The sequence below is a fragment of the Pseudomonas sp. 10-1B genome (assembly GCF_000935045.1).
Taxonomy (GTDB): Bacteria; Pseudomonadota; Gammaproteobacteria; order Pseudomonadales; family Pseudomonadaceae; genus Aquipseudomonas.
Genome location: NZ_JYKS01000005.1, coordinates 169,190 through 224,642 on the forward strand (window position 1 = coordinate 169,190; position 55,453 = coordinate 224,642).

A 55,453-nucleotide genomic window follows, 5' to 3' on the forward strand; every position below is an offset into this window, starting at 1 on the left:
TCGACACGAATTGAACACGCGGATGCAACAGGCCGGTCTGTCGCAGCTCCTGATTGACGCCTTCTCCGGGCGCACGACGATGGGATCGGTTTACAACCACGAGACCATCGAGGAGCGCACCCAAGGAGTTGCGGCTTACCACCCCAAAACGAAAAACAGCACCGCTGCTCAGCGTCTGGACAAGGTAAAAACCAATCAGCCTCTGAATCTTGCTGATGTAATGGAACTACGCGAGGGTGAGCAGGACCGCATTATCCATCAAACCCATCTCGGCGTTTGTGTGCACAACTTTGCGTCCGAGCCCTGCCCGAAAATGGGTGCCTGTTTGGACTGCGGGCGGCTTGGCTGCGTCAAGGGGGATGACGTGAAGCTGGCCAACCTCAAGGAAGAACGCGACGACCTCAAACGCCGTTTCGATAAAGCCCTGGATGCGCAGTCTAGGGGTGTATTTGGGGCGTCGGAGTCGGCCAAAAAAGTGGGTGAGAAGCTCTTTAAGTGCGAGGCGCTCATGCAAATGCTGGAAAACCCGGAGCTCGAAAACGGTGCCATTGTGTGGAACGCCGATAACGGTTGGACGCTGACCAAGAACGCCGCCGCAATGTCGGGACTGATCGAAGTCAAAGTAATTGAAGAGAACCAGGTGCAAAAGGCGTTGCCATCGTTGGATGACGTCTTGGCTTTGCTAGATGAGATCGAGGGCTAACGATGGGGCATTTAACGCCAAAGGATGAGAAACGCATCATTAAGCTAATTGAGGAATGGTCAGAGCCGAAGCTAACTTGGCCTTTGCTCGTTGAGGCCTGCAAAGAAAAACTGGGTATCAGTCGTGTTCGCCAGTCCCTGATGAATCTACCTGCCGTGGATTTAGCGATGAAGAATTCCAAGGCGGCATTGAAGGCTAAGAAGCTAAAGCCGGGCTGGATTGCCGATATACAAGCAGCCAACGAGCGCATTGAGGAACTGAAAGCGAGTAACCAAAAGCTGTTAGCTGCTGTTCGAGATATGCATAGCCGTTTTTTGATCTGGCAAGCCAATGCTGATCTACACGGTCTAACGCAATCGATGCTGGAGCGGCCGGTTTCACAGCTTCAAAAGAAGAGATGATTGCGCAATTGTGCGTAATTGCATTCACTTGGCCACCCGTTTGCATCGACTTGACCAGGCGCTCGCGTGGGGCGCAGCTTTCCCGTAGCGTCCCCGGTAATCGTTGGCCTGTTCCTTGGACGTCCACGCGTTGAAGATCTACCTCACTTTGCTCGCCTCTAGAGACCGCAGAGGGATTGCGACCTAGAGCTATGATCGCCTGGACCACTACACGGAGATGCTCAGGCATCAGGTAGCCGATGCCATCACCCGACTGTACGATTCCCGGCTGATATCGTTCAGGCCAGGGGAATTTCAGAGCGAGTAGGAATTTGACCGGACTAACCGCTATTTGGTGAGGGAATTTGGTACCCATTGGCCATCTTCTGATGATCAGCAAGCAGCTGCCGAGAAAGACACGGATGCGAGCACGGCTGCCAAGTGGCAAGAAATTCAAGGAAATAGCAGGGAATGAAAGGTTTCAAAAAGGACAACCATTACGTACCGCAGTCGTATCTGAAGCACTGGACGATAGAGGGCAAAGTCCTTGCCTATCGTCTGCTAGTGCCCCATGAAAAAAGCGCGGTTTGGAAGCCGCATTCAACCAAAAGCGTGGCGGTGCTTCGGCATCTTTATACTCGCTTGTCTGGTTCTGAAGCCAGTGACGAAGTCGAGCGATGGCTTGAGCGTGACTTCGAAACGCCTGGATTCGCATCCATCGAAAAGGTAGTTAGCGAGTCGCAGTTGACCCGCGAGGATTGGAACAACTTATTCCGCTTTGCTGTTGCGCAATCTGTCCGTACTCCTGCCCAAATGGAGAGCTTTTTCAAACGCCAAACTGAAACGCTTGAGGCATTTCTGTCAGAGACCATGGAGTGGTCAATCAGCCAAATCGAGGCAGCTTCAGCCGCCGGAGTTCAGTCTGAACCCCCTCCGGTTGTAGACCCTTACGGCAAGCTGCCGCTGAAAATTCACCGTGCGAAGAGTGAGGATGGCGAAGAAGGCATCAAAGCCGAAATCCTAATCGGGCGGAAATTTTGGCTCTGGCAGATCGAACATGTGCTCAAGAGCACCATCAATCGGTTGCCAAATCATCGTTGGACCATTCTACACGCTCCACCTGGAGTCACCTGGCCAACGTCCGACAACCCTTTCATGAGGGTAGGAGTTGGTACGAATGGAACAATTAGTCTTGAGGGCGGCTGGGATGTGCCAGGCACACAGCTGTTCATGCCACTCAGCCCCAAGCATCTCCTGTTCACGTGTGTGGGCTCACCGCCACCTCGGCGCGGCACCACGTTGAGTCTCGCTCAAGCAGCATTTTTCAGGACGATGATTTTGACCGGGGCCCATCACTATGTGTTTGCAACAGATACGCGAGATATCGAAGAGTGCAGGCCACGTACGGTCTGTCCCGAGCAATTCAAAGCAGTGCGAAAGCATTGGGCGGAATGGCATGACAGCCAGTCGAGAGAGGAAGCCAATTACCCCGACCGCTGATTTTTGCGGCTCGCCCACGCTTTCATGAGCCAACTCGCCTTCACAATGGCGCCGTTGGGAGCGGTAAGCTGGGGCTGTTCACTAGCATTCCAGTAAAAAATAGTAAAGCCCGCCATGTGAGGCGGGCTATCAAGTGTCTCCGAGGGGAGGCCATGGCCAACAAAGTCTCAGAGCAATCCTCCACAGGTTACCCATTTTGCGCAGCTTGTGCCATCGACCATTGGGTATGACGCAGGCTATGGGGCTGTAATCTCGTCGATTTGTCCTTGCTGCGAATGGCTGTTTTTGGCCAGTCGATAAGCGTAGGTTCGAAGGTCAAGCTTCACCCCCTTGGTTCGCTTCGCGGAGCGGTTCAGGGCCAGCTAAACCCGCATCGCGGAATCCGCCCATAGACTGCTTTCGACCCATTATAGATAGTCCGTTCCACCTTCACTCTGGGTGCTGGTCATGAAACGGTTTTGTCGGCAGTTTGAAGCATCCCCCTAATGCCACAGCGACTATAGTCGCCATCAGCAACAGCATCATTGGGGCGCCCTGAGCACTCAACACAAAAGCTGCAGCAAATGGACCAGCGGCCTGAGCGAGAAGCATGGGACGCGCCAGTGCTCCCATCCGTGCGCCATATCCCTGAGGGCCAAATAGCACCAGTGGTAACGTACCTCTAGCGATGGTCAGAATCCCCATGCCCGCGCCGTACAGTGCGGCACCAGGAAATGCCAACCAAGGCACACCAGGGATAAACAGGCAGATGCCGATGAAGCTCACCAATACACCAACACGGGCTGACCAGCTCGGATGCAGATGGCGAGCAATCGAGAACTCCAGAACTCTGGCCACTACCTGGGCCGGCCCAATGACCATTCCGACTGCCAATACCGTGACCGTTGGCAGGCCCAGTTGCTTGAGTGCGGCGAGCAGGTGAACGGAGAGGCTGGCCATTACGAAAGCGACTACGGTCAGCAGCCCTGCAACAAGCCAGAAAAGGCGGCGGCTACGTTCATCGAGCGTCACCGGTACACCTTCTTCCGAGGTAGATTCTTTTTCTGGACCGGGCGGTTTCGGTACCGCCAGCCAATGAACAGGCAGGCCGACCAGAACATGTATCGCAGCAAGCACCAAGCAGGTATCCCGCCAGCCGATCCATGACTCCAGTGCCGCCAACGCGGGCCATCCGACAGTACTGGCAAAGCCGCCAATCAAGGTCAGTCCCGTTATTGCACCCCGCGCACGCTCTCCCAGCAACGTCCCCAGAGTGGCAAATGCCGCGTCATATAACCCGGTGGCCATGGCTACGCCGAGGAGCGACCAAGCCAGGTAATAGAGCCACAGAGAACCGGCGATCGACATCACCATGAGCCCTGCACCCAGCATCAGCGAGCTGAAAAGAAGGACCGAGCGCCCGCCGCGGCGATCAATCAATCGGCCAGCCAGCGGAGAGCAAAGACCAGCAACCAGCATGCCCCAAGACAGTCCGCCCACGACAAACGATAGAGACCAGCCCATATCGCGAGCAATTGGACCTGCCAGGACCGCCGGGAGGTAGAACGTCGACGCCCAAGCCAAGATCTGGGTGATGCCCAAGGTGAACACTAACCGAGTGCGACTCAAGTTGGCTGGCAGGGGCGGTTCATGTCGAGTCACGTCAGTCCTTGTTATGGTTGTTAGTGACAACCAATGTAGTCGACGGAGCTCTGAAAGGTCAATCTGATGACCGGTCAGTTGACGAGCGCGCTCATAGCCCATATTGTTGCAGGTAACAACTAACTGGAAATGACATGCTGAACAAGCACAACGACGACCTTAGCCGCGATGCTGAAGACCTCTACGAAGCCCTAAACCAGCTGGTGCGCGTCTACCAGTTCAGGGATCGTGATCGCATCTGCTGCTATGACGTATCCGTCACCCAGTGCTACGCCATCGAGACCTTGGTGAAGCAGGGACCACTACGTCTGCAGGCGCTGGCCGAGGAAATGTTCCTGGACAAGAGTACGGCTAGCCGTGTTGTCGATACGCTGGAGCGCAAAGGGTATGTCTCCCGCGTGGAAGATCCGGAAGACCGCCGCGCCGTGCGGGTCCAGGCTACCGAAGCCGGTGCCGACCTGTATGAGCGCATCCGCGATGATCTCATCAATGAAGAAAAGGCAATGATCAGTTGCATGGCACCGGAAGTACGCCAGGGAGCCCTGACGCTCCTGCGGCAGCTGACCCGCGCTGCTGAGGTACGTTGTGGCTTGGCAAACGAGAGTTGCCCAGCGAAGCCGCAAGAATAATGAGGGGGAGATCCCCCTTTTTTATCTAAATTGTTGTTACTACCAACTTAAAAAGGAAGCCAGATGCACATTCGCCCCGCTCAGCTCGGTGATGTTCAGGCCATCGCCGAGATTTACAACCAAGGGATCGATGACCGTAGCTCTACGTTTGAGACCCAGCCTCGGACCGCTATGGATGTACAGCCCTGGGTTGCCGATATGTCTCGCTTCCCGGTGCTGGTCGTCGAGCTGGACGGCGCAGTAGTGGCGTGGGCAAACCTGAGCAGCTACCGGGCGCGCTCCTGCTATGCCGGCATCGCTGATTTCTCGATTTACTTGCGGCGAGATGTCCGTGGGCGTGGCATCGGCAAGGCACTGCTGAACGCACTGTTGAGCGAAGCAGAGGCACGGGGCTTCTGGAAAGTCCTTTCCCGCATTTTCACCTTCAACGAAGCAAGCCTCGCGCTCTGCCAATCCTGCGGTTTCCGAAAGGTCGGCGTCTATGAAAAACACGCATGCCTTGAAGGACGCTGGCTTGATTGCGCCATCGTTGAACGAGTCTTCCCCTCCAACCAACCTGACACAGGAGAACGAGCATGAGCCAATCTGATCTTCCCATCGTAATCATCGGCGCCGGCCCCGTGGGGCTGGCGGCTGCTGCGCACGCACTGGCCCGGGGTATGAACGCACTCATTTTTGAAGCAGGCAGCCAGGCTGGAGAAAGCATCAGCCAATGGGGCCACGTCAGCATGTTCTCGCCGTGGGAATACAACGTAGACAAGGAGGCTGCAAAATTACTGTCGGCAACGGGCTGGCAAGCGCCTGATTCGGACACGTACCCCACAGGTCGTGAACTGCTGGATCACTACTTGCTCCCGCTAGCTGGGCTGCCAGTCATCAAGGAACGACTTCATCTGAACTCTCGCGTTACTGCTGTGACGAAAGTCGGCGCTGATGTGCAGAAAACCAAAGGCCGCGAATCTGCCGCGTTCCTAGTGCGTGTTAAAGGGCCAAAGGGTGAGCAAGACATCCAAGCTCGCGCAGTCATCGATGCCTCGGGCACGTACGAGACCCCGAACTGGATGGGCGCATCCGGCATTCCGGCATTGGGAGAGTTGAACGCCACAGCGCATATTGCCTATGGGATTCCCGATGTCAGCGGCAATGCGCACGATCGTTATCTCGGGCGCCGAGTGCTGGTTGTAGGTGGCGGACACTCGGCATTCAACGCTCTTCAGGATCTGGTCCAACTGCCCGGTACCCAGGTTTCGTGGGCTATTCGCGGACACTCGCTAGATAAAATTCTGGGTGGTGGTGCCAATGACAAATTGGCCGAACGCGGCAGCCTGGGTCTGCGAATCCGTGCATTGCTCGAACAAGGAAAGATCTCGCTACACCAGGACATCTCCATCAGCCAGGTCGACACGACCGAACAGGGGCTGGTCGTGCACACCAATGGCCAAGCTCTGCCAGAGGTGGATGAGATCATCGTCGCCACGGGCTTCCGCCCTAATCTGCAGCTTCTGGGCGAGCTACGACTGGCTATCGACCCGGCTACACAAAGCCCTGTTCAGTTGGCCCCGTTGATCGACCCGAATGAGCACAGCTGCGGTACCGTTCGCCCCCATGGCATCGATGAGCTCTCTCATCCCGACGAAGGCATTTTTATCGTAGGCATGAAGAGCTACGGTCGTGCTCCGACATTCCTGATGATTACCGGGTATGAGCAGGTGCGCTCAATCATGGCCGGGCTTGCAGGCGACTGGGAAGCGGCACGGCGTGTCGAGCTCGAACTGCCCGAAACCGGTGTCTGCAGCCTTCAGTTCGAGGAGCAAGGTGAAGCTTCCAGTTGCTGCGCACCCGAGGCCACTACTCAAACCAGTTGCTGTGCATCACCGGAACCCCTGGCAACGCCTTCAGCCCAAAAGTCGAGCTGCTGCACACCGGCAAGCCGCGCATAACCCCATGCTCTGGGACTGCTCTTTCGCCCTGCACGAGTTCAAATCGTGCGGGGCGAAGTGGGCAGGTGAGGCAATCGCCTATCGCTCAAATGCTCAAGCAGCCGCGGCATCAGGTATGCCACATCGGCTCCTACACCTCGCAGGGTCGCCGAGGCGAAATTCCTTTGCTTGGGCAGACCCACGAAGTACAAGCCAGGCACCTGAATTGCCACGCCGTTTCGCTGTAGCGTACGCCCGTGCCGGTCAACGACTGGGAGCTGCGCCAGAAACTCCTGGTTAGGGCGAAATCCTGTTGCGAATATCAGCGCGTCAATCTGGGTGCTGCTTCCGTCTGGCCAAATCACACCGTCGGGCAGTACCTGCTGGAACATGGCTCTGCGCTGAATTCTGCCGCTGCTAAGTGCCTTTCGGTACTTGCCGGTGTCGAGCACTGGAGTGCTTTGATCACTCAACCATCGTGTTTGCCCCAACCCGGTGAGTTTCAGCCAGGCATGAAAATCGAGTCCAAGAATCCGCTGAGGGAAGAAGCGGATCTTCTCGCGGGTAGCCAGCACTACCTGTGCAACGCCGGCAAGCTCATAGGCAATCTGAACAGCCGAGTTCGCTGCCCCCACAACGACAACACGCTGGCCGGCAAAGGCCTCAGGTGTTCGATAAGCCGAGCTATGCAGACAGTGTCCTGAAAAGTTCTCCAGCCCAGGAATGTCAGGCATGAAAGGACGGCTGAAGCCCCCTGATGCCACTATCACAGCACGCGCAGTGAAAGTCGCTCCGTTGGCGGTGCGAACCTCAAATGCCTTGTCCTTCTGAACGACCGCCACGACTCGGGTACCGCCCTGGAAAAGCAGCTGAAACTCGGCGGCATATGCCTCCAGGTACTGCACCACATCGTCTCGCAGCGGGTAGCCCTTGGGATCGCCAGGAAACGCCAGTCCCGGCAGCGCAGAGTACTCAGCTGGTGAGAACAGCTGCAGGCTTTCGTAGTAGTTACGCCAGTTCCCGCCTGGGGATGTCTGCTCATCCAAGATGAGGTATTCCAATCCTTGCTGCTGCAATTGCCAGCCAGTCGCCAAACCTGCTTGTCCACCACCGATGACGACCACATCCAGAACGCGATTCGAATCATTCATATGTGCGCACCCATGCATATATAGGGACAAAAAAGGCCGGGCTACGGACAGCACAGCGAAACCAGACCTTTGGTTCGCTGGAGCAGGCCCTCCAGTCGCTCGACGATCGCTCCACCATTCACTTCATAGAACACCTGCCTGCCCACCTTGGTGGCCTTCACGATCTGGGCGTCATGCAATACCTGCAGGTGCCTGGAGATCACCGAGCGCTCCTGTGGCAGCTCTTTGGCGATTTCGCCGACATCAGCCCGGCCGAGCATAAGCACGCGCTTGAAAACCGCGACTCTGGAAGGCTCGCAAAGCGCTTTGAAGAAGGCCTCGTCCAGCGACTCGATGGCGGCGTCGATGGCTTGAGCACGGAGATTTTGGTTGGTCGTCATGCGGCCAATATATGTGCATAAACGTGCACATGTAAAGCCACCCATCATCGAGGGGTTGCGATACATTCGGAAAAGCGTATATTCGAAAAACCATATACGTGCAGGGTACCAAGTGATGACTGGCAAGATCCGCGTCCTGTTTGTTTGCACCGCAAACGCCGCTCGCTCCCAGCTCGCCGAAGCTTTGCTCCGGCACACAGACCCTGTTCACTTCGAAGCTTTCAGCGCAGGTACTAAGCCTGGCCAAGTCGATCCGCGCACCTATGAAGCCCTCGAATACCTCGATATCGATACCAAGGCGCTACGCAGCAAGTCCATCGATGAGTTCGCAGGGGAACGGTTCGACTACGTGATTACCCTGTGCGACAAGGCAGCCCATGAGTGCCTTACGTTGCCTGCCTTCGGCGAGGTTCTGGCGTGGAACTTCGAAGACCCTGTCACCAGTGACCAACACGATGCCTTCCGACACACGCTTCACGAGATTCATGAGCGCATCAAGATGTTCGTCCTGGTGAAAACCAAACACTGAGAATTGCTATGACTGACTCGCTGACCCCCACCAAGGTTTTCAAATGCCTCGCCGACGAGAACCGCATTCGGATGATGCTGCTGATCGCTCGCGAGGAAGAACTCTGCGTCTGTGAACTGACCTGCGCGCTGGAAGAAAGCCAGCCCAAGGTTTCCCGCCACCTGGCGCAATTGCGCACCTGTGACCTGCTGGAAGACCGCCGTCAGGGCCAGTGGGTTTATTACCGGCTGCATCCATCGCTTCCTGCCTGGGTACGTGAGGTCCTGGCGACGACGCTGGAAGCCAACCGCGAATGGCTAAGTACTAGCACCAAACGACTGGACACCATGGGTGACCGCCCTCAACGCGTCGCCTCCTGCTGCTGATCATTGCCGAGAAAAACCGATGAAAGTTCTGTTCCTCTGCACCGCCAATAGCTGCCGCAGCATCCTCTCCGAGGCTGTTTTCAATCATCTGGCCCCGGCCGGCATGAAGGCCTACAGCGCCGGCAGCCAGCCAAAGGGTGAGGTGCACCCGCTGTCCATCACTGCGCTGCAGCGTGCCGGTATCTCCACCGAGGGCCTCAGCAGCAAGTCCAGTGACGCGCATGCCGAGCTGGCACCGGACTTTGTCATCACCGTCTGCGACAAGGCCGCTGGCGAAGCCTGCCCCGTGTTCTTCGGACCAGCAGTGAAAGCCCACTGGGGACTTTCTGACCCTTCGGATTTGCACGGTAGGGCCGCCGAGCTGGACGCGGCGTTCGACAACACGCTTGAGCAGATCAAGCGACGCCTCAAGGCATTCATCGCACTGCCTTTCGACCAAATGGATGCCGCCCAGCTCAAGGTCGAGCTGGCCCGCATCGGAACGCTCTGACGTTTAGGGAGATCCACCATGAGCAAAAGCCGACTTTCATTCCTCGACCGCTACCTGACGGTCTGGATCTTTCTGGCCATGGGCCTGGGCATTGGTCTGGGCAGCCTGTTCCAGGGATTGCCTGCGTGGCTGAATAGCCTGTCGGTAGGCTCGACAAACATCCCCATCGCCATTGGCCTCATCGTCATGATGTACCCACCTCTGGCAAAGGTGAAATACGAGGAGTTGCCACAGGTATTCAAGGATAAGCGCATCCTCGCCCTGTCGCTGATCCAGAACTGGGTGATCGGCCCGGTCCTGATGTTCGGGCTGGCCGTTGTCTTCCTTTCCGACAAGCCTGAGTACATGACCGGCCTGATCCTCATTGGCTTGGCACGCTGCATCGCCATGGTCCTGGTGTGGAACCAGATCGCCGGTGGCAACAACCAGTACGTGGCCGGTCTGGTCGCCTTCAACAGCATTTTCCAGATCCTGTTCTTCAGCGTGTACGCCTGGATCTTCCTGGGCCTGTTGCCGCCGCTGTTTGGCCTTGAAGGTAGCGTCATTGAGACCAGCTTCCTCGATATCGCCCAATCGGTGCTGATCTATCTGGGCATCCCGTTCCTGGCTGGTTTCCTGACCCGCAAGATCCTGATCAGCAGCAAGGGCGAGGCCTGGTACCAGGAGCGCTTCATCCCGAAGATCAGCCCGCTGACCCTCGTGGCACTGCTGCTGACCATCGTCGCCATGTTTAGCCTGAAAGGCGACATGGTGCTGCAACTGCCGCTGGATGTGCTGCGCATCGCTATCCCGCTGACCATCTACTTTGTGGTGATGTTCTTCATCAGCTTCTGGATGGGCAAGCTGCTGGAAGCTGACTACCCACGTACCACTGCGCTGGCGTTCACCGCAGCAAGCAACAACTTTGAACTGGCCATTGCCGTGGCCATCGCCACCTTCGGTCTTGCCTCGCCGGTCGCATTTGCCACCGTCATCGGGCCCTTGGTGGAAGTGCCGGTACTGATCTCCCTGGTGGGCGTGGCCTTGTGGCTCAAGCGCCGCTGGTTCGATCAGCCATCTGGCGCCTTGTCTCAGGAGTAAATCATGACCGAACACCACATCCCCAATATCGACAACGATCTGGTCGACCTGCCGACAGCAGACAAGTTGGCAGTCGAGCAAAAGTCCACCCACAAGCCTCGCATTCTGCTGCTGTACGGATCGACCCGCGAACGCTCGTTCAGCCGCCTGCTGACGGAAGAAGCGGCACGCCTGCTGGAGCACTTCGGTGCCGAGACGCGGATCTTCAATCCGACCGGGCTGCCACTGGCGGATGACGTGCCCGATGACCACCCCATGGTCAAGGAGCTGCGCGATCTGGTGCTGTGGTCCGAAGGCATGGTCTGGTGCTCGCCGGAACGCCACGGTGCAATGACCGGCGTGTTCAAGTCGCAGATCGACTGGATTCCACTGAGCATGGGCGCCGTGCGCCCCACTCAAGGCAAAACCCTCGCGGTGATGCAGGTCTGCGGCGGCTCGCAGTCGTTCAACGTGGTCAACCAGCTGCGCGTCCTCGGCCGCTGGATGCGCATGTTCACCATCCCTAACCAGTCGTCCGTGCCGAAGGCCTACCTGGAATTTGACGAGGCGGGTCGCATGAAACCCTCCTCGTACTACGACCGTGTCGTCGACGTAATGGAGGAGCTGGTGAAGTTCACCCTGCTGCTTCGTGATCGCTCCGACTACCTGGTCGATCGCTACTCCGAACGTAAAGAGTCGGCTGAAGAACTATCCAAGCGTGTCAATCAACGATCCATTTGAGGCTTTGTGAGCATGCAATTGCACCCGTATTCCGTGTTGGCTAATTCCGAACTGGTCGGCCAGCTGATCTTCACTCCGTGCCCCGGTACCAAGGAGACATCGGTATCTCAGGCTCTGGCAACGCTGCGCGATGCCGGCGCGAGCGCGCTGGTAACCCTGATGCCGAGTGAAGAACTGCTGCAGAACGAGATCGATCTGCTTCCCGAGGAGTGCCAACTGCTGGGCCTCGAATGGTTCCACCTGCCGGTCGAGGACGACGAAGCGCCCAGTGAGCCGTTTGCGGCCGCCTGGGAGGCTCACCGGGAACGCCTGAAAGAGCTCGTGATGACCGGTAAGACGATCGCCATTCACTGCAAGGGCGGCTCTGGTCGCACCGGCCTGTTTGCCGCCCGCCTGATGATCGAGTGCGGCATCCCTGTGCAGGAAGCTGTTTCCCAGGTCCAGGCCCTGCGTCCACGTGCGATCCAGAACCCTGCGCACGTTGGGTATATCAACCAGTTCAGCGACACCCTCTGACCTTTCGCTAATCGCGATTCGAGAACAAGAACATGGCTATCAAAGTAGGTATCAATGGGTTTGGCCGTATTGGTCGACTGGCGCTTCGCGCATCCTGGGACTGGCCGGAATTCGAGTTTGTGCAGATCAATGACCCGGCCGGTGACGCCGAGACCCATGCCCATCTGATCAACTTCGACTCGATCCACGGGCGCTGGCACCGTGAAGCCCGCGCAGAGGGCGACGCGGTAGTGATCGAGGGCAAGCGCATCAAGGTCACCGCCAACAAGACCATCGCGGACACCGACTGGTCGGGCTGCGACCTGGTCATCGAGGCCAGCGGCAAGATGAAGTCGGTAGCCGTGCTCCAGGCCTACCTGGATCAGGGCGTCAAACGTGTGGTTGTCTGCGCTCCAGTGAAGGAGAAAGGCGCACTGAACGTGGTGATGGGCGTCAACCAGCACCTGTTCGACCCAGCGCAGCATCGTATCGTCACCGCCGCTTCCTGCACCACTAACTGCCTGGCTCCGGTGGTCAAGGTGATTCACGAGAATTTGGGCATCCGCCACGGCTCGATCACCACCATTCACGACCTCACCAATACCCAGAGCATCCTCGATACACCGCACAAGGACCTGCGTCGTGCCCGTGCCTCAGGCATGAGCCTGATCCCGACCACCACAGGCTCGGCCACCGCAATCGCCGAGATCTTCCCCGAACTGCGCGGCAAGCTGAATGGTCATGCCGTGCGTGTACCGCTGGCCAACGCCTCGCTGACCGACTGCGTGTTCGAAGTAGAACGTGAGACGACGGCTGAAGAGGTCAACGCGCTGCTGAAAGCCGCTGCCGAAGGGCCGCTGAAGGACATTCTGGGCTACGAAGAGCGCCCCTTGGTGTCCATCGACTACCGCACCGATCCGCGGTCCTCGATCATCGATGCGCTGTCCACCCTTGTAGTCAACGGTACCCAGGTGAAGATCTACGCCTGGTACGACAACGAGTGGGGCTACGCCAACCGTGCCGCGGAACTGGCACGCTTGGTCGGCGCAGCGGAGTAAACGGCGATCATGAAGGCGTTGTCAGCCCTGTCTGCGGAAGTGCGTCAGTACCTGCTGGTTACCGGCAATTACTGGGCCTTCACCCTCACCGACGGCGCATTGCGCATGTTGGTGGTACTGCACTTCCATTCGCTGGGCTACACGCCGCTGCAGATTGCGGCGCTGTTCCTGTTCTACGAAGTGTTCGGCGTGATCACCAACCTCGTGGGCGGCTACCTCGGCGCCCGCCTGGGGTTAAACCGCACGATGAACATCGGCCTTGGAATGCAGGTGGTTGCCCTGCTGATGCTCACGGTACCAGCAGCCTCGCTGACGGTGCCGTGGGTAATGGCCGCCCAGGCGCTCTCCGGCATCGCCAAGGACCTGAACAAGATGAGCGCCAAGAGCTCCATCAAGCTCCTGGTGCCGGACAGCCAGCAAGGCACCCTCTACAAATGGGTGGCCATCCTGACGGGCTCGAAAAACGCGCTCAAAGGCGTGGGCTTCTTCCTCGGGGGAGCACTGCTTGCGCTGCTCGGTTTCAGCCAGGCGGTACTGGCCATGGCGGCGGTGCTGGCCCTGATTTGGATCGGCAGTCTGATCCTGCTGAAAAAGGACTTGGGCAAGGCCAAGGCCAAGCCGAAATTCCGCGACATGCTGTCCAAGAGCCGGGCCATCAACATCCTCTCCGCCGCACGGCTGTTTTTGTTTGGTGCACGGGATGTCTGGTTCGTGGTGGCTCTGCCGGTGTACCTGAGCTCTGCGTTTGGCTGGGACTTCTGGCTGGTCGGTGGCTTCTTGGCCGCATGGGTAATCGGCTACGGCATCGTCCAGTCGTTTGCCCCCCACATCACCGGCAAGAAGCGTGGTCATGTGCCAGACGGCCGAGCAGCCTTCATCTGGGCAATCGCCCTGGCCGGGCTGCCTGCGCTCATTGCCGTGGGCCTGTCGGCTGGCTGGTCGGCGCAGGTAGTCTTGCTCGGTGGGTTGATGTTGTTTGGCGTGCTGTTCGCCGTGAACTCATCGCTGCACAGCTACCTCATCGTCAGCTACGCCAAGGAGGACGGCGTCTCCCTGGATGTGGGCTTCTACTACATGTCCAACGCCCTGGGTCGCTTGGTCGGCACGCTGCTGTCAGGTTGGGTGTTTCAGGCCTATGGGTTGGAGGCTTGCTTGTGGGTTTCCAGCATCTTCGTGTTGGCCGCCGCACTCATCTCGATCGCACTGCCCAGGCACAGTGAAATGGCACACCAGGCAAACTGATCAGTGAGGAAATACGGAGGCCATCAGGCCTCCGCTTTCACCACAAACTGATCAATTTCTGCTGCAGTACTGCGGGCTGTGCGTGTCACCCCGATCAAGGTTGCTGATGCAGAACCCGTCCACTCGCCATAGCCGACCATCCACAGCCTGGGCTCACTCACAGATCGGGTACCTTCGACTTCTACACGTCCTTGCTCACTAACAACCCCAAGGCTCGCGAGATGTCCCAAGGCGGGTTTGAACCCAGTGCACCAGATCACCGCATCCACTGCGGTTTCCGAGCCGTCTGCCCAGACCACACCGTCAGGGGTGAAACGAACGAACGGTCTCACCGCGTGCAGAACGTCTCGCTCACGCGCCTCCACCACAGGCGGGACCATCACTACGTCGCCCAACCCGCCGACCGGCTGCTCAATTACACGTCCCTCCATCTGCGCTTTCCAGCGCTCCGTAGCCCGCTCGAAGAGCACTCGGCCATCTACATCATCGGGAAGGAAGAGAGGATCAGTGGGGGTTACCCAGGTCGCATCCGCTACTTTGGAAACCTCTGCGAGAATCTGCGCGCCGGAGTTGCCGCCGCCAACGACCAGCACGCGCTTGCCAGAGAAGGCCTGCGGTTCAACGTAGTTAGCCGAATGCAGCTGTTGGCCACGGAACAGCTCAGCGCCGGGGTAGGCAGGTATGTTCGGGTTGCTCCAGGTACCTGTGGCACTGACCACAGCTTTGGCATCCCAATGGCCAGACTCTGAATGGACACGTAGAGCGCCGGCAACGCGCTCGATCGAGGTGACGCGCACCGGCCGTTCCATTGGAAACTGATAGCGCGCCTCATACTGGGTGAGATAGTCGATGACATGCTCGCGAGAAGGATAGCCATCCTCCACAGGCGGCATCATCCAACCGGGAATAGAGCTCCAGGTAGCCGGCGAGAATAGCCGCAGGGAATTCCAGCCGTGTCGCCAAGCCCCGCCGGCGCCCGGCTCGGCATCCAAGATGATGAACGAGAGATCTGTTCGACGCAGGAAGTACGCCGTTGCCAGCGCCGCTTGTCCTCCGCCAATGATGACTACATCCAACAAGCGCTCTGCATGGGCTTTCATCTAGACACTCCCCTGATCCATTGAGGGGGTTATCTTTCCAGATGGGGGAGAATATTTCTAATAATACGGCTACGTAATTCATAGCTGCTTTGGATGTCTGCTTAGGGTCCAGGCTGTGTGAAAACCTCACGACCTATGTCGCTGTTCAAAAAACAACCTAAAAATTGCGTTCCTACGCGAAATCTAAGTCTGCTGAATAGCCAACATTTTTCAGATTTCACGTAGAAGCACGATCATCGAAAAGTGGCTGGGGTTTTCACACAGCCTGGGTCGATAGCGGACAGTCGGGAGTTTTCGTTTTCAATCTATTGTTGCCTTCCGCACTCATCACAGATCTGCTTCCGAAGATGGGGCGCTAAGCGTCGAGATGGTCGTTCATCGTGGTCAAAGGTTACCAACCAAGCTCGCACAGAGCTCAGATGATTTGCGATTAGATTGTCCCTATTTATGAGACAGCAATTCCATTGAAGGCGTCTTTTTGTCTTAAGTTCGTGACAGTAAAGTGGGTTTATCACAGGCAGGCACCAAGGCCTCAAGGAGACGAATCATGATCACTGTCCGTAACGCTGAAGAACGTGGCCGCGCTAACCATGGCTGGTTGAAGTAATCTCATACCTTCTCATTCGCTGACTACTACGATCCCGATGAGCGAGGATTTTCTGACCTTCTGGTCATCAACGATGACCGGGTGATCGCTGGCAAAGGCTTCGGCCAGCACCCGCACCGTGACATGGAGATTTTCTCCTATGTGCTCGAAGGTGCCTTGGAGCACAAAGACACCCTTGGTACCGGGTCGGTCATCAAACCGGGCGATGTGCAATTGATGAGCGCGGGCAGCGGGGTCGCTCACAGTGAGTTCAATCACAGCAAAGCGCTGCCGGTTCACTTCCTGCAAATCTGGATTGTGCCCAATGTACGTGGTGCGACTCCCCGTTATCAGCAGCAGCATTTCAGTGATGATGAAAAGCGCGGCAAGCTCCGTTTGATCATTTCGCCTGATGGCCAGCAGGGTTCGCTTCAGGTTCGCCAGGATGCACGCGTCTATGCAGGCCTTTTCGACGGCGACGAGCATGCCTCTCTGACTCTGGCTGACAACCGCCATGCCTATGTGCATGTTGCGCGTGGGCGCATTGAGTTGAATGGCCAATTGCTTCGCGAAGGTGATGGTGTTCGGATGAGGAAAGAGCAGGTAATTGAGCTTTCCAACGGCCGTGACGCAGAAGTGCTCGTGTTTGATCTGCGACCTAATGAGCTGCCACTCATGCCCTGAAACATGCAACTAAAGGACTGTCTTACCTCTTCTCACAGAGGGATGAGACGCCAGGCCCCATTAGTGGATCAAGGAATGCCAATTTGGCACTCGTGGGAAATTGCACCTGACTTGACCAAGCGTTTGCATCCCACTTGACCACCTTTTTGCATTCGACTTGACCAGCCATTTGCATCGGACGTGACCAGCGCACGGGCACATCTTGACCGGCAGGAATCGACCCAGAGCTTCCTTTCGAAATGTCTACGAAACCAGGGGCGATTCAGTGAACGACACTGAAGTAGTTGCTTTGGTTTTTAACGAGTGGTAGCGAAAAATGAAATGCACAAGCCCTTTAACTCATCCACTCACGCGCAGATCGCGCTCAGCAGAAAAAATGATTTCTGTGACCTTGAGCTTTTCTTGCCGAGGCGAGAGATGGATGCTGTAACAAGCCCCACCTACTACCTTATAGATATAACCCTCTTCAGCTCCTGAATCGCATTCAGCAATGCTCACTTCCTGGAGCGGTTCCATCACCCAGTCCTTCCCGCCTCTCATGTGACCAGGAGACATCAGGTGAGCCTGCGCAAGCCATGAGCGGTCATCAAGCTCCGAAAGCATCTGTTGAAGAATCGGTACCGTAGGGATCATCAGCATGCTGCCCACGATGTCATCACCATAATCACGCACGAGCTCCACGTAAAACCATGGGTGGTGCAGCTCCAGCTCAATAAATTTCCAGCGGCGACTGGAAGGCTCTCCGAAAATGTCGGCTGAGCTGAGTTCGGCGTGCCTGTAGGTCTTGAACATCGAAAAATCCTCAAAATATTAACAATAGTTAATGGATGTCCGACGTTCAAGACGGCTTCATCATTCCTTTTGTAGGAATGAAAAAATGGAACTGAAACAGGCATTTGGGAAAGCAATGAGGCAGCTTAGAAAATCCCGCAACCTCAACCAAGAAGATTTCGGTGGCCACAGCAGCCAAACCTACCTCAGTCAACTGGAAGCCGGTGGAAAAGGCCCTACCCTCGAAATGGTGCATGGGCTCGCCACTGTCATGAATGTTCATCCTTTGACGATCTTGACCCAGTGCTACCTTTTTATGGACAAGGATGCCACTCTGGATTCAATCATTCAGCGCGTTCGTGAGGAGCTCAGCGTGACGCCATCTGACCGATGAGGATGGGCACCTGCCTCCTTCAGCATGGGCTGAGATGTACTGACTGATGCAATCAAAGTCTGCGCTGCCTGACCCAGTGGCTGGGTTGCGCCTGGGCCCTACCTATGCAGAAAAGGAGAGACATTGAAAGGCCGGCGGAAGGTAAAGACTGAGAAGTGGCGTATCAAGTCGGAACAGGAAGGCAGCGCCCAAGAGCTTTTGCGAGGGCGGGCACAGACGCAAGGAAAGCTCCTCGATATCGCGGCACAAGCCGGCAAGAGAATGGAGCCCGTTGGCCGACTTGCCGGTTGAGAGATACGCTTTCACATTTGAGGTGTGCAAATGAACGATCCACAGATACTGGCGCTTTGCCCCAGTTCACCGTTGGGGTGCTGGAGCATCGGCCACCGATGCTTCAAGGGAAGGTGCGAGCAAATCGGGCACCTGGCAACGCGAGTACTTGGCAGTCGAGTACTTGCCGCACAATGGCTATACAAGCCAGCGATCGGCCTAAGGCATCAAGTGCCTTGCAACATCTTGGAAACCGGATCGGGCTACCAGCAGGTGGTGACACTTCTAGGTCGAATTGAGTACGGTGTCTACGCTTAACGCCGGTAGGTTCATATCCAGACGACCTGTCAACCCGCATGACATAGGATTAGCTGTGTCTGTCGCAGAATCTATTTCCAACTGTATCAAGCGCATGCCTAAGGGAAGGCCCTTTGTTAGGGCGGTATTCGAGCGAGCGGGCTCCCGCTCTGCGGTGAACAAAGCTCTGTCTCGGATGGTACTCAGGGGTTACCTAGAGCGTGTGGCCCGCGGCGTTTACATGCGTCCCAAGTACAGCCAATACACGGGCAAAAGGGTTCGAGCCAACCCGATTTCTGTAATGGAAGCTGTTGCCAGGGCAAGAGGCGAGACTATCCAGATCCATGGTGCAGAAGCTGTTCGTCGACTTGGACTGAGTGTTCAGATGCAGGTTTTGCCTACTTACTACACCAGTGGAGCGACCCGTGAGATCAAGATAGGTAGCGCGGTTGTTCGGCTGCGCCATGCGTCTCGCCAACGACTTCAGCAAGCTGGAACGCGAATAGGTACGGCCCTGACTGCTTTTTTCTATCTCGGAGAAAATGGGGTGAATGAGCAGGTCGCGAGCAAGATTGCCAACTCGCTCAGCGCTGAAGAATTCAAAAAGCTCATGGCATGCAAAATGCCCAAGTGGATGCGCTCAGCACTGGCCAACTGCGCTATAAATGCGAACTGAAAGATTTAGGGAACAATAAAATCCTCAAATCAAGATACAACTAACATCTCCGTTGTCGCGACCGATTCTGGAATTCAGGCTCCGACAATTGCACTAAAAGTCATTCGGGGATATAAACAATAAAGCTTGGGCGTCGACCACGAGAAAGAGAGATTGATATTTTTGGTGCCTCCACTGACCTCGCCAAACTTCGTTGAGCAGGTTCAATTGGTCAGTCATCGCGTAGCTCGGCGACACGCCGAACGAAAGCTACTTCTGATCAGCATCATCTGGACGCTTGTCGTTCAGGCAGACAATATCGAACTCGTCGCTAAAAAAGACGCGTCACCTGCCTGAATTACCACGAGAGGCTCCGCATATCTTATTCGTCACTATCCGCATTGTAATACTTGAATGCCATTTTCGATTCAAGAGCAGTCAGAGTTGTGCAAACATGCTTTGATTTAGGCTGACTTTATACTCCACCTAAATAAATAGACGAGTGATGCATAGCTGATACTCTCAGACTAGCAACTAGGAAGAGCCACCACAATCCGTACTGCAGTTGGGGTGGTGGCCCCGTCAACTTAGCGTAAACAAGAGAGCTCTGGCTAGACTCTCTCGCTTTGCAAACTATATCGCGGCCCGCTGACGTGCCTGCTCTCTTGCCTGTAACTGCAGAGCTAGGGTGGCTTGAATCTCGCTGTATAATTGCGCCTGCTCGTTATCACGGTCTGAAACCGTCACTACAAGCGCGTAGGGTTCTTCAACCAGCACATCCGGATGATTCCACTCCCGATCCTGGCGAATTACCACCACGAACCACTTCTCGTCCGGATTGCGCTGCTTGAAGGTCCATTTTGAGGATTGCACAGTACCTCTGCTTCGCAGCTGCGCAGAGATATCACGATTGGTGGCTGCATCGTCGTTTCGTGTCTCTGCTTCGTCCTGGTTTTCCTTGTTGAAGTGCGCCTGCACTTCATCAAGCGACTTACCTTTGACCAACCTGTAGCTAATCTGCGTGGCGAGATAATCCAACCGCGTGGTTCTCACAGCTGGCGAATAAGCGAGGGTCACGCTCAATTCCCTCAGCCCTCTCGCTTTGCGCAGATAAGACGCTGGCAGTGGCAACTCGAAGAACTGGCAGGCGTCTTTTTCAATCGTCTCCTCGCACATTAGCACTACGCAGTGATCTGAGGATCGAAACAAATCGCTTTCGTTCACCTGCCCATAGCCGGCAACGTCGCGAGAAATCTCACGGTTATAGGTGGCTTTGTTGACCTTGTATCCCTTCCTCATTTCGTCAGGGAAAGCGGTCTCAATCTCGCTCGGCAGCGATGCGTGATTCACCAGCATCGCTCGCAGCAAGTTGGCCGAGGCGTCCGGATATTCATTGAGTAAACGGCCGGAAAGGTAGGTGATGTAGGGGGCAGAGAAACTAGTACCGCAGATTTCTTTGAACAGCGTATTGCCCTGAAACTGGTAGTTCAAGGTCAGAACGCCCAGGCCGCGCATTTCCGTCTTCCACTGGTTGTTCCTGAAATGTACCGGGCACGCCAAGTTTCCTCCATGAGCCACCAGCTCCGGCTTCAACGCGCCTTTAACCGACGGGCCATGCCGCGTGAATGGTGATGGCTGATTCTCACAGGACGGGGATAGCTGATGAATTTCAGGATAACGCTGACTATCCACGGTGGCATCGTGTCGGGCAATACTGCCTACCGTTAGCACGTTCATCGCAGGTGCTGGATCAATGATGACGCTGCTCTCGTGCAACAGGTATTCTGGGTACTCTTCGCGCCAGCTATTGATAGGTACAGCTGGGTCAGATGACCCCATGAAGTTACCGGTCGAGTCTACGAACAGGACGTTGTGCTTACGCGCAAGCACATCCAGGATGTAAGCCAACCCGCGAACGTGGCTGCCGTCATAGGGAGCATTACTGTTCCCCAATGAGAGGTTGAAGATCCTGCACCCTAAACCTACGAAGTGCTCAACAGCCTCCGTCAGAGTAGCCTCAACGGTGTGCTCGTCGTAAATAGGATTTTCGGTATCTGGACATTTCCGCATGACCTTGCCGTTGTAGAGCCAAAACTCCGGACGCCAGTAATTACTGCGGTCACAAGCTTCAACGTCACCATACAGAGCGATGCCGGCTACAGCGGTACCATGCCCCACTTCATCAAACTCGTCTTGGCCTTCAACGAATGATTCACTCTCGGCAATTGCGGATCTAAGAAGTGGATGGTTCGTATTGATCCCACTGTCGAGAATGCATACTCGTGCTGCTTCGAGAGCAGGTTGCGGAATATTGCCTGGAAGCTCAGCTATATCTCGGTTCAGCTGGGCATAAGTGATGCCAGTCTGCGGTATCCGATCGACCAGACGCACATCGCTGTGATTCAAAAGTAGGTCAGCCTGCGCCTGCGTAGCTTCGACGCGATACATGACCAAGCTGTCGTAATTCAGCTTGTGCACTGTCTGCATGCCAGCCTCTTCCAACCATTTTTCAAAACCCGTGACGAGGCGAATCCGTGCTGGGTGATTCATGACGTAGTGAGGCCATAGCTCAACATCCAGCTTGAAGTGCTCCCCCTCGGGGAGGCCAAGATTGCGCAGCGCCCAGCTCTTCCTATCCTCGGCAGACCAGGCGTCGATACCCTCGATGGCTTCGAGAATCTGCTTATAGCTTACGGTCTGACCCAGGACGCCGAGCTTGTTCAGGTGATCTTGGAAAACCGCTAGGCCCTGCTCGGTGGCGAAGACGACACACACCTGCTTGCCTTCCTGACTGATGAACTCTAGGCCATGCTTTTGGAGATTTTCGAAGGTCATCGCGCCGTCGTACTGCAACTTAAGCACGAAAGGGGAGTTTTCTGCAGACTTGATTTGCTGGCGCGCAATGCCTGCGGCAGTGGCGAAGTAGCCGTTCAGCTTTTGACCATGCCCGCGCAAGTCACCACGCTTGGCGAACTTCGGCGGATTTTTTGTCCGGCGGGCATTGTCGAGATTTTCGCGCTCAAAGCTCAGGTGCTTGTACGTTGCCATTCATCGTCCTTGATTGCAGCGGATCAGTGTTTTCGAAGCCCCTCTCGCACCAGTGCACTACGAAGCTCTTTGATGGTGAGGAACTCTTGGTTTCGCAATATCATACGCTTAATGGCACGCCGAACAACTCGTTCGACATCGGCACCACTTTTCCCTTCAAGCTCTGCCAGCAACTCGCCGTCATCTAGCTCAAATTGTCGGCGAATACCCCGCAACTTTAGCTGCAACAACGAGGTAAGCTGTTTCCTATCAGGAAGTGGAAATTCAATGGCGTCATCAAACCGGCGCCAAATTGCTGAATCAAGAATACTTTCGTGGTTGGTCGCTGCCAAAATGAGGCTCTGACCATCGTAAGCATCCATCATCTGCAATACAGCATTGACCACACGGCGGAGCTCACCGTGATCAGAACTATCACCACGCTCTTTGCCAATCGCATCAAACTCGTCAAACAAAACAACCAACTGATGCTTGGAAATGAACTCAAACACCTTTCGCAGGTTGGCGGCAGTTTCTCCGAGGAACGACGACACCAGTGCGTCGAGCCGGACGATAGCCAGTGGCCGGTCCAACTCGAAGGCGATCACTTCAGCCGCAAGAGTCTTACCGCAACCTGGTGGACCGAAGAAAATGACCTTGCCTGATGGCTTCATGCCGTAACTGCGAAGGACCTCAGAACGGCGATGCTCCTCAAGCATCTCCTCGATCATGACGGAACTGCTCTCAGGGAGGATGATCTCTTCAAGCGATCGCTTGGGCGGCCTAATATCGAGAAGCGGAAGTCCACGCTCCTTATCTACAGGAATGTCAGCGGTAAATTGCGGTTTACGTGCGGACTGAACATGCATGTCGCCGCCGTAAAGAATCTGTTCCAAATCGTTAGCCAGAAGGTGGTGCTGTTTTTGCCGCTCTTCTTCGATAATAGCTTCCGAAGCACGACGGAAGGCCGCCTGATCTCCGAGCGTTCCGGCCTTGAAGAGCTGCCGTAGTATTTTTCCGTTAGCCATTTGATAGGTCCTGCAATTAGGTTGTTTCTCAGAGTCGTCAACTCATGAAACCAATTCTTGCCCTAAGCAGTACAACTAACAGGCTGAATCAATGAGAGCTAACATGAACGGACTCCTTTCCAATAATTGCTATAGTGCAAACTCTAAAAACTCTTACACTAAGCTTACTGCAAGAGTATCGCCTAGGGTGGCTATTTGTCCAGTATTTCCAAAGCCTCAGCTCGGATTTTCAATGACAGTCGACGAGCGGCTTTGCTTGCGAGGACGATGAGCCGCCCTCTGTAAAAATGCCACTCCAAGGATAGCCAGGTACCCGCGAAGCAGCATGCTGGCCGGGAGAACCTGCAAGCATCTGCAACTAGATAACTTTTGCTAAAACTAAAAAGTCGAACACCAAGCATGATCCATGCGTGCACCAGAACACCTACAAATTCTGCAAACTTATACAGCTATCAAACTTTCAGCTGTCTGTTCAGCATGTAGGGTGCTTAGGACCTGCAGTTTTAGAGATTAGAGTTGCGCCACACATGCGATGACCGGCGAACCGCGCTTTCTGCCAGATGAAAAAAGTTAAGTTTCGAGGTTAGATCTGGCCCCAAAAGCGCCAAAAGGTTACTAAAATTTAGACAAGGCAACGTTTTTTAGATTTTTTGCCATTGCCGATAGGCTGGAGCCCAGAACTGTAGGGGAAAAATCTCTCAATCAGAAAACGCGACCAAAAACTAATAGCGCAGATATGCGTATTGAGCCAAAACCAAGCCCTCTAATCAGATAGGTAAAGACATCGACGATCGCCCCGGCGCGCTGGCCAGGGGGATGTATTTACGGGGGAGTCATTGAACAAAGTCGACCATTCTACGCCAACGGGCGGCGTTGCATAGGAGGGGCCGATGGTGGACAGGATCAGTGTGATCCTGCCGGGACATTTATTGCCTGTGCCGGCCTCTTCGCGGGCATGCCCGCTCCCACAGAGTCACCACAGGGCCTGAACAATCTGGGATCCCTGTGGGAGCGGGCGAGCCCGCGAAGAGGCCGGCACAGCAGCCGGAATGGCTCAGACGTGACGCTGCTTGGCCTTGCCCCGCGGCAACCGGCACCGGTCGCCCTGCTCGGCCAGGCGCGCGGCCCAGGCGGATTTCACGCTGAAGCCGCCGCTGCGGGCAGGCTGCTGCTCGGCCACCTTGGCCGGCTTGGCGGCCGCAGGCGCAGTGCTGACGACCTTGGCCGCAGGTTTGGCCGCAGGTTTGGCCGCAGCCACTGCAACTGCCGGCTCTGCCGCCGCCTTGGCGGTCTTGCGCAGTTCAGCCAGCGATGGGGTCTTGCTTTTGGCGGTAGCGACCACCTCGGGTTTGCTCAGCGAACGCTGGCAAGACTTGCAGGACACGTCCTCGGTCACGGCAGTGCTGACAAGGGTCTGACTGCTGCGCCCGCAGGCGGAATCGAGGCCATTGGTGGAAAAGTGAGTAACCAAAACCGAACATCTCCGATGCGTTGTCATTGAAGCGGGGGCTATTCTCGCACAGGTTGCAGGGGCTTGCCGAACCCGCCAGCAGGCACCATCGGTCAACACGGCTGGCACTTTGCCATAATCCTAGGCATGCTAGCCGGTTTCGGGTGTCCGGCCTTATAGTGCGCCACCGCGGTCTGGCAACCAGACACCGGCACAGATCCATCCCTGCCATCGCCAGCCCAATCGCAGGATCAACGCTTGACCAATTTTACTCATCCGTCGTCATTGCGTTCCGCGCCACACGCGCCCGCCGCTACCCTGCGCGGGTCGATCAAGGGTGCGTTGGCGCTGTTGGCCCTGATCCTCCTGGGCCTGCTGCTGTGGCAGCTGTTTACCCAGTTCAGGCATACCCAGGCCGACCTGCGCAAACAAAGCCTGGACGCCACCGCAGAACTTGCCGACCACCTGAGCCTGAACATGGCGTTCAAGGCGCAGCAGGCGGTGAATGTGGTGCAGCCCTACGTCAATGCACCGACACCCGCGGCCCTGCCCAGCCTGCTGGACACCCTGCGCGGGCGCCTGCCCGCCTTGCAGAGCGTGGCCTGGCTGGACACTGCCGGGCAACTGCAGGCCGACAGCCTGGCCGGCAGCCCCGACCGCCAGGTGCTTGACGAACTGCTCAAGCTGAACCAGGGCCGCGCGTACTTCTTCACCAATTCGGCAGACAACCGCACCGTCTACCTGTTGCTGCGCCAGGCCACCGAACAAGACCGCGGCTACTGGCTGCTGCGCCTGTCAGCGGACTATTACCGCACCCTCACCATTCACCTGGATGGCGCCAGCCACCCGCTGTGGCTGCTGGAAAACAGCCGCAACGGCGAGGTGCTGCAGCGCCATGCGCCAATCGACACCAGCAACGAGCCGTTGCAAAGCGTGATGCTGGCCTTCATCGACAACAGCACCTGGCAGTTGCGCGGCCTGTTCGACGCCAAGCTGGCCCAACAGAAGCTGCTGCCCGCACTGATCGGCAAGTGCGTGCTGGTGCTGTTCTGTGCCCTGTTGCCCGTGCTGGCCCTGATCAACATGCGCCGCCGTCAGCGGGCGCTGCAGGAAGACCGGCGGCGTTACCAGGAAATCTTCGAAGGCACCGGCGTGGCCTTGTGCGTGCTGGACTTGTCCAGCCTGCCCGGCCAGCTCGATCGCTACCACCTGCGCAACCGCGCCGCGCTCAAGCACAGCCTGGCCCTGGACCCGAACCTGCGCCGCTCGCTGCTGCTGGAGCTGAAGATCACCGAGGTCAACCAGGTGGCGCGCCAGTTGCTGAACATCGAGTGCCACGAAGGTGCCTGGCAGCGCCTGATCGACGGCAGTGGCGATGGCCGCGACAGCGTCGGCATGCAACTGATCGACGCGCTGATCGAACAACGCCCGCTGCTGGAACTGGAAGTGCGCCTGCCGGCGCCGCTGGGTGGCGAGCTGCACCTGTGGCTGATGGCACGCCTGCCGCAACAGCGCCGCGACTACCAGGCGGTGATCCTCAGCATCAGCGACATCACCAGCCGCAAGCAGGTGGAGCTGTCGCTGCTGGAGCGCGAAAGCTTCTGGTCGGACGTGGTGCGTACCGTGCCCGACCAGCTATACGTGCAGGACGTGCTCAGCCAGCGGATGATCTTCAGCAACCGCCACCTCGGCCAGACCTTGGGCTACGACCGTACCGAACTGGCGCAGATGGGCGACCGCTTCTGGGAGCTGCTGTTGCACCCCGACGACGCCACGCATTACCAGGCATTGCGCCAGCAGCAACGCATTGCTGGCCATGACCAGCCGCTGCACTGCCAACTGCGCTTCCGCCACCGTGATGGCGGCTGGCGCTGCTACGACATCCGCGAGCAGGTGCTGACCCGCGACGCCGATGACCTGGTAACCCGCATCATCGGCGTGGGCAAGGACGTGACGGTACAGATCGAGGCCAGCCAGTCGCTGCGCGACAGCGAACAACGCTACCGCATGCTCGCCGAAAGCATCAGCGATGTGATTTTCTCCACCGACAGCCTGCTCAAGCTCAACTACGTCAGCCCGTCGGTACAGAGCGTGCTGGGCTATCAGGCCGAGTGGATCTTCGCCAACGGCTGGCAGTCGATCATCGCCAACCCAGCCCAGCTCACCGGCATCTACAGCCTGATGGAGCGCGTCAGCAAGGCCATGGACGAGCCAGCCCAACTGGCCCAACTGCGCAGCCAGCTGCCGACCCAGCTGTTCCTGTTCGACTGCCTGCGCGCCGATGGCCGCAAGATCCCCATCGAACTGCGCCTGGTACTGGTGTGGGACGATGAGCAGCGCTTCGAAGGCGTGCTCGGGGTGGGCCGCGACATCAGCCAGCAACGCCGCGCCGAAAAAGACCTGCGCATGGCCGCGACGGTATTCGAGCACTCCACCTCGGCGATCCTCATCACCGACCCGGCCGGCTATATCGTCCAGGCCAACGAGGCGTTCAGCCGCGTCAGTGGTTACGCCGTCAGCGAGGTACTCGACCAGTTGCCGGGCCTGCTCACCGTCGACGAGCACCAGGAAGGCCACCTGCGCTACGTGGTCAAGCAATTGCACCAGCGCGGCAGTTGGGAGGGCGAAGTGTGGCTCAAACGCCGCGACGGCGACCACTACCCGGCCTGGGTCGGCATTACTGCCGTGCTGGACGACGAAGGCGACCTGGCCAGCTACGTGTGCTTCTTCACCGACATCAGCGAGCGCAAGGCCAGCGAACAGCGCATCCACCGCCTGGCCTACTACGATGCCCTCACTCACTTGCCCAACCGCACGTTGTTCCAGGACCGCCTGTACAACGCCCTGCAGCAGGCCGAGCGGCAAAAGGCCTGGGTGGTGCTGATGTTCCTCGACCTGGACCGCTTCAAGCCGATCAATGACTCCCTCGGCCATGCCGCTGGCGACCGCATGCTCAAGGACATGGCCCTGCGCCTGCTGGCCTGCGTGGATGACGACGACACCGTGGCGCGCATGGGCGGTGATGAATTCACCCTGCTGCTGCAACCGCGCGCCACCCGCGAAATGGCACTCAACCGCGCCATCCATGTGGCCGAGAACATCCTCGCCAGCCTGGTGCGGCCGTTCGTACTGGAAAACCGCGAGTTCTTCGTCACCGCCAGTATCGGTATCGCCCTCAGCCCGCAGGATGGCAGCGAGCTGAGCCAGCTGATGAAAAACGCCGACACCGCCATGTACCACGCCAAGGAACGCGGCAAGAACAACTTCCAGTTCTACCAGGCCGAAATGAACGCCAGTGCCCTTGAGCGCCTGGAGCTGGAAAGCGACCTGCGCCATGCCATGGAGCAGAACGAGTTCATCCTCTATTACCAGCCGCAGTTCAGCGGCGACGGCAAGCGCCTGACCGGCGCCGAAGCCCTGCTGCGCTGGCGCCACCCGACCCGCGGCCTGGTGCCGCCGGGCGACTTCATCCCGGTGATCGAGGAGTTGGGCCTGGTGGTGGATGTGGGCGACTGGGTGCTGCGCGAGGCCTGCCGCCAGTTGAAAGCCTGGCACAAGGCCAAGGTGCGCGTGCCCAAGGTGTCGGTGAACATCTCGGCGCGGCAGTTCTCCGACGGCCAGTTGGGTACGCGCATCGCCACCATTCTCGAAGAAACCGGCCTGCCGCCGGCCTGCCTGGAGCTGGAGCTGACCGAGAGCATCCTGATGCGCGAGGTGAACGAGGCCCTGCAGATCCTGGCCGGCCTGAAAAACCTGGGCCTGAGCATCGCGGTCGACGACTTCGGCACCGGTTATTCATCGCTCAACTACCTCAAGCAGTTCCCCATCGACGTGTTGAAGATCGACCGCACCTTCGTCGATGGCCTGCCCGAAGGCGAGCAGGATGCGCAGATTGCCCGGGCGATCATCGCCATGGCCCACAGCCTCAACCTGGCGGTGATCGCCGAGGGCGTGGAAACCCACGAACAGCTGGAGTTCCTGCGCGAGCATGGTTGCGACGAGGTGCAGGGCTACCTGTTCGGGCGGCCGATGCCGGCGCATCAGTTCGAGGCGCAGTTCGCCAACGAGACGTTGTTCATGTTCCATTGATGCTGCCTGCACTGGCCTCATCGCCGGCAAGCCAGCTCCCACAGGAGCTCCACCGCCCTTGAGGGATGTGTAGTCCCTGTGGCTTGCCGGCGATGGGGCGCAAAGCGCCCCAAAAAACCGGACTTGCAAGTCAACTCGAATGCCCGCCCAGCCCAGACACGGCGCGGGATGCAAGATGAGGCCCATTGGTCCGCGACTTGATGCCACTTCATATGCCAGCCGCCGATCAATCGGTTAGAATGCCCACCCAAATTACCCCGATCCTTGAGGACCGCCATGTTCAGCCGTGATTTGACCATTGCCAAGTACGACGCCGAGCTCTTCGAAGCCATGCAGCAAGAAGCCCTGCGCCAGGAAGAGCATATCGAGCTGATCGCTTCGGAAAACTACACCAGCCCGGCAGTCATGGAAGCCCAGGGCTCGGTCCTGACCAACAAGTACGCCGAAGGCTACCCGGGCAAGCGCTACTACGGTGGTTGCGAGTACGTCGACGTCGTCGAGCAACTGGCCATCGACCGTGCCAAGGAGCTGTTCGGCGCCGACTACGCCAACGTCCAGCCGCACGCTGGCTCCCAGGCCAACGCTGCCGTCTACCTGGCCCTGCTGTCGGCCGGTGACACCATCCTGGGCATGAGCCTGGCCCACGGTGGCCACCTGACCCACGGTGCTTCCGTCAGCTCCTCGGGCAAGCTGTACAACGCCATCCAGTACGGCATCGACGGCAACGGCCTGATCGACTACGACGAAGTCGAGCGCCTGGCGGTCGAGCATAAGCCGAAGATGATCGTTGCCGGCTTCTCGGCCTACTCGCAGGTTCTGGACTTCGCCCGCTTCCGCGCCATCGCCGACAAGGTCGGTGCCTACCTGTTCGTCGACATGGCCCACGTTGCCGGCCTGGTTGCCGCTGGCGTGTACCCGAACCCTGTGCCGTTCGCCGACGTGGTCACCACCACCACCCACAAGACCCTGCGCGGTCCGCGCGGTGGCCTGATCCTCGCTCGCAAGAACGAAGAGATCGAGAAAAAGCTGAACTCCGCTGTTTTCCCAGGCGCCCAAGGCGGCCCGCTGGAACACGTCATCGCCGCCAAGGCCATCTGCTTCAAGGAAGCCCTGCAGCCGGAGTTCAAGGCTTACCAGCAGCAAGTCGTGAAAAACGCCCAGGCCATGGCCAGCGTGTTCATCGAGCGTGGTTTCGACGTGGTTTCCGGTGGCACCCAGAACCACCTGTTCCTGCTGTCGCTGATCAAGCAGGAAATCTCCGGTAAGGACGCTGACGCCGCCCTGGGCAAAGCCTTCATCACCGTGAACAAGAACTCGGTCCCGAACGACCCACGTTCGCCGTTCGTCACCTCGGGCCTGCGTTTCGGCACTCCGGCCGTTACCACCCGTGGTTTCAAGGAAGCCGAGTGCAAGGAACTGGCTGGCTGGATCTGCGACATCCTGGCAGACCTGAACAACGAAGCGGTGATCGACGCCGTGCGTGAGAAGGTCAAGGCCATCTGCAAGAAGCTGCCGGTTTACGGCAACTGATTGGCGCTTGCCTGAAGTGAAAAAGCCCGGCCTTGCGCCGGGCTTTTTGTTTATTCAGACATACCGCCACTCTTTGTGGGAGCGGCCTTGTGTCGCGATAGGGTCGCGCAGCGGCCCCAGGGTTGCAGCCTCGCCGCCGAAATCGCCGGGACCGCTTTGCGGTCCTTTCGCGACACAAGGCCGCTCCCACAAAAAAGCCGCGACACAATGCTGGCAGCACGTATTACCCTGTGTCCTTTTTCATCTATCAAGCACAGGCCGCACCTTGACCAGAGAGCAACTCGAAACCCGACAGATCCCGATCTATTTCGCCGCCGTGCTCGCCGCGCTCGCCTTCGGCCTGCTGGCCAGCGACACTGCACGCCATCTGGAAGCCCTGGTCACCCCCGCCATCGCCGTGCTGATGTATGCGATGTTTCTGCAAATCCCCTTCCTCGACCTGCGCCAAGGCCTGGGCAACCGCCGCTTCATCGCGGCCCTGCTGCTGGCCAACTTCATCCTCGTGCCGCTGCTGGTCTGGGCCATCACCCGCGGGCTGGTCGAGCACCCGGCGATCCTCATCGGTGCCTTGCTGGTGCTGCTCACGCCGTGCATCGACTACGTGGTGGTGTTCACCCACATCGGCAAGGGCGACTCTCGCCTGACCCTCGCTGCAACCCCCGTACTGTTGCTGGTACAACTGCTACTGCTGCCGATCTATCTGGCCCTGATACTCGGCGACAGCAGCAACGTGACCATCTCCATCGCCCCGTTCGTGGAAGCCTTCGTGCTGCTGATCGTACTGCCGATGGCCCTCGCCGTGCTCACCAGCGCCGGAGCCCGCCGCTCGCGCGTGGTCTCGACCTGGAACGACGCCTGGGCGTGGCTACCGGTACCGGCGATGGCCTTGGTGCTGGTGGTTGTGATCGCTTCGCAAATTGCCGTGGTGCTGCGTGATTTCGACCGTTTGCTGCCGGTCATTCCGCTGTACCTCGGTTTCATGTTGCTGGCACCTTTGCTCGGTTTCATCTCCGCGCGGCTGCTGCGCCTGCCGGCAGTCGAGGCACGCTCGGTAACCTTCAGCGCCGCCACGCGCAACTCGCTGGTGGTGCTGCCGTTGGCGCTGGCGTTGCCTGAAGAGATACGCGGGCTGGCCGCAGCGGCGGTGATTACGCAAACGCTGGTAGAGCTGGTGAGCGAGTTGATCTACGTGCGTGCGGTGCCACGGCTGGTACGCTGACAAACAATGTAGGGCCGCTTTGCGGCCCATCGCCGCGGTTCGTCGCCACGACAAGCCAGCTCCCACAGGGACCGCGCAGCACTTGAGAACTGCGCTGTACCAGTGGGAGCCCGGCTTGCCGGCGATGGGCTGCGAAGCAGCCCCTGGGCATTCACCAGTTGTACGTCACACTCCCGTACACCGTGCGCTGCTGCCCATACTGGCAGCCCATGTCGCTGAAGCAGCCGGCCACGTACTCCTTGTCGAACAGGTTGCTGGCATTGAGCGCCAGCTCCACGCCCTTGAGCGAAGCGTCCAGCTTGCCCAGCTCGTAGCTGACCATGGCATCCACCAGCGCATAGCTGTCGACCTTGAAGCTGTTCTGCGCATCGCCATAGGTGCTGCCCACATAGCGGGCCCCCGCCCCCAGCCGCAGCCCGTTCAACGGCCCGCCCTGCAACTGGTAGTCGGCCCACAGCGAGGCCATGTGCTCGGGCGTGCGGAACGGCGTGTTGCCCTTGTTGCCGCGCTCGGACTTGGTGACTTCGACATCGTTCCAGGTGTAGCTGCCGATCAGGTTGAAGCCCGGCGCCAGCTCGGTCTTGGCCTCCAGCTCGACACCGCGTGAGCGCACCTCGCCCTCCTGGCGGCTGAAGCCGTTGATGTTCTCGGTCAGGTTCTGCTTGGTCAGCTCGAACACGGCAACGGTATACAGGCTGTTGCTGCCCGGCGGCTCGTACTTGAGGCCCAGCTCGTACTGCTTGCCGGTTTCCGGGTCGAGCTGGGTGCCATCGGCGGTGGTGCCCATTACCGGCAGGAACGACTCGCTGTAGCTGAGGTACGGCGCCAGCCCATTGTCGAACAGGTAGACCAGCCCGGCTCGGCCGCTGAATTTCTCGTCCTTCTGGGTTTGCGGAGCGCGGTCGTCCTTCTGGTTGGCGGCCCAGTCATAACGCCCGCCCAGCAGCAATACCCAGTTGTCGATGCGCAACTGGTCCTGCAGGTAGACGCCAGTCTGGGACAGTTTCTGTTCATAGCTGGCGAAGCTGAATGGCACAGTGTTCAGCGGCTGGCCGTACACCGGCTGGAACGGGTCGAAACTCTGCAGGATGAAGTCCAGCGACTGCTGCTGGTCGAACTTGCCGTTGTTGTAGTCCACGCCGGCCAGCAGCGTGTGCTCCAGCGGCCCGGTGGCGAAGTTGGCCTGCACATGGGTATCCACGGTGAACAGCCGGCCATCGCCCTTGCGCTGGTCGCTGTAGCGCGAGTACTGCCCGCCCCCGACCGGGCCGAACAGGGCGATTTCGCTGCTGGCCTGGCGGTAATCGCTGTAGCGCACGTTCTGGCGCAGGGTCCACACCTCATTGAAGTGATGCTCGAACACATAGCCCAGCGAGGTCTTCTCGTTGGTCATGAAGTCATAAGCGCTATCGCCCACATAGGTGTCACGGTCCAGCCGGCCACGCGGGTCGCGGAACACCGTGCCGCTGGCTGGCAACGCGTTGGCGAAGTTGCCGGTCTGGCGCTGGTATTCACCGAGCAGGGTCAGCTCGGTGTCGGCGCTGGGGCGATAGCTGAGCGCCGGGGCGATGTACTGGCGGCGGTTGGTGATGTGGCCGGTCTGGGCGTCGGCTTCGCGGAACAGGCCGGTCAGGCGATAACTCCAGATACCCTCGTCATCCAGCGCATCACCCAGGTCGAAAGCGCCTTGCTGGTAGTTCAGGTTGCCGGCTTGCAATTGCACTTGGTGCAAAGGCTGCTGGGTGGGGCGCTTGCTCACCAGGTTGATCTGCCCGCCGGGGTCTGAAGCACCGTACAGCACCGAACTGGCCCCACGCAGCACCTCGATGCGCTCCAGGCCATAGGGCTCTGGTGCGTCCCAGCCGAGAAACTCTGGCAGGAAGGTACGGGTGCCGTCACGTAGCATGCGCCCTGTACCTTGCTGGAAACCGCGGATGGACAACTGGTCGACGACGAATTGCGGCCCGGCCAGCTCGGTGTTGACCCCGGGCGTGTAACGCAGCGCCTGGGCCACGGTCTTGGGTTGCTGGGCCTCGATCTGCTCGCGGGTGATCACCGATACCGAGGCCGGGGTTTCGATCAGGGGCGTGTCGGTCTTGCTGCCGACCGACGAGCGCTTGGCCACATAGCCATCGTCCGGGCTCACCGAGCTGTAGGCCTGGCCGACGATCGAGGTCGCACCCAGCTCCAGCGCGCCGGACGATTGCCCGGCGGGCTCCAGGGTGACGCTGGCACTGCCGGTGGAGCGCCAGGTCAAGCCACTGCCCTGCAGAAGCTCGGACAGTGCTGCCTCTGGTTCATGCCGGCCGTTGATGCCAGGGCTGCTCTTGCCCTGCACCAGGTTGCCATCGAAGATCACCTGCAACCCACCCTGCGCAGCCAGACGGTTGAGCGCACTGGCCAGCGGTTGCGGGGCGATGTCGAACTCCCGCGGCTCGGCCAGGGCCAAGCCCGGCATCAGCGCACACAGCAACGAAAATGACGTCATCGACGCCCTGCGAAATTGCGCTCGGTCCATCAACACTCCCCCATTCAAATACGAAGCATTCGTTTTTGAAGAGGGATGACGGATGACTGCGATGGACCCGTAAAAATAGTTTTCGGCGCAGCCATCCACAGTGGTAAACGATCAGGGCTCAGTCACGCGCCTCAAACACCAGCAAGTAATCCGAATACCGGCGAATGTTCAACGCAAACGCCTGCTCCAAGGTCGCCAACCCTTCATCCAACCGGTCCAGCTGGAACGTGCCGCTGACCTTCAGCCCCCGCAGCTGCTCATCGCCAATAACCAGCCAGCCAGGCCGATACCGCTCCAGCGCCTTCAACACCTGCGCCAGCGGTGCCTGCTCGAACACCAGCCGCCCTTGCTGCCAGGCCAGCGCGCTGTCCACATCCAGCCCATGTTTGCTGCCCAGCCGACCCGCCTGCTGCCCCACCGCCTCCCCGGCCACCAGCTCGACCCGGTCCGACGCATCGCTGACCGCCACCCGGCCACGCTTGACGATCACGTCCACTGCCGAGCCCTCGCGGCTCACGGCATACACGGTACCCAGCGCCGTGGCCCGTACTTCGCCAGCCTGTACGGTGAACGGCCGTGCCGGATCATGCGCCACATCGAACACCGCCTCGCCCTTGCGCAAGGTAATCCGCCGCGCCTGGGCACTGACCTCGACATCCACCGCCGACTCGGCATCCAGGCTGATGCGCGAGCCATCAGCCAACGCCACAACCCTGCGCTCCCCTACCCCGGTGCGATAATCCGCGCCCCACTGCCCGTGCCAGGCCAGCGCCAAGCCGACACCCAGCACCAACACCGCCGCACTGGCCAGCGCCCATTGCCGGACCGGCGCATGTCGGTGCGCTGGAGCCTGAAGCTGCCCGCTCAACGCCCATACTCGCCGCGCCTCGACAAACGCCTGCTGATGCTCCGGGGCCAGCGCGCACCAGGCACGCGCCGCCTCGACATCGCCAGGCTGGACATTGCCCGAGGTCAGGCGCACCACCCAGGCCTGGGCAGCCCGGCGTACGTCAGGTGAAGGTTCGAGGGGGGCGGAAGGCTTGTGCATGGCCGTCAACGTTGCAAGCTCTGGCCCAGAAAGTCCAGCGCAATGGCCAGCTGCTTCTCGACCGTACTCAGCGAAACCCCCAACTGCTCGGCCACTGCCTTGTGTGCCATGCCCTCCAGGCGGCACAGCAGAAAAATCTCCTGGCAACGCGGCGGCAGGCGCTTCAACGCTTCCGCCATCAGCGCCAGCTCGCGCCGGGCAGCGACCTCGGCGAAGGGCTCGGGGCTTTCGCCAGTCACTTCGTACAAGTAGGCCATGCCGTCATCATGCTGGCCCCGTGTGCCACGGCTGCGGGTGTGGTCGATGACGAGGTTGCGGGCAATGCGGAACAGCAGGCTGCGCAGGTTCAGCACCGGGCCCTGGGGCGGCTGGCGCAGCATGCGCAGGTAGGTTTCCTGCACCAGGTCGGCGGCAGTGTCGGTGTTGCGCAGTTGCCGGTACAGGAACGCGCGCAACTCCCCGGCATGGGTCTTGAAAGCCAGTTCCAGCTCTTCGGTCTTCATGCTTGGGGGCGACCCGGGTTGGAGGAGGAAGTCGCTGACTTTAACGATAAGGGTTTTCATTTACAACGGGGCGAACGGGCGCATATCAGCTTGGACATATCCGGCAAATCACCTGACGAGCCTCCCTGCTACTGAGGCTGGAGAATGATACAGACGAGCGCATCCGGCTTGCGCTCGATGAGCTCAGGGGGCGCTTCAGCGGTTGGCACCACGGCAAACTTAGCACGTTGCAATATTCATCCCGCCGTCGTTTTGCCCTTTGAGCATCCGTATTCAGCGTTGCAGGATATAAGGGAATCCCGTACATTCATATGCATACAGTAATCGAGACGCCTACGTTTCAGAGAGCCGCTGCCAGATTGTGGTCTGACGATGAACGCGTGGCTTTCATCGACTGGATTGCGGTCAATCCGCTCGCAGGAGATGTCATACCCGGTGCGGACGGCGCACGAAAAGTTCGGTGGACCCGCACAGGGTCTGGCAAATCCGGCGGCACACGGGTGATTTACTTCAACTTGAACGAAGATGAAATTGTGCTGTTGCTAACGGTTTATGCAAAGGCCGAGCGTGCCAACATGAGCCCCGCTGAAATCAGCAAGGTGGTGTGAAATGCGTGACATCGATATTGAAAGTGTGGCCAAGGCCATTGAGGCTGATGCGGGTGAGCCCTTGCCTGACCTGCGCCAAGCGCTCAAAGAAGCCAAGATGGGCACCGGCCGCGTAACCACCCCGGAGCAGATTCTGGTTCGCCAGGCCCGCGAACGTTGTGGGCTGACCCAGGCTTCTTTCGCCGAGCGTATTGCCACTCCCGTAGCGACACTGCGTGACTGGGAGCAAGGCCGCTTCGTGCCGCCAGGCGGTGTGTTGTGCCTGATGCGCCTGATTCTCAAGCATCCCGAGTTGTCACAGGAACTGGCCACGATCTGACCACAGCTCCACTTGGGCCTTATCGCCGGCTTGCAGGCCGACGATAAGGCCTTGTCTCGCTCACAAGGCTTTCATTTCAGCAATATCACGCACCACCTGATCCGCAGAGTGGTCGAACATTGCCTGCTCCTGCGCATCCAGCGGCAACTCGATCACCCGCGCAAGCCCCTGCTCTGCCAGTACACAGGGCACACCCATGGCAATATCCTTGCGACCGTACTCGCCCTCCAGAATCGCAACTGCCGGCAAAATACGGTTTCGCCCATTGGCGATGGCATCCACCATCTGGGCAATGGCCACGCCCGGCGCATCGCAGGCGCTGCCCAGCTTCTTCAAGCCCAGGATCTCGCCGCCGCCCTTGCGTGTGCGCTCTACGATCCGCTCTATCTGCTCACTGGACAAGAAGTGAGACAACGGCACCGACCCGACCTGGCAGTAGCGCATCAGCGGCACCATACTGTCGCCATGCCCGCCCAGTACCAGCGCCGTGATATCCCGGGCAGAAAACCCGGTTTCCTCGGCAATGAAACACTTCATGCGTGCGGTATCCAGTACCCCCGCCTGCCCAAACACCTTGTCGCGCCCCAGCCCGCTGAGGCTCCAGGCCCGATAGGTCAGCACATCCACGGGGTTCGACACCACCAACACCGTTGCCGCCGGTGCATGGCGTTTGATATCCGCCATGATGCCATCGAGAATTGGCAGGTTGATGCTCAGAACATCCTGACGTGACTGACCAGGCTTGCGCGGCACACCTGCGGTTATGACGACCAGCTCGGAGCCGTCCAGCATTTCGGCCTTGGCCCCGCCGTAAACCCGCGTATCGGAGCCTGACTCCACAGCAGCTTGCCACACGTCCAGCGCCTTGCCCTGTGCCAGCTCACCCTGCACGTCCATCAACGCCAACTCACGGCACAATTCTTCCCGGGCAATGATCTGCGCCGCCGCTTCGCCGACCAAGCCGGCACCCACAATCGTTAGTTTTTTCACCTCACACCTCCCAGCGGCGCGCGCCACCAGGAACACGCCTGCAATACAGGGAAGTATTGCCCGCTGAAGCAAAAAGGCCACCCGAAGGTTGATGTCCGAGACGAAAGCGCCGACTGAGTCAGGTGCAGGGCTATGACCAAGACCTCATCAAAGCACCATGGGTACCACTGACCGGGTCTTGTTCAGGGCCGGGCACCGCGGCGATTCGCGCCAGCGCCTGCCGGTGCGCTGCGCTGTCGGGCCGTTGAATGTCATAGTCTTCCTGCCCGCGAGGATAGGCGCCGACCACCAGGAAATCATCGCTGCTCTCGACGCAACGATGGCCCGTTCCTGCCGGCAGCACCAGCACATCGCCCCGTTTCACACTCACGGTCTGCCCTGATTCCCCGCCGAGCGTCACCCGCGCCCGCCCGCAGGCGATGCCCAATGCCTCGTGAGCGTTGGGATGAAAGTGGTGGTAATCGAAGATCCCGGCACGCCACAGCGGCGTCCATTGGTGAGCCGCAAACAGCGCTTCGAAGGCACTGGCAGTATCCTGCGACGAGTCAATCTGCAAGTGATAGAGCAACACCGGGAAGCGGCTGTTCGGCGTTGCGCCGTCGTCTTCGAAATGCAAGGTCTGCGCGGTGGCACCAGCTGTGTCGATAGCCTTCATGATGCGCCTCCTGGTCCTGTGGTCCGTTCACTTGCGAACCCGCAGCCTGGTACAAGGTTCCACTCGGAAGACCTGCGCGCATACGCTTGAAACTTTCCCGCCCCGCGCCAAGTCCAGACGCCTATCGGTCACAGGACGGGAGAAGACAATGACCAGCACGGTAGGCGACTTTCTGGTGGAGCGCTTGTATCAGTGGGGTATACGGCGCATCTTCGGTTACCCCGGCGACGGCATCAACGGCGTATTCGGCGCGCTGAACCGGGCCGAAGGCAAGATCGAATTCGTCCAGGCCCGCCACGAGGAAATGGCCGCCTTCATGGCCAGCGCGCACGCCAAGTTCACCGGCGAACTGGGTGTGTGCATCGCCACCTCAGGCCCCGGTGCTTCGCACCTGCTCACGGGTCTGTACGATGCACGCATGGACCACCAGCCGGTGCTGGCCATCGTCGGCCAGCAGGCACGGGCAGCGCTTGGCGGGCATTACCAGCAAGAGCTGGACCTGTTGTCGATGTTCAAGGACGTCGCAGGTGCATTCGTCCAGCAGGCGTCGACGCCGGAGCAAGTGCGCCACTTGCTCGACCGCGCAATACGTACCGCCGTCGGCGAACGCCGGGTCACCGCCATCATCCTGCCCAACGACCTGCAGGACTTGCCCTACCACGAGCCGGCAAAGGCTCACGGCACGGTGCATTCCGGCATCGGCTACAGCAAGCCCAAGATCGTGCCCTTCGAGCAAGACTTGCAGCGAGCTGCCGAGGTACTCAACGCCGGGCGCAAGGTGGCAATCCTGGTGGGGGCCGGCGCCCTGCAGGCTTCCGAGCAGGTCATCGCAGTGGCTGAGAAGCTTGGCGCTGGCGTGGCCAAGGCACTGCTGGGCAAGGCCGTGCTGCCCGATGACCTGCCCTGGGTCACCGGAGCCATCGGCCTGCTCGGGACCGAGCCCAGCTACCAGTTGATGAACGAGTGCGACACCTTGCTGATGATCGGCTCCGGCTTCCCTTATGCCGAGTTCCTGCCCAAGGAAGGCCAGGCCCGTGGCGTGCAGATCGACCTGCAGCCGGACATGCTCAGCCTGCGCTACCCGATGGAGGTCAACCTGGTCGGCGATGCCAGCGAAACCCTGCAAGCACTGCTGCCGCTGCTTGAACACAAAGGCGAGCGACGCTGGCGCGACAAAATCGAAAGCTGGCGCGCGCATTGGGACAAGACTTTAGAGAAACGCGCGTTGGTCAAGGCCGACCCGATCAACCCGCAGCGCGTGGTACACGAACTCTCCCCTCGCCTGCCCGACCACGCCATAGTCACCAGTGACTCCGGGTCCTGCGCCAACTGGTTTGCCCGCGACCTGCAGATCCGCCAGGGCATGCAGTGTTCGTTGTCCGGCGGGCTGGCCAGTATGGGCGCGGCGGTACCCTATGCCATCGCCGCCAAGTTCGCCCACCCGCGGCGCAGCGTGGTGGCACTGGTAGGCGACGGCGCGATGCAGATGAACAACCTGGCCGAGCTGATCACCGTGGCCAAGTACTGGCGGCAATGGGACAACCCACAGTGGATCTGCGCGGTGTTCAACAACGAAGACCTCAACCAGGTGACATGGGAGCAACGGGTGATGGAGGGCGACCCTAAATTCGAGGCCTCGCAGTCGATCCCCGATGTGCCTTATCACTTGTTTGCCATTTCCATCGGTTTGCAAGGCATCTATGTGGAGCGGGAAGAAGATATTGCTGGCGCCTGGGAACGCGCGCTGGCGGCTGAGCGGCCGGTGTTGATCGAGTTCAAGACCGATCCGGACGTTCCGCCTCTACCGCCACACATCAAACTGGAACAGGCGAAGAAGTTCGCCAGCACCTTGCTCAAGGGCGATCCGGACCAGGCCGGGGTCATCGTGCAGACAGCCAAGCAAGTCCTCAGCTCGGTACTGCCGGGCAAAAAATGAGGTTCTTCAGGCAATGTCGGGAAGCGGCGCTCGATCTCGCCGGGTTCGTCATCACCCATGCACAACGCAGGCGCCGCTGAAGCATCGTCTTTGAACTTCGAGCCAAGTCAAAGGCCTCCCATTTCAGGTCTATGGAAAATGGAGATTCAACCATGAGTGCACAACTGAACGGCAAACGCGTGGCCTTTCTGGTCACCGATGGTTTTGAACAGGTAGAGCTGACCGGCCCTCGCGAGGCCTTGGAAAAAAACGGCGCTGTAGTGGACATACTAGGCGACAAGGAAGGGACTGTACGCGGCTGGAACCACGACAAGCCCGCCGACGAATTTGTCGTGGATGCAACCTTCGACAGTGCCCACCTCGATCTTTACGATGCCCTTGTGCTGCCTGGCGGCGTACAGAATTCCGATACCATTCGCCTGATACCCGGCGCCCAGAAACTGGTGAAAAGTCACAATTCGGCAAGCAAGCCGCTGGCAGTAATCTGCCACGGTGCCTGGCTGCTGGTGTCGACAGGCCTGGCCAAGGGCAAGCGGATGACGAGCTACAAGACCTTGCAGGACGATATTCGTAACGCTGGTGGTAACTGGGTAGATGAAGAAGTGGTCGTGGACGGCAACCTGATCACCAGCCGCAAGCCGGACGATATCCCAGCCTTCAACGAGCAGTTGATCAGGGCTCTGGCTGGCTGAGTGTCCACTTTCCGCGTATTGGCCCCCTGTCGTGCGTAAACACCGTTCCGGGGGGCCACGCTCCAACCGCGCACCGCTCGTCGTACCAATTGCGCATTGAAACCAACGCACAGGGGCCAGATGTTTCGAACCGGTATGAGCGTTCTCAACTGCAGGAGCTTCTACCATGCGAGACTTTCCCACTCCCCCCTTCCCGTCACAGCCGCAAAACGTTCCAGGCTCCCAACGCAAGATGGAGCCGTATCCAGACTGCGGTGAGCAGTCGTATACCGGCCACAACCGACTAGAAGGCAAGATTGCGCTGATTACCGGCGCTGACAGCGGGATTGGGCGGGCGGTAGCCATTGCCTATGCCCGCGAGGGTGCCGACGTTGCCATCGCCTATCTCAATGAGCACGAAGATGCACAAGAGACCGCACGCTGGGTCGAGGCCGCGGGCCGGCAATGCCTGCTGTTGCCCGGCGATCTTGCGCAGAAGCAGCACTGTTATGACATCGTCGAAAAGACCGTCAAACAATTCGGGCGTATCGACATCCTGGTCAACAACGCGGCCTTCCAGATGTCGCATGAGACCCTGGAAGAGATCGACGATGATGAATGGGTAAAAACCTTCGATACCAACATCACCGCTATCTTCCGGATCTGCCAAGCGGCACTGCCTTCCATGCCGAAGGGCAGCTCGATCATCAACACCAGCTCGGTCAACTCCGACGATCCTTCCCCCAGCTTACTGCCCTATGCCACGACCAAGGGCGCGATTGCCAACTTCACGGCTGGGTTGGCCCAGTTGCTTGGCAAAAAGGGCATTCGGGTCAATAGCGTGGCACCTGGGCCCATCTGGACGCCCTTGATCCCGGCTACCATGCCCGACGAGGCGGTGAAAAACTTCGGCTCCAGCTACCCCATGGGACGTCCAGGGCAGCCCGTTGAGGTCGCGCCGATCTACGTGCTGCTTGGCTCCGATGAGGCCAGCTACATCAGTGGGTCACGTTACGCTGTCACCGGCGGTAAACCGATCCTGTGACGAAAAAGGCTTTGCGGCCCATCGCCGGCAAGCCAGCTCCCACAGGGATTGCACATGGCTTGCGGCTAGTGCTGTCATTGTGGGACCGCATCAGCCTCAAGGCCTGTGCAGTATCTGTATGTGGCTTGCCGGCGATGAGGTCAGTCCAGGCAATACAAGACAGTTGCTCCCACAAGGATCGCACAGTTCCTGAATTCTGCACGGTACCTGTGGGAGCTGGCTTGCCGGCGATGGGCTGCGCAGCAGCCCCAGTTCGTGTTACCCGTGATCGCGTGCGGTTTTTTGTGCCGTGGAGTCATGGGATGTACCGGTCGAGCCATCCGGGCGACGGGCATCATTGTCCCGTTCCTGTTCGCCGTTCGACCTTGTTTGCGAGCCTGCTTTCTGCTGCGAATGGGCTTCTTTGTTCATGCTGTTCTCCTACCCTTTGCTATGTTCTGGTGAGGTCGGCCCGGTTCCGCGCTTGATCCCACGAGGGCCGGCGACACCCCAGATGGCCAGCCCTACCACCGGCAGAACTACCAGAATCAAAGACCACATCACTTTCGTTGCGTCAGACTTGTCGCTCCGGAAAACGCTGACGATTGCCCACAGGTCAACCAGTAGGATGATCGCTGCTACGGCAATCCAGAAGTAAGTCACAGGATCGTTCATGATCGCCTCTCCCTATTGCCAACTGAAATGGCTGCATCGCTGACCTCACGACTGCCGCCCCTGTACACAAGGGAAGCCAGCGCACTGGGCAAAGTTCAGGCTAGGTTCGCTGGATGGGATGGACGGGCAAAGATGCGATGAACCAATCAGCGCCGGATTGCGTCCATCGTAAAACAACAAGCGAGTCGATTCTGGAATGGCAACCGAACCCGTGTTTACCGCGCTCGGCTATCTCAAAGACAACAAGCTGATCTTGACTACAGCGGAGTCGTGCACTGCGGGTTGCATGGTGGCTTTGCTGGCGGCGCTGCCCGGTACCGGGGAGGTGCTGGAAAGTGGCTATGTCGTCTACTCCCCCAGCGCCAAGAAGCGCTTGCTGGGCGTTAACGCCGAGACCATCGAACGCTATGGCCTTACCAGCGAGGCAGTAGCGTGGGAAATGGCCTTGGGTGCATTGCGAGACAGCGATGCCAACGTGGTGATTGCCACCACTGGCGTAGCTGGGCCAGCCCCTGAGTCAGGCGTACCACCGGGCACCATGTGTTTTGCCTGGGGGTTCGCCGGCGAGCCAGTAGCCGTTTTTACTCTGACCCAACGTTTTTTCGGCGAGCGCGCTGAGGTAATGCGACAAGGGGCGCTCTTCGGGCTGACCCGACTTCCCCACTATCACCAACGCTGGCTGCGAGGCGAGCGCGCCTGAGGGCAAGTGAGATGCCGGAAGATGAGCTGGTATCCAGGAGTCATCCCGTTCAAGAAGACATGCCGATGCAGCAGCGTGTTTGGCGTTTCGAGCGCGTTGGGTGGTACGTGCTGGTGGTCATCGTGCTACTGGCTTTGGCAGGGCTATTTGGTAACGGCCCGTTAAGCGATGCCGAGGTGGTGAGCCAGGATGGTCGGGTAAAAGTCGAGTATCAGCGCCTCAGCCGCAGCGGTACGACCGACAGCCTTTTCATCACCGTCCAGGGCCCCCCTGGCCAGCCGGTGATGGTGGAGCTCGAGGGTACGCTACTTCGCCAAGCCAGTATCGAGACGTTACAGCCAGAACCACTAGTTTCGATGTCGCATGGCCCGGCCCTGTTGCTGCAGCTGGGTACCAGCAATGACGGCATGGCAACCTTGTACCTGACGCTACGCAGTGAGCACGTGGGTATCTTGGAAGGCATCGTAAGGGCGGGCAGCAACAGCGCAGTGCACTTTTCCACATTCCTTTACCCCTAGGAGTGCGTCATGGATTCGATCCTCCGCGCAGCCGGGATGTACCTCGCCCTCATGCTGCTATTTCGCGTGGCCGGGCGGCGCTCGCTGGCCGACCTGACCACCTTCGACTTCATCTTGCTGCTGATCATCGGGGAAGCCACCCAGCAGGCACTCCTGGGTGAGGATTTCTCGTTCACCAACGCCATGCTGGTGATCGCGACGCTGATCGTTCTGGACGTGGGCCTATCGCTGGCGAAACTCAACTCCAAGCCCTTGGCCAGGCTTCTGGATGGGCACGCGACCTTGGTCGTTGAAAACGGGCGATTCCTCCACCAGCGAATGCGTCGGACGCGCCTCACGGAGGACGATATTCTTGAATCAGCGCGGGACAGCCAAGGTATCGAGAACATCGAGCAGATCAAATTCGCCATCGTCGAGCGCAATGGCAAGATCTCAATCATTCCCGCAGATTAAGGCGCCGAGTTCCGGCTCATTAAGTGCCAGCCATCGTGAGCGTTGAACCCTGCCGCTTGGCAATGACTCAACCACAGGCAAGTTCGTGTATCCAGTCCGTGATGAGGTTACGCCATGAACGCTATCGACTTACTGATTCAAGACCACAAGCTGGTGAAGAAGCTCCTCGAAGAACTGTCGGCCACCACGGAGCGAGCGGTGAAAAAGCGGGCCGAATTGCTGCAAAGGATCGAGCAGGAGTTGCAGATTCATACAACGCTTGAGGAGGAAATCCTCTACCCAGCCATCAAGGAAGCTGGCGGCAAGGAAGAAGCGAAAATGTACTACGAGGCCAAGGAAGAACACCGGACTGTCGACTCCCTCGTCATCCCCGACCTCCTCCACACCGAAACCGGCACTGTCGAATTCGCCGGGCGGGTCAAGGTCATGAAAGAGCTGTTGGAGCATCACATCGAGGAGGAAGAAGGCGAGCTGCTCCCGACGGCCAAGAAACTGCTGGGCAAAGACATTCTGGAGCAGCTTGGGCAGACCATGGAAACACAGAAAAAGATGCTCAAGAGCGAGCAGCGCGCCGCCTGATGAAGCAATGGCCTGCCAGCGCCAGCGACGCTGGCAGGCATGCACCTTCAGCCATTGAACACGCAGTTGGGAAAGACTTCATGGAACATTGGATCGGGTTGTTGGAGTGGCCAGCCATGGTGATGACCGTGCTGGCAGCATGGTGCATCGGCTCCCGTCGGCCGGGCAGAAGGAAGATCGGCTTCTGCTGTTTCATCGCAAGCAACGTGCTATGGGCCGTGTGGGGCTGGCAAGCAGAGGCTTGGGCGTTGATCATCCTGCAGTTCTGCCTCTGCGCCATGAATTTGCGAGGTTGGCGGAAGAACACGCAGATGGAGGTTTGTGGATGACGAAGGCCACTTCGCTCAGATCGAAACGCCCCGCTGCCGATCATGAAGAGCAATAGATAGTCATGTGCCGCTAGCCCTGCGCAAGATCGAGAAGGCCAAGGCCCGCGACGTGCCGCACCTGCTCATCGGTATCCAGGATTGCCATCGGCGGTGGTGGTATCGATCTGACCGTAGACCTCTTCAAGGGCCTCTTCAACAGCAGCCCGAAGCTCAGGACGCTGATCAAGCAGACGCTCAACGGGTGTGTAGTTCAGCACCGGTGGCTGCACGCCCCGCCAGCGGAAGCCATCAAAGTTTGCGCAGATGCCTGCGACAGCGACGTCGGGCGCTTGCTGCATAAGCCAGTCGAAATCCTCAAGGTAACCCAAGGCTTTTATGCACCAGTTGCGGGTCGGCTGCTCACAGGACTCAATAGCCTGCCGGCGCAGGGCCTGGATGACGGGCTCATCAGCCATGCCAGCCAGCCCAAGAATACGCGCGGCAGCGGTAGGCGCTTTATGCCCGTTGAGCTGCTCGATAAGCGCAGCCTGTGCGGGACGGCCATTGGCAATCAGCCAGCGCTCTGCGTCCTCCCCTGAAATGCCATCCAAACAATGTAAGCGGCTGACGTAGTATGCGACCTGCTCGGCGAGCGGCAAGGCAGCGACTTCGCGCCGGGTGTTTTCAATGGCCAGCTCGACAGGGAAATTATCCTCGAACTGCTGGCGGGTCATGCTGCGCTTGGCCAAGGCCATATAGCCAGCAAAGTCATGAAAAATCACCACGAAGCCAGGCGTCACACCAGGATGCTGAGCGAAATGGCGGCCCAGCGCCCTGGCGGCACGGCTAACGGTGACCAGAAAGCGCTGCTCAGCCGCTTGCCATTGGCGCGGCCCAAGCCGATTGGCGTGGGCTTGCAGTTCCTCATCAAGCCGCGTGAACGGCTCACCAGCGCAGATTTCCCAATCCCAGCGCCAGTCCGCCGGGTTCCACTTCACCGAACTGAAGCTTTCATCTTCCTCGTCGGGGTAGTCTTCGCTGAGTGCTTGCAGGCTGTTTGCGGCAAAGCTGGGCAGTGCCAGAACCGCCTCTTCCTCTCGGTAGCTGGCATGAAACGCCGCGGCGTACAAAGGGCTGCCCTCCTCATCGAGCAGCGTTTGCAATACCTGCCTGGCGGCTTCGAATAGCGCCTGTTCCAGAGCTTTCCAATTCATCATCAAGTTCCTTGCTGACAATTCCAATAGTTGCATGCCGGAGTGAGTTGATACCCTGTCAGCGTTCAACCGTTGTCTGTGTGGCGAGCCATTTGTGAACGGCCTGCGTCCCGCACCATCAGGCCCCGCAGTTGATCACGTCATCACACTTTGCGCGAAGCACTATTCGATTTCCGGCTTTGAACAACCCGGCACAGGAGCCTGACCTACATGGAAGAACGCGACGTCACCCCATTGATCTGGAACATCATCCACGAACACCTTGCCGCCGCAACGCCGTGGGATTGGCACGTCTATGCCGACGGCTCGAACTACAGCGACAACCTACCGGGGTTGAAATGGCTACTGGACCAGCCCTCGCTGGAGCTGGCTACGGCGCTCACTGTCTATTGGAACCTGGGCGCCGCCTGGTATGTGGCCTATGAAACCGTGGAGCAGGCAGACAACCCTGAAACGTTCGCGCTTCTGCGGCTCATCGAAGATCGTGTCCAACGCGGCTTCTACCAAGGCCGCAGCCTCTGGTTCGACCCAATGCAGTCGGAAAGCGCAACGCCCAACGACTACCCCGACCAACCCGTCAACCGTCCCATCCCTGCCATGATGTTGCAAGTGGTCGATGGCACCGAATACTACGACCGAGACTTGGTGCAAGACGAGTACGAAGAAGGTTTGCCGCCAGCCGTAGCCCAGCGGATTTATGACCTGTTCGATTGAAGGACTTTGGCTCAACTCGGTTGACGGTGCCGCCCCAGGGGGCATGTTCGCATTCGCTTCCCCTTGTTGGTCCATGGATCAGGTCACCTGGCGCAGCGAGGCGGTGGTTCATCTCGTGAAGTTTCCGGGCGATCACCGCCCTGCTGCGCTCGAGCTTGTGGTGGATTGCGCCAATCAAACGGCAGTCGTGGGGTCAGCTGCCGCATGCACGCTTGCCGAGATTGGCCAGGCACTGGACGCCGCTATCGACCCGTTGCTGCCGGTGAGCCGAACAGCAATCTTTGTGGGAGCGGGCGTGCCCGCGAAGAATCCAACGCGGAGCCTGGCACCGGCTGCGCCGGTGTTCGCGGGCACGCCCGCTCCCACAGAGTGCGCATCGCGCTCACGAAACCAGTTATTTTTCAGTGTCTGCAACGGGTCGTATAGCGACGATCAAACCTTGACCGTCGCTATATGCTTTCAGACCTCCGTCTGCTCCGCCATTTCCAATACGTCATCGACCTCGATACCTAGGTATCGCACCGTGCTTCCAAGCTTGGTATGGCCGAGCAGAAGCTGAACTGCTCTCAGGTTCTTTGTCCTGCGATAGATCAGCGATGCTTTCGTACGTCTCATGGTGTGGGTGCCGTCGAAATGGTATTCATGGCATGTCCTCCATGTGAGGGAGGACAAGGATGGTCAACTCGACCCAGAGGCGCTAACCGACCCATAACGAACAATTCCTAGGTTGTTCGGCTAGAGAGCGAAGCGTCAAGGGACTGAACAATAAAACGCCGCAGACCATCAACCGCATTCGATCCCTGTGACGCCTTGCTTCGGTAGACAGCAACATTCATGGGTTCGAGCGGTCTCAGCCCATGCGCGGCACCTAGTATCTGGAGATGCATGGGAACACTGCACCGAGTGAGAACAGCCACTGCCAACCCGCTTTCAACCGCCACGATCTGCCCAGCAAGACTGGAGCTGTTATAGACCACCTTGTAATCGCGTCCTTGCCTGGCCAAAGAGCTAAGTGCGCCGAGGCGAGCCAAGCTTCCCGCTTCGTAAACGGCAATTGGCAGCGGATCTCGCGTCCAGAGTTCGAACTGGGGCGACCCCACCCAGACCATGGGCTCCTGGAAAAGCACCGAACCTCGTCGAGCGTTATCGCTGGAGATCAGGGCTAGGTCAAGGTCGCCACTTTCTACTTGTGGTATCAGTGTTGTGGATTGCTCACACGTCAGTTCAATCTCCACCCCCTCATGCCTGGGAGCGAACCGCTTGAGTATCGGCGTGAGGTAATGTGCTGCATAGTCTTCTGCCACTCCAAGCCGAACTCGTCCAGTGAGCATCTCACCGTGAAACGCTGCCTGGGTTTGGGCATGCAGCGCGAGCATGCGCCGCGCATAGCCCAGTAGCATTTGCCCATCCTCGGTCAAATCAAGTTGGCGTGGGCCACGCTTGAGAACCTCGCGGCCAAGTGCCGCTTCCAGTTTCTTGAGTTGCATACTGACTGCGGACTGGGACCGGTGCACCTCGATCGCCGCGCTGGACAACGAGCCGGTATCAACGGCGGCGACAAAGCACTTCAGCCAGTCGATCTGCAAATCGCGAGGCGACATAATGTACTCTTAAGGCATTCGATAATCGAATATTTAGGTGCCATATTATTCGCTTTTCGTCCAGCATGTTCAGCCTGATGATGCTCAGAATCTGAAACCCTGGAGACATCATGCAGCTCGATACCTGGTTCCTTTATCTGATGACGTGCTTCGGTATCGCAGTGGTCCCCGGACCGAATGCGCTACTGGTCCTTACCCATGGCGCCTTACACGGAAGAAGCAAAACTCTCTTCACAATCAGCGGGGGCGTGATCGGCTTCGTCGGGATGATCGCGCTCTGCGTGCTTGGCCTAGGCGCACTGCTTCAGGCTTCGATGCTGTGGCTGACGGTATTGAAGATCGTCGGCGGGCTCTACCTGATTTGGCTAGGGGTCAATCTGTGGCGATCAGAACCGATTACGCTGGCCAATAAGGCTAACTCTAACTCTGGCAGCTGGTCGTTTTTCTATCAGGGGCTGCTCAGCGCGGTTTCCAACCCCAAAGCACTGCTGCTGTTCACGGCATTCATCACACCCTTCATCGATCCGCGAGGAGATCTTGTGGCCCAAGCTGCGATTCTGTCCGTCACATATGCCGTTGTGGAGTTTGGAGTTGAACTAGGCGTTGCAAGTGCTGCGCACAAAGTGAGGCCTTGGCTGGCTCGGGCGGGGCGTCGATTCAATCAGGTCTGTGGAGGGTTCTTCGTGATCTTCGGTGTGTTGATTCCAGCGCATTAGCAATGATCATGTGACGCTTGGTCGAAAGCGGACACTCGTGTCTAGCGGGAAATCCCGGCAAGCAGATCCGCATCCTGCCTCGCCTGTTCGCTCAACCATTGCGACACTGCGCGGAACCTGGCGACATGTCCAGCATCCTTGTGACTGAGCAACCACAGTTCTCGCTGCGACTCTGGTTCCTGTTGTAGCCGGATAAGGTTCGACCGATCACCGACAAAGCACGGCAGAAGAGCGACACCAACCCCGGCTTCGCAGGCGTGTGCAATCATCGAGATGTTGGTCAGCCGAATCCTTTGTTTGGGTCCGATTTTCGCGAGCCACTGCATCTCTGCCAACTTGGCAAATTCGTCCGGGAAGGATAGCCAGGGAAGAGTCGGCCACTCCTTGCGCGAGGTGCCGGAAAAGTTCTTTGTCCCGTACACCGCAAAACCCAATGTCCCGATTTTGCGCATCCGCAGGGCAGCGTCTGCGGTCGGTCTGTTGAGGCGAATGGCCAGATCGGCCTCGCGTCGGGTGAACGACAGTTCGCGAAAATCACCGATGAGGTTCAAATCAAGGCGAGGATGCTCGGCCAACAATTGCGGCACGTGACCGGCCAACCAGTGACTGAGCAGAACGTCGATGGCGGTGATGTTGACCACACCGGAGATGTCCTGGGCCTCCTCTTTGCTTTCCAGCAGCATCGTCTTGACCCGATCGGCGATGGTGTCGGCATGCGCCAGGAACACCTTTCCTGCTTCGGTTGGTTGATAGCCGGCATGGTTACGGATGAACACTCTGATACCCAGCGCCTGCTCGGCTGCCGCCAACCGCCGGCTCACAGTAGACGTCACCAGGCCCAGGTCGCGCGCCGTCTGGGCCATGTTGCCTGACTCGGCGAGCTTCAACAGCAGGGGAATATCGTTCCAGTCGAAATTCATGAGGCTCCACCCAAGCAAACGTTGCGCCAATTACGTTGCTTTTGCGCAACGCCTGATTGCTATCGTAGCTATTTTCGCAACGACGGGCGAAGCGTAAAAAGTGCCCATCGGACAACATCAGCGCCAACATACACAGGACGGCACGACTTCGATCCCACAGGAACACAGCCCATGAACACTCAGTTCGACACTTCCCTCAGTCAGGCCGCCACCACCAAGACCAACTACGTGCAGATTAACGGCAACCGCATCGCCTACCGCGCCATTGGCTCAGGCAGTCCGATCGTATTGGCCAACCGGATGCGCGGTACGCTCGATACCTGGGATCCGCTTTTCCTCGACACCCTGGCTGAGCACCACACCGTCATCACATTCGACTATCCGGGCGTCGGTTATTCGACCGGCATACTCCCCGAAGACATCGAGCAGGTCGCGGGTTTCGTCGATGACTTCGCCACGGCCATCGGGCTGGACAAGTTCGCCATGCTAGGCTGGTCGTGGGGCGGCTTCACCACCCAGACTCTGCTGCTCGACCAACCGGAGCGGGTGACCCACGCTATTCTAGTAGGTACCAATCCTCCCGGACCGGGCCAGCTGCCGATCCAGCAGGTATTCATCGAGCGTGCCATGAAGCCGGTGAACGACCTGGACGACGAAGAAGTGTTGTTCTTCGAACCGAAATCCGCCTTCAGTCGCGCGGCGGCCAAGGCCTCCCGTGAGCGCATCTACTCCCGCCCTGATGTGGTGTCGAAGATTCCTTCACGGATGGAGCAGTTCATGGTTTACCTGAAGGCCGCCGAGGTCTTCGGTGAAGACGCTTCGGGGCGCCGCGCACGGCTGACCCAGGTTCGCACACCAATGCTGGTGATCAGCGGTGATAACGACACCAGCACTGCGGGGCAGAACTGGTTCCCGCTGATCGGCCAGTTGCGCAACGCGCAATTCGTCTTCTATCCCGAAGCCGGGCATGGCCCGCAGCACCAGTACCCGGAGCTGTCTGCGCAATACATCGCCGATTTCATCTCTCGCACATCCAAATAGACCTGAGGAGGGACACGCCATGCGTTATCGCATCTTCGGCAATACCGGCCTCCGGGTCTCTTCATTGGCGTTGGGTACCGGCAACTTTGGTAAGGGCTGGGGTTACGGTACCGACCGGGAGGAAGCCAGTAGGATATACGCACGTTACCGCGAGGCTGGTGGCAACTTCATCGATACGGCGGATCAGTATCAGTTTGGCCAGTCGGAAATAATGCTCGGCGAGTTCATTGCCGCTGAACGCGATGACATCATTCTTGCCAGTAAATTTTCCCTCGGCGATTCGCCAGACGCTGGCCTCCAGCGCTCCGGCAACAGCCGCAAGGCCATGTTTCGCTCGGTCGAAGCCAGTCTCGAACGCTTAAAAACGGATCGCATCGATCTACTGTGGGTGCATATGCCCGACGCAGTGACGCCCATCGATGAAATCGTTCGTGGTCTCGACGACCTGGTGCGTTCTGGCAAGATCCTGTATGCAGGGTTGTCGGACTTTCCCGCATGGCGGATCGCTACCGGCGCTACCCTGGCCGAGCTGCGTGGCTGGTCGCCCATTTCCGCTGTTCAATTGGAATACAGCTTGGTGGAACGGTCGGCCGAGCGTGAACTGCTGCCGATGGCTGCGGGGTTCAATCTGGGGACTGTAGGCTGGTCTCCGCTGGGGGGTGGTTTGCTTACTGGCAAGTACCGCAAAGGTGAAACAGGTCGGGCCCAAGGGCTGGGTGCGGTTATCCATGGCGAGAGCGATCAGCGCAAGGTCGCGACCGTGGATGCTGTGTTGGCAATTGCCGCAGAGACGGGGTACTCACCAGGCCAGGTCGCCATTGGATGGGTACTCGCCAAGGGAATACTGCCGATCATTGGGCCGCGTACCGACGAGCAGCTCGTCGACAACCTCGCCGCGCTGAAGGTTCGGCTGACTCCGACACAACTCGACCGGCTGGAGAGCGCTAGTGCTGTCAGTCTCGGCTTCCCACACGATGTAGTGGCTGCTTCGGCAGCCATGCTTGCAGGCGGGAAGCTGGAGCTGATCGATGTGCCGAACAGGGCTATTCGCTGATTTAGAACCTGTGATGGCTCTGATGTGGCGCTCATAACCAATTTTGTTGAGGTGGCAAAATGATCGATTGGGGCCTTTAGACTCAGTAGAGAGTATGCTCGCCGCTATTGCTCGCAAGCGGCGCGTATTTTGAAAGACCGCTGTGGGTCGGAAGCGGCCGGTCGTGAATGACCGCTTTCGACCCATAGCAGACGCTGAAAAATAACTGGTTTCATGAGCGCGATGCGCACTCTGTGGGAGCGGGCGTGCCCGCGAACACCGGCGCAGCCGGTGCCAGGCTCCGCGTTGGATTCTTCGCGGGCACGCCCGCTCCCACAAAGATTGCTGTCCGGCTCACCGGCAGCAACGGGTCGGAAGCAGCCGATCGTGAGCAACTGCTTCCGACCCAGCGCTGCCCCTCACCGCGGACATCTAACGGCCAAAAAGCAGAAAATCAAAGTGGTCCTAAAATCGGTTTATACCCGTTTCACCCAACTACCGGCGCATGCTCGGCCATCAATTCGGTAATCCAGTCGATAAACACCCTCACCTTGGCGCTGACATGGCGGTTCGGCGGAAATGCCAAGTACATCGGCATTGGCGACATCTGCCAATCGTCAAACAGCGCCAGCAGCTCACCGCTGGCAAGGTGCGGTTTGGCCATGTACTGCGGTAGCCAGAGCATGCCAAGGCCAGCCAAACCGGCAGCAAGGTAGGCATTGCCGTCGTCTACGGTCAGCTGCGGGCGGCCTTGAGCTTCCATGCGCTCCTCGCCCCGATGCATCGCGTAGGGCAGAGTCTTGCCGGTACGCGACCAAAGAAAACCTACGGTCTTGTGCTGGCCCTCCTCCAACTCACGGGGGTGCTTCGGCGTCCCGAAGCGCTGCAAATAGCCGGGCGCGGCATAGATGCCGAGCTGCAAATCGCCCACATGCCTGGCCACCAGGGACTGATCGGTGATCTCGCCACCACGCACCACGCAATCGACGTTCTCGCTAATGATGTCGACGACGCGATCGCTCGCGCCCAGTGTCAGTTGAATGTCCGGATAACGCGCAAAGAACCCCGGCAAGGCGGGTATCAACAGGACGCGCGCCAGTGGGCTAGGAACATCCACCCGAAGTCGCCCGCGCGGCACCATCGACGCACTGGACACGCTGGTCTCGGCGTCGTCCATGTCGACCAGCAGCCGGACCACGCGTTCGTAGTAGGCCGCCCCGTCGGCGGTAACATTCACTTTGCGCGTGGTGCGGTTGAGCAGGCGCACCCGCAGCCGCGCTTCCAGTTGCTGAACCAGTTGCGTCACGGTGGTCTTGCTCATGTGTAGGGTCGCAGCGGCCTTGGTAAAGCTGCCAGTTTCCACCACCCGGGCAAACGCCTGCATTGCATCGAAACGGTCCATTTCACGTCTCCCTCGCGCCTGGATTGTTTGGATTATACAAACAGTCCTGACCAGAGCTGCCCATTTATCCAGGTCCAAGGCGGTTCTTATAGTGACGTCAACATAGACACCGAGCCGCAATGGCCCAGAACGAGGTATGCAATGTCCAGCAAACGTGATGCCGTTTTCCCGCCTGACCGCCATGCACTGTATGAGCTTCACCGCTACTCGCCAGCGATTCGGTCCAACGGTTTTCTGTTCGTGTCCGGCCAGGTCGGTAGCCGCAAGGATGGCTCGGCCGAACCGGACCTGGCGGCGCAAGTGCGCTTGGCCTTCGCCAACCTCAACGCGATCCTGGCCGAGGCCGGCAGCAGTTTCGACGATGTGGTCGATACGACCATCTTCATGGTCGACCCCGATTCGAAGTTCGAAACCATCTGGGAGGTGGCGTCCGATTATTGGGGCGAAGCGCCGTACCCAACGGTGACTGCAATTGGTGTGACCTGGCTGTCGGGCTTCGACTTCGAGATCAAGGTGATTGCGAAACTACCGTAACGGAGCTAGCCAGAACATACCGCCGAGGGCTAATGGGCGACCATCTTCTTGCTCCTGAAGCGTACCTCGACGGGCGGTCGATTTCTGCTAGATGTCGCCGTTCGCTCTTGACCATTAGCTGCCCGTGGTGAGGGGCAGCTTGGATCGATAGCTGCCTCTCGCAGCCCCGCCCCTAAGCTAACGAGCACTCATGGTTACAGCAACTCAAGGGTGCCGAGATCCTCGAAGTGCAGATAACGCAGGGCGAGAGCGGTTTTCATCTTCGATCTTCCTGTTAAAACCCACAGTAGTTGCCGGCCAACTCGATGCGTCCGAAGCTTGCGCCAGCGTCCTGCGGGGTGATTGCCAGCAGGCGATCCAGGCGTATTTCCTGCCTGCCGGCGTCGCCTTGTAGAACAAGAAACTCTTCCTTGCTAGGCGCCGTGCGCGTATCCAGTGCCCTGGCGACGAAGCTCGGGCCTTCGAGCAACTCGACCCGCAGGCGGTAGCCATGCATGCAGGCAATCTCCAGAAAGTCGTGCAGATCGCAGTTCAGGGGCTGGTACGTGGTCATGGTGCGGGTCTCCTATAAGCTTTGCAGCAGGATGATGTAGTAGCCCTGCCGGGCAATCGCTGCCGCGACCTCCGGGTGGGCCGGTTCGCTGTGACAGAACTGGCAACGGCTCTGCGAAACATCTGCCTGGGCAACGCCGCGGCTGGCAAGCCAGTCGCGGGCGTAGCGGGCGGCGAGCGCCTGGTCGTTGCCTTCGATAAGCACGTCGAAGTGCAGATACCCCCCTTCGGTCGTGCGCACATGAGTATCGAAGACCTGGACGTTCACGGCCTTCTCCTTACTTCAGCTCGTCTATGGAGGCGCCGAAGTTCAGGTGTAGCACCTGGCCCTCGACCACTAGCGCCGGGACCGACCTGACGCCGGCCTCCTCGGCTTCGACAACTCGTTGTGGCTGGTCGCCAAGGTGAACGACCTCAACCTTTACCTGTGGATCTAGCAGGTTGAGCAGCGTCTGCTCGGCGGAAACGCAAACGGGGCAGCCAGCATGGTAGAAGCGTGCAGTAGTCATTTCTGATCTCCCTTGATTAATTGGTATCGATTCGATACTGATTTGAAGGCTACTCCAGCATCGCAATTTGTCAATATAGTTTTTAATCGATACTATATTTCGACAGGAGTGATGATATGACCGCGACTACCTTCTTCGACCTGCTCGAACGCCTGACCAGCCTGATACGCATCTGGAATCGCCAGCATCCGCTGCTGGCTGAGCTGCAGCCAATCCAAGTCAGTGCGTTGATTTATCTGTCGCGTTGCAACCGCTACTCGGACACCCCGCTAGCGGTCACCGAATACCTGGGGTTGACCAAGGGCACGGTGTCGCAGTCGCTCAAGGCGC

Annotated in this window: 58 protein-coding genes and 2 pseudogenes (2 of these 60 cut by a window edge); 37 read left to right on the forward strand and 23 right to left on the reverse strand. The window is 58.8% G+C overall.

The genetic code is table 11. The annotated features are described in order from the left end of the window. The 3 genes from TZ03_RS04490 to TZ03_RS04500 all read left to right on the forward strand — a co-directional run. A protein-coding gene (locus TZ03_RS04490; RefSeq protein ID WP_051096004.1) for a hypothetical protein crosses the window boundary here: on the forward strand, nt 1-703 show its final stretch. The gene continues 1,535 nt to the left of window position 1, outside the view; only the last 703 of its 2,238 coding nucleotides appear in the window; its start codon lies off the left edge, out of view; the stop codon is at nt 701-703. Nucleotides 704-705: 2 nt separating this feature from the next. After that, nucleotides 706-1,104 (forward strand): hypothetical protein, encoded by a 399-nt coding sequence (locus tag TZ03_RS04495; protein WP_051096005.1) that lies wholly within the window; start codon nt 706-708, stop codon nt 1,102-1,104. A 450-nt stretch (nt 1,105-1,554) separates the two neighbouring features. Next, nucleotides 1,555-2,583: a DUF4238 domain-containing protein gene (locus TZ03_RS04500; RefSeq protein ID WP_051096006.1), complete on the forward strand. Its 1,029-nt coding sequence runs from the start codon at nt 1,555-1,557 to the stop codon at nt 2,581-2,583. A gap of 429 nt (nt 2,584-3,012) precedes the next feature. Here the strand turns inward: TZ03_RS04500 and TZ03_RS04505 are convergent, their stop codons facing one another. Next, entirely contained in the window at nt 3,013-4,173 is a 1,161-nt protein-coding gene (locus TZ03_RS04505) for an MFS transporter (protein WP_321163298.1), read from the reverse strand. Nucleotides 4,174-4,358: 185 nt separating this feature from the next. Between TZ03_RS04505 and TZ03_RS04510 the strand changes: the two genes are divergently transcribed. From TZ03_RS04510 to TZ03_RS04520, 3 genes are all read left to right on the forward strand, one after another. Next, on the forward strand, nt 4,359-4,853 hold the full coding sequence (locus tag TZ03_RS04510) for a MarR family winged helix-turn-helix transcriptional regulator (RefSeq protein ID WP_051096007.1): 495 nt from the start codon (nt 4,359-4,361) through the stop codon (nt 4,851-4,853). A gap of 63 nt (nt 4,854-4,916) precedes the next feature. Continuing rightward, on the forward strand, nt 4,917-5,432 hold the full coding sequence (locus tag TZ03_RS04515) for an arsinothricin resistance N-acetyltransferase ArsN1 family A (RefSeq protein ID WP_051096008.1): 516 nt from the start codon (nt 4,917-4,919) through the stop codon (nt 5,430-5,432). After that, nucleotides 5,429-6,793: an NAD(P)-binding domain-containing protein gene (locus TZ03_RS04520; protein WP_051096009.1), complete on the forward strand. Its 1,365-nt coding sequence runs from the start codon at nt 5,429-5,431 to the stop codon at nt 6,791-6,793. The genes TZ03_RS04515 and TZ03_RS04520 overlap by 4 nt, the downstream gene beginning before the upstream one ends. Before the next feature lie 38 nt (nt 6,794-6,831). Here the strand turns inward: TZ03_RS04520 and TZ03_RS04525 are convergent, their stop codons facing one another. Continuing rightward, a complete protein-coding gene (locus TZ03_RS04525; protein WP_051096010.1) occupies nt 6,832-7,923 on the reverse strand; it encodes a flavin-containing monooxygenase in 1,092 nt (363 codons plus the stop codon). A 41-nt stretch (nt 7,924-7,964) separates the two neighbouring features. Beyond that, nucleotides 7,965-8,303: an ArsR/SmtB family transcription factor gene (locus tag TZ03_RS04530; RefSeq protein WP_051096011.1), complete on the reverse strand. Its 339-nt coding sequence runs from the start codon at nt 8,301-8,303 to the stop codon at nt 7,965-7,967. Between the two features lie 115 nt (nt 8,304-8,418). Here TZ03_RS04530 and TZ03_RS04535 point away from each other — a divergent pair, with 115 nt between their 5' ends. The 8 genes from TZ03_RS04535 to arsJ are packed head-to-tail and all read left to right on the forward strand — an operon-like array spanning nt 8,419 to nt 14,282. Then, nucleotides 8,419-8,832 (forward strand): arsenate reductase ArsC, encoded by a 414-nt coding sequence (locus tag TZ03_RS04535; RefSeq protein WP_051096012.1) that lies wholly within the window; start codon nt 8,419-8,421, stop codon nt 8,830-8,832. Nucleotides 8,833-8,840: 8 nt separating this feature from the next. Continuing rightward, nucleotides 8,841-9,197 carry a metalloregulator ArsR/SmtB family transcription factor gene (locus TZ03_RS04540; protein WP_051096013.1) on the forward strand — a complete coding sequence of 119 codons (357 nt, stop codon included), beginning with the start codon at nt 8,841-8,843 and terminating at the stop codon, nt 9,195-9,197. Nucleotides 9,198-9,216: 19 nt separating this feature from the next. Next, a complete protein-coding gene (locus TZ03_RS04545) occupies nt 9,217-9,687 on the forward strand; it encodes an arsenate reductase ArsC (RefSeq protein ID WP_051096014.1) in 471 nt (156 codons plus the stop codon). 18 nt (nt 9,688-9,705) lie between these two features. Continuing rightward, on the forward strand, nt 9,706-10,767 hold the full coding sequence (gene arsB / locus TZ03_RS04550; RefSeq protein WP_051096015.1) for an ACR3 family arsenite efflux transporter: 1,062 nt from the start codon (nt 9,706-9,708) through the stop codon (nt 10,765-10,767). 3 nt (nt 10,768-10,770) lie between these two features. Beyond that, nucleotides 10,771-11,487: an arsenical resistance protein ArsH gene (gene arsH / locus TZ03_RS04555; protein WP_051096016.1), complete on the forward strand. Its 717-nt coding sequence runs from the start codon at nt 10,771-10,773 to the stop codon at nt 11,485-11,487. A gap of 12 nt (nt 11,488-11,499) precedes the next feature. Next, on the forward strand, nt 11,500-12,003 hold the full coding sequence (locus TZ03_RS04560) for a cyclin-dependent kinase inhibitor 3 family protein (RefSeq protein ID WP_051096017.1): 504 nt from the start codon (nt 11,500-11,502) through the stop codon (nt 12,001-12,003). 32 nt (nt 12,004-12,035) lie between these two features. Next, a complete protein-coding gene (locus TZ03_RS04565; protein WP_051096018.1) occupies nt 12,036-13,040 on the forward strand; it encodes an ArsJ-associated glyceraldehyde-3-phosphate dehydrogenase in 1,005 nt (334 codons plus the stop codon). 9 nt (nt 13,041-13,049) lie between these two features. Beyond that, a complete protein-coding gene (gene arsJ / locus TZ03_RS04570) occupies nt 13,050-14,282 on the forward strand; it encodes an organoarsenical effux MFS transporter ArsJ (protein WP_051096019.1) in 1,233 nt (410 codons plus the stop codon). Nucleotides 14,283-14,305: 23 nt separating this feature from the next. On the opposite strand, the gene TZ03_RS04575 is transcribed toward arsJ, so the two are convergent. After that, complete coding sequence (locus TZ03_RS04575; protein WP_051096020.1) at nt 14,306-15,382, reverse strand: ArsO family NAD(P)H-dependent flavin-containing monooxygenase; 1,077 nt, start codon at nt 15,380-15,382, stop codon at nt 14,306-14,308. A 547-nt stretch (nt 15,383-15,929) separates the two neighbouring features. Between TZ03_RS04575 and TZ03_RS28315 the strand changes: the two are divergent. Beyond that, nucleotides 15,930-16,652, forward strand: a pseudogene (locus TZ03_RS28315) (pirin family protein). Between the two features lie 339 nt (nt 16,653-16,991). On the opposite strand, the gene TZ03_RS04585 reads toward TZ03_RS28315, so the two are convergent. Further along, nucleotides 16,992-17,444: a hypothetical protein gene (locus tag TZ03_RS04585; protein ID WP_046784613.1), complete on the reverse strand. Its 453-nt coding sequence runs from the start codon at nt 17,442-17,444 to the stop codon at nt 16,992-16,994. Between the two features lie 85 nt (nt 17,445-17,529). On the opposite strand from TZ03_RS04585, the gene TZ03_RS04590 reads away from it, so the two are divergent. The 3 genes from TZ03_RS04590 to TZ03_RS04595 all read left to right on the forward strand — a co-directional run bounded on the left by TZ03_RS04590 (nt 17,530) and on the right by TZ03_RS04595 (nt 19,060). After that, entirely contained in the window at nt 17,530-17,817 is a 288-nt protein-coding gene (locus tag TZ03_RS04590) for a helix-turn-helix domain-containing protein (protein WP_046784614.1), read from the forward strand. Between the two features lie 321 nt (nt 17,818-18,138). Then, on the forward strand, nt 18,139-18,405 hold the full coding sequence (locus TZ03_RS31915) for an antitoxin Xre/MbcA/ParS toxin-binding domain-containing protein (RefSeq protein WP_075043699.1): 267 nt from the start codon (nt 18,139-18,141) through the stop codon (nt 18,403-18,405). Between the two features lie 55 nt (nt 18,406-18,460). Further along, nucleotides 18,461-19,060: a DUF6088 family protein gene (locus tag TZ03_RS04595; RefSeq protein WP_082056539.1), complete on the forward strand. Its 600-nt coding sequence runs from the start codon at nt 18,461-18,463 to the stop codon at nt 19,058-19,060. Between the two features lie 612 nt (nt 19,061-19,672). Here the strand turns inward: TZ03_RS04595 and TZ03_RS04600 are convergent. From TZ03_RS04600 to TZ03_RS04610, 3 genes are all read right to left on the reverse strand, one after another. After that, complete coding sequence (locus TZ03_RS04600; RefSeq protein WP_051096023.1) at nt 19,673-22,087, reverse strand: S8 family peptidase; 2,415 nt, start codon at nt 22,085-22,087, stop codon at nt 19,673-19,675. A 23-nt stretch (nt 22,088-22,110) separates the two neighbouring features. Beyond that, nucleotides 22,111-23,094: an AAA family ATPase gene (locus TZ03_RS04605; RefSeq protein WP_051096024.1), complete on the reverse strand. Its 984-nt coding sequence runs from the start codon at nt 23,092-23,094 to the stop codon at nt 22,111-22,113. A 1,054-nt stretch (nt 23,095-24,148) separates the two neighbouring features. Further along, nucleotides 24,149-24,565: a hypothetical protein gene (locus TZ03_RS04610; protein ID WP_051096025.1), complete on the reverse strand. Its 417-nt coding sequence runs from the start codon at nt 24,563-24,565 to the stop codon at nt 24,149-24,151. A gap of 237 nt (nt 24,566-24,802) precedes the next feature. Here TZ03_RS04610 and TZ03_RS04615 point away from each other — a divergent pair, with 237 nt between their 5' ends. The 3 genes from TZ03_RS04615 (at nt 24,803) to TZ03_RS04625 (ending at nt 31,382) form a co-directional block, all read left to right on the forward strand. Next, a complete protein-coding gene (locus TZ03_RS04615; RefSeq protein ID WP_051096026.1) occupies nt 24,803-28,633 on the forward strand; it encodes an EAL domain-containing protein in 3,831 nt (1,276 codons plus the stop codon). A 276-nt stretch (nt 28,634-28,909) separates the two neighbouring features. Then, nucleotides 28,910-30,163, forward strand: coding sequence for a serine hydroxymethyltransferase (gene glyA, locus TZ03_RS04620; protein ID WP_051096027.1), 1,254 nt, complete (start codon nt 28,910-28,912; stop codon nt 30,161-30,163). A 265-nt stretch (nt 30,164-30,428) separates the two neighbouring features. Further along, nucleotides 30,429-31,382, forward strand: a complete 954-nt coding sequence (locus TZ03_RS04625; RefSeq protein ID WP_051096028.1) for an arsenic resistance protein — start codon at nt 30,429-30,431, stop codon at nt 31,380-31,382. Between the two features lie 151 nt (nt 31,383-31,533). Here the strand turns inward: TZ03_RS04625 and TZ03_RS04630 are convergent, their stop codons facing one another. From TZ03_RS04630 to TZ03_RS04640, 3 genes are all read right to left on the reverse strand, one after another. Further along, nucleotides 31,534-33,870, reverse strand: a complete 2,337-nt coding sequence (locus TZ03_RS04630; protein ID WP_051096029.1) for a TonB-dependent siderophore receptor — start codon at nt 33,868-33,870, stop codon at nt 31,534-31,536. A 148-nt stretch (nt 33,871-34,018) separates the two neighbouring features. After that, on the reverse strand, nt 34,019-34,948 hold the full coding sequence (locus TZ03_RS04635; protein ID WP_051096030.1) for a FecR family protein: 930 nt from the start codon (nt 34,946-34,948) through the stop codon (nt 34,019-34,021). Nucleotides 34,949-34,953: 5 nt separating this feature from the next. After that, nucleotides 34,954-35,451: an RNA polymerase sigma factor gene (locus TZ03_RS04640; protein ID WP_051096031.1), complete on the reverse strand. Its 498-nt coding sequence runs from the start codon at nt 35,449-35,451 to the stop codon at nt 34,954-34,956. A gap of 380 nt (nt 35,452-35,831) precedes the next feature. Here TZ03_RS04640 and TZ03_RS04645 point away from each other — a divergent pair, with 380 nt between their 5' ends. Further along, nucleotides 35,832-36,059 carry a type II toxin-antitoxin system RelE/ParE family toxin gene (locus TZ03_RS04645; protein ID WP_236692775.1) on the forward strand — a complete coding sequence of 76 codons (228 nt, stop codon included), beginning with the start codon at nt 35,832-35,834 and terminating at the stop codon, nt 36,057-36,059. Between the two features lies 1 nt (nt 36,060). Next, nucleotides 36,061-36,378, forward strand: coding sequence for a helix-turn-helix domain-containing protein (locus TZ03_RS04650; protein ID WP_051096033.1), 318 nt, complete (start codon nt 36,061-36,063; stop codon nt 36,376-36,378). A 60-nt stretch (nt 36,379-36,438) separates the two neighbouring features. Here the strand turns inward: TZ03_RS04650 and TZ03_RS04655 are convergent, their stop codons facing one another. After that, nucleotides 36,439-37,368, reverse strand: coding sequence for a malate dehydrogenase (locus TZ03_RS04655; RefSeq protein ID WP_051096034.1), 930 nt, complete (start codon nt 37,366-37,368; stop codon nt 36,439-36,441). Nucleotides 37,369-37,498: 130 nt separating this feature from the next. Next, entirely contained in the window at nt 37,499-38,023 is a 525-nt protein-coding gene (locus TZ03_RS04660) for a cupin domain-containing protein (RefSeq protein ID WP_051096035.1), read from the reverse strand. Between the two features lie 148 nt (nt 38,024-38,171). On the opposite strand from TZ03_RS04660, the gene TZ03_RS04665 reads away from it, so the two are divergent. The 3 genes from TZ03_RS04665 (at nt 38,172) to TZ03_RS04675 (ending at nt 41,675) form a co-directional block, all read left to right on the forward strand. After that, complete coding sequence (locus tag TZ03_RS04665) at nt 38,172-39,959, forward strand: thiamine pyrophosphate-requiring protein (RefSeq protein WP_051096036.1); 1,788 nt, start codon at nt 38,172-38,174, stop codon at nt 39,957-39,959. Nucleotides 39,960-40,111: 152 nt separating this feature from the next. Beyond that, complete coding sequence (locus TZ03_RS04670; RefSeq protein ID WP_051096037.1) at nt 40,112-40,651, forward strand: type 1 glutamine amidotransferase domain-containing protein; 540 nt, start codon at nt 40,112-40,114, stop codon at nt 40,649-40,651. Nucleotides 40,652-40,817: 166 nt separating this feature from the next. Then, the gene (locus tag TZ03_RS04675) at nt 40,818-41,675 is read left to right on the forward strand and encodes an SDR family oxidoreductase (protein ID WP_051096038.1); all 858 of its coding nucleotides are present in this window, start codon (nt 40,818-40,820) and stop codon (nt 41,673-41,675) included. A 258-nt stretch (nt 41,676-41,933) separates the two neighbouring features. On the opposite strand, the gene TZ03_RS31205 is transcribed toward TZ03_RS04675, so the two are convergent. Both TZ03_RS31205 and TZ03_RS04680 read right to left on the reverse strand, forming a co-directional pair. Beyond that, entirely contained in the window at nt 41,934-42,086 is a 153-nt protein-coding gene (locus tag TZ03_RS31205; RefSeq protein ID WP_177328433.1) for a hypothetical protein, read from the reverse strand. Between the two features lie 9 nt (nt 42,087-42,095). Continuing rightward, nucleotides 42,096-42,329 carry a PLD nuclease N-terminal domain-containing protein gene (locus tag TZ03_RS04680; RefSeq protein ID WP_051096039.1) on the reverse strand — a complete coding sequence of 78 codons (234 nt, stop codon included), beginning with the start codon at nt 42,327-42,329 and terminating at the stop codon, nt 42,096-42,098. Between the two features lie 196 nt (nt 42,330-42,525). On the opposite strand from TZ03_RS04680, the gene TZ03_RS04685 reads away from it, so the two are divergent. The 5 genes from TZ03_RS04685 to TZ03_RS04705 all read left to right on the forward strand — a co-directional run bounded on the left by TZ03_RS04685 (nt 42,526) and on the right by TZ03_RS04705 (nt 44,908). Further along, complete coding sequence (locus TZ03_RS04685; RefSeq protein WP_051096040.1) at nt 42,526-43,029, forward strand: CinA family protein; 504 nt, start codon at nt 42,526-42,528, stop codon at nt 43,027-43,029. Nucleotides 43,030-43,094: 65 nt separating this feature from the next. Further along, nucleotides 43,095-43,547, forward strand: a complete 453-nt coding sequence (locus TZ03_RS04690) for a hypothetical protein (protein WP_082056546.1) — start codon at nt 43,095-43,097, stop codon at nt 43,545-43,547. Between the two features lie 9 nt (nt 43,548-43,556). Beyond that, nucleotides 43,557-44,000 (forward strand): DUF421 domain-containing protein, encoded by a 444-nt coding sequence (locus TZ03_RS04695; protein WP_051096042.1) that lies wholly within the window; start codon nt 43,557-43,559, stop codon nt 43,998-44,000. Between the two features lie 114 nt (nt 44,001-44,114). Continuing rightward, nucleotides 44,115-44,579 carry a hemerythrin domain-containing protein gene (locus tag TZ03_RS04700; protein ID WP_051096043.1) on the forward strand — a complete coding sequence of 155 codons (465 nt, stop codon included), beginning with the start codon at nt 44,115-44,117 and terminating at the stop codon, nt 44,577-44,579. A gap of 80 nt (nt 44,580-44,659) precedes the next feature. Next, the gene (locus TZ03_RS04705) at nt 44,660-44,908 is read left to right on the forward strand and encodes a hypothetical protein (RefSeq protein ID WP_051096132.1); all 249 of its coding nucleotides are present in this window, start codon (nt 44,660-44,662) and stop codon (nt 44,906-44,908) included. A 122-nt stretch (nt 44,909-45,030) separates the two neighbouring features. Here the strand turns inward: TZ03_RS04705 and TZ03_RS04710 are convergent, their stop codons facing one another. Next, nucleotides 45,031-46,104, reverse strand: coding sequence for a DUF4303 domain-containing protein (locus TZ03_RS04710; RefSeq protein WP_160297737.1), 1,074 nt, complete (start codon nt 46,102-46,104; stop codon nt 45,031-45,033). A 207-nt stretch (nt 46,105-46,311) separates the two neighbouring features. Between TZ03_RS04710 and TZ03_RS04715 the strand changes: the two genes are divergently transcribed. Continuing rightward, nucleotides 46,312-46,815 carry a DUF4274 domain-containing protein gene (locus tag TZ03_RS04715; RefSeq protein WP_051096045.1) on the forward strand — a complete coding sequence of 168 codons (504 nt, stop codon included), beginning with the start codon at nt 46,312-46,314 and terminating at the stop codon, nt 46,813-46,815. A 459-nt stretch (nt 46,816-47,274) separates the two neighbouring features. On the opposite strand, the pseudogene TZ03_RS04720 reads toward TZ03_RS04715, so the two are convergent. After that, nucleotides 47,275-47,442, reverse strand: a pseudogene (locus TZ03_RS04720) (integrase); the annotation flags it as partial. 95 nt (nt 47,443-47,537) lie between these two features. Next, nucleotides 47,538-48,416, reverse strand: coding sequence for a LysR family transcriptional regulator (locus tag TZ03_RS04725; RefSeq protein WP_051096047.1), 879 nt, complete (start codon nt 48,414-48,416; stop codon nt 47,538-47,540). A 110-nt stretch (nt 48,417-48,526) separates the two neighbouring features. Between TZ03_RS04725 and TZ03_RS04730 the strand changes: the two genes are divergently transcribed. Continuing rightward, a complete protein-coding gene (locus TZ03_RS04730; protein ID WP_051096048.1) occupies nt 48,527-49,132 on the forward strand; it encodes a LysE family translocator in 606 nt (201 codons plus the stop codon). Nucleotides 49,133-49,173: 41 nt separating this feature from the next. Here TZ03_RS04730 and TZ03_RS04735 read toward each other — a convergent pair whose 3' ends face one another. Beyond that, nucleotides 49,174-50,052 (reverse strand): LysR family transcriptional regulator, encoded by an 879-nt coding sequence (locus TZ03_RS04735; RefSeq protein ID WP_051096049.1) that lies wholly within the window; start codon nt 50,050-50,052, stop codon nt 49,174-49,176. Between the two features lie 171 nt (nt 50,053-50,223). Here TZ03_RS04735 and TZ03_RS04740 point away from each other — a divergent pair, with 171 nt between their 5' ends. Further along, nucleotides 50,224-51,093, forward strand: coding sequence for an alpha/beta fold hydrolase (locus TZ03_RS04740; protein WP_051096050.1), 870 nt, complete (start codon nt 50,224-50,226; stop codon nt 51,091-51,093). Between the two features lie 19 nt (nt 51,094-51,112). Then, nucleotides 51,113-52,147: an aldo/keto reductase gene (locus tag TZ03_RS04745; RefSeq protein ID WP_051096051.1), complete on the forward strand. Its 1,035-nt coding sequence runs from the start codon at nt 51,113-51,115 to the stop codon at nt 52,145-52,147. 466 nt (nt 52,148-52,613) lie between these two features. Here the strand turns inward: TZ03_RS04745 and TZ03_RS04750 are convergent, their stop codons facing one another. Further along, on the reverse strand, nt 52,614-53,528 hold the full coding sequence (locus TZ03_RS04750) for a LysR family transcriptional regulator (RefSeq protein WP_051096052.1): 915 nt from the start codon (nt 53,526-53,528) through the stop codon (nt 52,614-52,616). 141 nt (nt 53,529-53,669) lie between these two features. Between TZ03_RS04750 and TZ03_RS04755 the strand changes: the two genes are divergently transcribed. Next, nucleotides 53,670-54,062, forward strand: a complete 393-nt coding sequence (locus tag TZ03_RS04755; protein WP_051096053.1) for a RidA family protein — start codon at nt 53,670-53,672, stop codon at nt 54,060-54,062. Nucleotides 54,063-54,336: 274 nt separating this feature from the next. On the opposite strand, the gene TZ03_RS04760 is transcribed toward TZ03_RS04755, so the two are convergent. From TZ03_RS04760 to TZ03_RS04770, 3 genes are read right to left on the reverse strand one after another with little or no spacing between them, the layout of a single operon-like run. Then, nucleotides 54,337-54,615: a Rho-binding antiterminator gene (locus TZ03_RS04760; protein WP_051096054.1), complete on the reverse strand. Its 279-nt coding sequence runs from the start codon at nt 54,613-54,615 to the stop codon at nt 54,337-54,339. A 12-nt stretch (nt 54,616-54,627) separates the two neighbouring features. Continuing rightward, nucleotides 54,628-54,882 carry a DUF2024 family protein gene (locus tag TZ03_RS04765; RefSeq protein WP_051096055.1) on the reverse strand — a complete coding sequence of 85 codons (255 nt, stop codon included), beginning with the start codon at nt 54,880-54,882 and terminating at the stop codon, nt 54,628-54,630. Nucleotides 54,883-54,892: 10 nt separating this feature from the next. After that, nucleotides 54,893-55,123, reverse strand: a complete 231-nt coding sequence (locus tag TZ03_RS04770) for a glutaredoxin domain-containing protein (RefSeq protein WP_051096056.1) — start codon at nt 55,121-55,123, stop codon at nt 54,893-54,895. A 116-nt stretch (nt 55,124-55,239) separates the two neighbouring features. Between TZ03_RS04770 and TZ03_RS04775 the strand changes: the two genes are divergently transcribed. Then, nucleotides 55,240-55,453, forward strand: the 5' end (the start) of a protein-coding gene (locus TZ03_RS04775) for a MarR family winged helix-turn-helix transcriptional regulator (protein WP_051096057.1). It continues 353 nt past the right edge of the window; only the first 214 of its 567 coding nucleotides appear in the window; it begins with the start codon at nt 55,240-55,242; its stop codon lies beyond the right edge, outside the window.

Bases quoted from the DNA above. Each gene is read 5' to 3' on its own strand.
- TZ03_RS04495 (WP_051096005.1), top strand. From the start codon at position 706: ATGGGGCATTTAACGCCAAAGGATGAGAAACGCATCATTAAGCTAATT.
- TZ03_RS04500 (WP_051096006.1), top strand. From the start codon at position 1,555: ATGAAAGGTTTCAAAAAGGACAACCATTACGTACCGCAGTCGTATCTG.
- TZ03_RS04510 (WP_051096007.1), top strand. From the start codon at position 4,359: ATGCTGAACAAGCACAACGACGACCTTAGCCGCGATGCTGAAGACCTC.
- TZ03_RS04515 (WP_051096008.1), top strand. From the start codon at position 4,917: ATGCACATTCGCCCCGCTCAGCTCGGTGATGTTCAGGCCATCGCCGAG.
- TZ03_RS04520 (WP_051096009.1), top strand. From the start codon at position 5,429: ATGAGCCAATCTGATCTTCCCATCGTAATCATCGGCGCCGGCCCCGTG.
- TZ03_RS04525 (WP_051096010.1), bottom strand. From the start codon at position 7,923: ATGAATGATTCGAATCGCGTTCTGGATGTGGTCGTCATCGGTGGTGGA.
- TZ03_RS04530 (WP_051096011.1), bottom strand. From the start codon at position 8,303: ATGACGACCAACCAAAATCTCCGTGCTCAAGCCATCGACGCCGCCATC.
- TZ03_RS04535 (WP_051096012.1), top strand. From the start codon at position 8,419: ATGACTGGCAAGATCCGCGTCCTGTTTGTTTGCACCGCAAACGCCGCT.
- TZ03_RS04540 (WP_051096013.1), top strand. From the start codon at position 8,841: ATGACTGACTCGCTGACCCCCACCAAGGTTTTCAAATGCCTCGCCGAC.
- TZ03_RS04545 (WP_051096014.1), top strand. From the start codon at position 9,217: ATGAAAGTTCTGTTCCTCTGCACCGCCAATAGCTGCCGCAGCATCCTC.
- arsB (WP_051096015.1), top strand. From the start codon at position 9,706: ATGAGCAAAAGCCGACTTTCATTCCTCGACCGCTACCTGACGGTCTGG.
- arsH (WP_051096016.1), top strand. From the start codon at position 10,771: ATGACCGAACACCACATCCCCAATATCGACAACGATCTGGTCGACCTG.
- TZ03_RS04560 (WP_051096017.1), top strand. From the start codon at position 11,500: ATGCAATTGCACCCGTATTCCGTGTTGGCTAATTCCGAACTGGTCGGC.
- TZ03_RS04565 (WP_051096018.1), top strand. From the start codon at position 12,036: ATGGCTATCAAAGTAGGTATCAATGGGTTTGGCCGTATTGGTCGACTG.
- arsJ (WP_051096019.1), top strand. From the start codon at position 13,050: ATGAAGGCGTTGTCAGCCCTGTCTGCGGAAGTGCGTCAGTACCTGCTG.
- TZ03_RS04575 (WP_051096020.1), bottom strand. From the start codon at position 15,382: ATGAAAGCCCATGCAGAGCGCTTGTTGGATGTAGTCATCATTGGCGGA.
- TZ03_RS04585 (WP_046784613.1), bottom strand. From the start codon at position 17,444: ATGTTCAAGACCTACAGGCACGCCGAACTCAGCTCAGCCGACATTTTC.
- TZ03_RS04590 (WP_046784614.1), top strand. From the start codon at position 17,530: ATGGAACTGAAACAGGCATTTGGGAAAGCAATGAGGCAGCTTAGAAAA.
- TZ03_RS31915 (WP_075043699.1), top strand. From the start codon at position 18,139: ATGAACGATCCACAGATACTGGCGCTTTGCCCCAGTTCACCGTTGGGG.
- TZ03_RS04600 (WP_051096023.1), bottom strand. From the start codon at position 22,087: ATGGCAACGTACAAGCACCTGAGCTTTGAGCGCGAAAATCTCGACAAT.
- TZ03_RS04605 (WP_051096024.1), bottom strand. From the start codon at position 23,094: ATGGCTAACGGAAAAATACTACGGCAGCTCTTCAAGGCCGGAACGCTC.
- glyA (WP_051096027.1), top strand. From the start codon at position 28,910: ATGTTCAGCCGTGATTTGACCATTGCCAAGTACGACGCCGAGCTCTTC.
- TZ03_RS04630 (WP_051096029.1), bottom strand. From the start codon at position 33,870: ATGACGTCATTTTCGTTGCTGTGTGCGCTGATGCCGGGCTTGGCCCTG.
- TZ03_RS04635 (WP_051096030.1), bottom strand. From the start codon at position 34,948: ATGCACAAGCCTTCCGCCCCCCTCGAACCTTCACCTGACGTACGCCGG.
- TZ03_RS04640 (WP_051096031.1), bottom strand. From the start codon at position 35,451: ATGAAGACCGAAGAGCTGGAACTGGCTTTCAAGACCCATGCCGGGGAG.
- TZ03_RS04650 (WP_051096033.1), top strand. From the start codon at position 36,061: ATGCGTGACATCGATATTGAAAGTGTGGCCAAGGCCATTGAGGCTGAT.
- TZ03_RS04660 (WP_051096035.1), bottom strand. From the start codon at position 38,023: ATGAAGGCTATCGACACAGCTGGTGCCACCGCGCAGACCTTGCATTTC.
- TZ03_RS04665 (WP_051096036.1), top strand. From the start codon at position 38,172: ATGACCAGCACGGTAGGCGACTTTCTGGTGGAGCGCTTGTATCAGTGG.
- TZ03_RS04670 (WP_051096037.1), top strand. From the start codon at position 40,112: ATGAGTGCACAACTGAACGGCAAACGCGTGGCCTTTCTGGTCACCGAT.
- TZ03_RS04675 (WP_051096038.1), top strand. From the start codon at position 40,818: ATGCGAGACTTTCCCACTCCCCCCTTCCCGTCACAGCCGCAAAACGTT.
- TZ03_RS31205 (WP_177328433.1), bottom strand. From the start codon at position 42,086: ATGAACAAAGAAGCCCATTCGCAGCAGAAAGCAGGCTCGCAAACAAGG.
- TZ03_RS04680 (WP_051096039.1), bottom strand. From the start codon at position 42,329: ATGAACGATCCTGTGACTTACTTCTGGATTGCCGTAGCAGCGATCATC.
- TZ03_RS04685 (WP_051096040.1), top strand. From the start codon at position 42,526: ATGGCAACCGAACCCGTGTTTACCGCGCTCGGCTATCTCAAAGACAAC.
- TZ03_RS04690 (WP_082056546.1), top strand. From the start codon at position 43,095: ATGCAGCAGCGTGTTTGGCGTTTCGAGCGCGTTGGGTGGTACGTGCTG.
- TZ03_RS04695 (WP_051096042.1), top strand. From the start codon at position 43,557: ATGGATTCGATCCTCCGCGCAGCCGGGATGTACCTCGCCCTCATGCTG.
- TZ03_RS04700 (WP_051096043.1), top strand. From the start codon at position 44,115: ATGAACGCTATCGACTTACTGATTCAAGACCACAAGCTGGTGAAGAAG.
- TZ03_RS04705 (WP_051096132.1), top strand. From the start codon at position 44,660: ATGGAACATTGGATCGGGTTGTTGGAGTGGCCAGCCATGGTGATGACC.
- TZ03_RS04710 (WP_160297737.1), bottom strand. From the start codon at position 46,104: ATGATGAATTGGAAAGCTCTGGAACAGGCGCTATTCGAAGCCGCCAGG.
- TZ03_RS04715 (WP_051096045.1), top strand. From the start codon at position 46,312: ATGGAAGAACGCGACGTCACCCCATTGATCTGGAACATCATCCACGAA.
- TZ03_RS04725 (WP_051096047.1), bottom strand. From the start codon at position 48,416: ATGTCGCCTCGCGATTTGCAGATCGACTGGCTGAAGTGCTTTGTCGCC.
- TZ03_RS04730 (WP_051096048.1), top strand. From the start codon at position 48,527: ATGCAGCTCGATACCTGGTTCCTTTATCTGATGACGTGCTTCGGTATC.
- TZ03_RS04735 (WP_051096049.1), bottom strand. From the start codon at position 50,052: ATGAATTTCGACTGGAACGATATTCCCCTGCTGTTGAAGCTCGCCGAG.
- TZ03_RS04740 (WP_051096050.1), top strand. From the start codon at position 50,224: ATGAACACTCAGTTCGACACTTCCCTCAGTCAGGCCGCCACCACCAAG.
- TZ03_RS04745 (WP_051096051.1), top strand. From the start codon at position 51,113: ATGCGTTATCGCATCTTCGGCAATACCGGCCTCCGGGTCTCTTCATTG.
- TZ03_RS04750 (WP_051096052.1), bottom strand. From the start codon at position 53,528: ATGGACCGTTTCGATGCAATGCAGGCGTTTGCCCGGGTGGTGGAAACT.
- TZ03_RS04755 (WP_051096053.1), top strand. From the start codon at position 53,670: ATGTCCAGCAAACGTGATGCCGTTTTCCCGCCTGACCGCCATGCACTG.
- TZ03_RS04760 (WP_051096054.1), bottom strand. From the start codon at position 54,615: ATGACCACGTACCAGCCCCTGAACTGCGATCTGCACGACTTTCTGGAG.
- TZ03_RS04770 (WP_051096056.1), bottom strand. From the start codon at position 55,123: ATGACTACTGCACGCTTCTACCATGCTGGCTGCCCCGTTTGCGTTTCC.